Source organism: Pseudoalteromonas sp. NFXS53 (assembly GCF_056629255.1).
Map to the genome: position 1 here is coordinate 1 of NZ_JBWVBR010000012.1, position 57,671 is coordinate 57,671.

At 40.5% G+C, this 57,671-nt stretch carries 45 protein-coding genes and 1 pseudogene (1 of these 46 running past the window's edge); 27 read left to right on the top strand and 19 right to left on the bottom strand.

The window, feature by feature from the left end; all coding sequences use genetic code 11:
- Positions 1-271: 271 nt before the first annotated feature.
- Positions 272-685 carry a VOC family protein gene (locus AC1HJP_RS13325; protein WP_480362243.1) on the top strand — a complete coding sequence of 138 codons (414 nt, stop codon included), beginning with the start codon at positions 272-274 and terminating at the stop codon, positions 683-685.
- Positions 686-694: 9 nt separating this feature from the next.
- On the opposite strand, the gene AC1HJP_RS13330 is transcribed toward AC1HJP_RS13325, so the two are convergent.
- The 7 genes from AC1HJP_RS13330 to AC1HJP_RS13360 form a co-directional block, all read right to left on the bottom strand.
- Positions 695-2,992, bottom strand: a complete 2,298-nt coding sequence (locus AC1HJP_RS13330; protein WP_480362244.1) for an ATP-binding protein — start codon at positions 2,990-2,992, stop codon at positions 695-697.
- A 92-nt stretch (positions 2,993-3,084) separates the two neighbouring features.
- A complete protein-coding gene (locus AC1HJP_RS13335; protein WP_480362245.1) occupies positions 3,085-3,504 on the bottom strand; it encodes an HIT family protein in 420 nt (139 codons plus the stop codon).
- 11 nt (positions 3,505-3,515) lie between these two features.
- Complete coding sequence (locus AC1HJP_RS13340; RefSeq protein WP_480362246.1) at positions 3,516-4,352, bottom strand: hypothetical protein; 837 nt, start codon at positions 4,350-4,352, stop codon at positions 3,516-3,518.
- Positions 4,353-4,407: 55 nt separating this feature from the next.
- Positions 4,408-4,839 (bottom strand): MarR family winged helix-turn-helix transcriptional regulator, encoded by a 432-nt coding sequence (locus AC1HJP_RS13345; RefSeq protein WP_480362247.1) that lies wholly within the window; start codon positions 4,837-4,839, stop codon positions 4,408-4,410.
- Between the two features lie 11 nt (positions 4,840-4,850).
- Positions 4,851-5,321 carry a glutathione peroxidase gene (locus AC1HJP_RS13350; protein WP_480362248.1) on the bottom strand — a complete coding sequence of 157 codons (471 nt, stop codon included), beginning with the start codon at positions 5,319-5,321 and terminating at the stop codon, positions 4,851-4,853.
- Positions 5,322-5,386: 65 nt separating this feature from the next.
- Positions 5,387-6,343 carry an endonuclease/exonuclease/phosphatase family protein gene (locus AC1HJP_RS13355; RefSeq protein WP_480362249.1) on the bottom strand — a complete coding sequence of 319 codons (957 nt, stop codon included), beginning with the start codon at positions 6,341-6,343 and terminating at the stop codon, positions 5,387-5,389.
- Positions 6,344-6,460: 117 nt separating this feature from the next.
- Positions 6,461-6,892: an Lrp/AsnC family transcriptional regulator gene (locus AC1HJP_RS13360; protein ID WP_390444141.1), complete on the bottom strand. Its 432-nt coding sequence runs from the start codon at positions 6,890-6,892 to the stop codon at positions 6,461-6,463.
- A 465-nt stretch (positions 6,893-7,357) separates the two neighbouring features.
- Between AC1HJP_RS13360 and AC1HJP_RS13365 the strand changes: the two genes are divergently transcribed.
- From AC1HJP_RS13365 to AC1HJP_RS13400, 8 genes are all read left to right on the top strand, one after another.
- On the top strand, positions 7,358-8,770 hold the full coding sequence (locus AC1HJP_RS13365; RefSeq protein ID WP_480362250.1) for a TackOD1 domain-containing metal-binding protein: 1,413 nt from the start codon (positions 7,358-7,360) through the stop codon (positions 8,768-8,770).
- The gene (locus AC1HJP_RS13370) at positions 8,767-10,095 is read left to right on the top strand and encodes a glycosyltransferase family 2 protein (protein ID WP_480362251.1); all 1,329 of its coding nucleotides are present in this window, start codon (positions 8,767-8,769) and stop codon (positions 10,093-10,095) included. Before AC1HJP_RS13365 ends, AC1HJP_RS13370 begins: the two co-directional genes overlap by 4 nt.
- A 58-nt stretch (positions 10,096-10,153) precedes the next feature.
- Positions 10,154-11,251: an HlyD family secretion protein gene (locus tag AC1HJP_RS13375; protein WP_480362252.1), complete on the top strand. Its 1,098-nt coding sequence runs from the start codon at positions 10,154-10,156 to the stop codon at positions 11,249-11,251.
- A gap of 339 nt (positions 11,252-11,590) precedes the next feature.
- On the top strand, positions 11,591-12,004 hold the full coding sequence (locus AC1HJP_RS13380) for a GntR family transcriptional regulator (RefSeq protein WP_206078133.1): 414 nt from the start codon (positions 11,591-11,593) through the stop codon (positions 12,002-12,004).
- 2 nt (positions 12,005-12,006) lie between these two features.
- Complete coding sequence (locus AC1HJP_RS13385; RefSeq protein ID WP_390442597.1) at positions 12,007-12,909, top strand: ABC transporter ATP-binding protein; 903 nt, start codon at positions 12,007-12,009, stop codon at positions 12,907-12,909.
- A 9-nt stretch (positions 12,910-12,918) separates the two neighbouring features.
- Positions 12,919-14,811 carry a hypothetical protein gene (locus AC1HJP_RS13390; RefSeq protein ID WP_480362253.1) on the top strand — a complete coding sequence of 631 codons (1,893 nt, stop codon included), beginning with the start codon at positions 12,919-12,921 and terminating at the stop codon, positions 14,809-14,811.
- Positions 14,808-16,715 (top strand): hypothetical protein, encoded by a 1,908-nt coding sequence (locus tag AC1HJP_RS13395; protein ID WP_480362254.1) that lies wholly within the window; start codon positions 14,808-14,810, stop codon positions 16,713-16,715. Before AC1HJP_RS13390 ends, AC1HJP_RS13395 begins: the two co-directional genes overlap by 4 nt.
- Before the next feature lie 43 nt (positions 16,716-16,758).
- Positions 16,759-18,882, top strand: a complete 2,124-nt coding sequence (locus AC1HJP_RS13400; RefSeq protein WP_480362255.1) for an alpha/beta hydrolase family protein — start codon at positions 16,759-16,761, stop codon at positions 18,880-18,882.
- Between the two features lie 101 nt (positions 18,883-18,983).
- Here the strand turns inward: AC1HJP_RS13400 and AC1HJP_RS13405 are convergent, their stop codons facing one another.
- Positions 18,984-19,877, bottom strand: a complete 894-nt coding sequence (locus tag AC1HJP_RS13405; protein ID WP_480362256.1) for an alpha/beta fold hydrolase — start codon at positions 19,875-19,877, stop codon at positions 18,984-18,986.
- A gap of 259 nt (positions 19,878-20,136) precedes the next feature.
- On the opposite strand from AC1HJP_RS13405, the pseudogene yjeH reads away from it, so the two are divergent.
- From yjeH to AC1HJP_RS13420, 3 genes and pseudogenes are all read left to right on the top strand, one after another.
- A pseudogene (gene yjeH / locus AC1HJP_RS13410) lies at positions 20,137-21,389 on the top strand (L-methionine/branched-chain amino acid transporter).
- A 284-nt stretch (positions 21,390-21,673) separates the two neighbouring features.
- Positions 21,674-23,209: a serine hydrolase domain-containing protein gene (locus AC1HJP_RS13415; RefSeq protein WP_480362257.1), complete on the top strand. Its 1,536-nt coding sequence runs from the start codon at positions 21,674-21,676 to the stop codon at positions 23,207-23,209.
- A gap of 136 nt (positions 23,210-23,345) precedes the next feature.
- The gene (locus tag AC1HJP_RS13420; protein WP_480362258.1) at positions 23,346-23,594 is read left to right on the top strand and encodes a hypothetical protein; all 249 of its coding nucleotides are present in this window, start codon (positions 23,346-23,348) and stop codon (positions 23,592-23,594) included.
- 463 nt (positions 23,595-24,057) lie between these two features.
- Here the strand turns inward: AC1HJP_RS13420 and AC1HJP_RS13425 are convergent, their stop codons facing one another.
- Complete coding sequence (locus AC1HJP_RS13425) at positions 24,058-24,957, bottom strand: LytTR family DNA-binding domain-containing protein (RefSeq protein ID WP_480362259.1); 900 nt, start codon at positions 24,955-24,957, stop codon at positions 24,058-24,060.
- A 105-nt stretch (positions 24,958-25,062) separates the two neighbouring features.
- Here AC1HJP_RS13425 and AC1HJP_RS13430 point away from each other — a divergent pair, with 105 nt between their 5' ends.
- From AC1HJP_RS13430 to AC1HJP_RS13445, 4 genes are all read left to right on the top strand, one after another.
- Positions 25,063-27,135 carry a TonB-dependent receptor plug domain-containing protein gene (locus tag AC1HJP_RS13430; RefSeq protein ID WP_480362260.1) on the top strand — a complete coding sequence of 691 codons (2,073 nt, stop codon included), beginning with the start codon at positions 25,063-25,065 and terminating at the stop codon, positions 27,133-27,135.
- A 262-nt stretch (positions 27,136-27,397) separates the two neighbouring features.
- Complete coding sequence (locus AC1HJP_RS13435) at positions 27,398-29,290, top strand: alkaline phosphatase PhoX (RefSeq protein ID WP_480362261.1); 1,893 nt, start codon at positions 27,398-27,400, stop codon at positions 29,288-29,290.
- Between the two features lie 85 nt (positions 29,291-29,375).
- Entirely contained in the window at positions 29,376-30,983 is a 1,608-nt protein-coding gene (locus tag AC1HJP_RS13440) for a hypothetical protein (RefSeq protein WP_480362351.1), read from the top strand.
- Positions 30,984-30,987: 4 nt separating this feature from the next.
- Positions 30,988-31,671, top strand: a complete 684-nt coding sequence (locus tag AC1HJP_RS13445; RefSeq protein ID WP_480362262.1) for a manganese efflux pump — start codon at positions 30,988-30,990, stop codon at positions 31,669-31,671.
- A gap of 295 nt (positions 31,672-31,966) precedes the next feature.
- On the opposite strand, the gene AC1HJP_RS13450 is transcribed toward AC1HJP_RS13445, so the two are convergent.
- The 5 genes from AC1HJP_RS13450 to brnQ all read right to left on the bottom strand — a co-directional run bounded on the left by AC1HJP_RS13450 (position 31,967) and on the right by brnQ (position 39,637).
- Positions 31,967-34,288 (bottom strand): TonB-dependent receptor, encoded by a 2,322-nt coding sequence (locus AC1HJP_RS13450; protein ID WP_480362263.1) that lies wholly within the window; start codon positions 34,286-34,288, stop codon positions 31,967-31,969.
- A gap of 220 nt (positions 34,289-34,508) precedes the next feature.
- A complete protein-coding gene (locus tag AC1HJP_RS13455) occupies positions 34,509-35,279 on the bottom strand; it encodes a substrate-binding periplasmic protein (RefSeq protein WP_480362264.1) in 771 nt (256 codons plus the stop codon).
- A 142-nt stretch (positions 35,280-35,421) separates the two neighbouring features.
- The gene (locus tag AC1HJP_RS13460) at positions 35,422-35,826 is read right to left on the bottom strand and encodes a hypothetical protein (protein ID WP_480362265.1); all 405 of its coding nucleotides are present in this window, start codon (positions 35,824-35,826) and stop codon (positions 35,422-35,424) included.
- 141 nt (positions 35,827-35,967) lie between these two features.
- Positions 35,968-38,208 carry a DUF5916 domain-containing protein gene (locus AC1HJP_RS13465; RefSeq protein WP_480362266.1) on the bottom strand — a complete coding sequence of 747 codons (2,241 nt, stop codon included), beginning with the start codon at positions 38,206-38,208 and terminating at the stop codon, positions 35,968-35,970.
- A gap of 139 nt (positions 38,209-38,347) precedes the next feature.
- A complete protein-coding gene (gene brnQ / locus AC1HJP_RS13470; RefSeq protein ID WP_480362267.1) occupies positions 38,348-39,637 on the bottom strand; it encodes a branched-chain amino acid transport system II carrier protein in 1,290 nt (429 codons plus the stop codon).
- A gap of 319 nt (positions 39,638-39,956) precedes the next feature.
- On the opposite strand from brnQ, the gene AC1HJP_RS13475 reads away from it, so the two are divergent.
- Together AC1HJP_RS13475 and AC1HJP_RS13480 are read left to right on the top strand one after the other, a co-directional pair.
- On the top strand, positions 39,957-40,373 hold the full coding sequence (locus AC1HJP_RS13475; RefSeq protein ID WP_138560060.1) for a hypothetical protein: 417 nt from the start codon (positions 39,957-39,959) through the stop codon (positions 40,371-40,373).
- Positions 40,374-40,467: 94 nt separating this feature from the next.
- Positions 40,468-41,070, top strand: coding sequence for an outer membrane beta-barrel protein (locus tag AC1HJP_RS13480; protein ID WP_480362268.1), 603 nt, complete (start codon positions 40,468-40,470; stop codon positions 41,068-41,070).
- Positions 41,071-41,134: 64 nt separating this feature from the next.
- Here the strand turns inward: AC1HJP_RS13480 and AC1HJP_RS13485 are convergent, their stop codons facing one another.
- Positions 41,135-42,295: a lactonase family protein gene (locus AC1HJP_RS13485; RefSeq protein ID WP_480362269.1), complete on the bottom strand. Its 1,161-nt coding sequence runs from the start codon at positions 42,293-42,295 to the stop codon at positions 41,135-41,137.
- Positions 42,296-42,533: 238 nt separating this feature from the next.
- Here AC1HJP_RS13485 and AC1HJP_RS13490 point away from each other — a divergent pair, with 238 nt between their 5' ends.
- The 3 genes from AC1HJP_RS13490 to AC1HJP_RS13500 all read left to right on the top strand — a co-directional run bounded on the left by AC1HJP_RS13490 (position 42,534) and on the right by AC1HJP_RS13500 (position 46,874).
- Positions 42,534-43,907 carry a cytochrome ubiquinol oxidase subunit I gene (locus AC1HJP_RS13490; protein ID WP_480362270.1) on the top strand — a complete coding sequence of 458 codons (1,374 nt, stop codon included), beginning with the start codon at positions 42,534-42,536 and terminating at the stop codon, positions 43,905-43,907.
- Positions 43,900-44,898: a cytochrome d ubiquinol oxidase subunit II gene (gene cydB, locus AC1HJP_RS13495; protein WP_480362271.1), complete on the top strand. Its 999-nt coding sequence runs from the start codon at positions 43,900-43,902 to the stop codon at positions 44,896-44,898. Before AC1HJP_RS13490 ends, cydB begins: the two co-directional genes overlap by 8 nt.
- A gap of 320 nt (positions 44,899-45,218) precedes the next feature.
- Positions 45,219-46,874, top strand: a complete 1,656-nt coding sequence (locus tag AC1HJP_RS13500; protein ID WP_480362272.1) for a winged helix-turn-helix domain-containing protein — start codon at positions 45,219-45,221, stop codon at positions 46,872-46,874.
- Between the two features lie 37 nt (positions 46,875-46,911).
- Here the strand turns inward: AC1HJP_RS13500 and AC1HJP_RS13505 are convergent, their stop codons facing one another.
- Both AC1HJP_RS13505 and AC1HJP_RS13510 read right to left on the bottom strand, forming a co-directional pair.
- Positions 46,912-48,210 (bottom strand): hypothetical protein, encoded by a 1,299-nt coding sequence (locus AC1HJP_RS13505; protein WP_480362273.1) that lies wholly within the window; start codon positions 48,208-48,210, stop codon positions 46,912-46,914.
- A gap of 44 nt (positions 48,211-48,254) precedes the next feature.
- Positions 48,255-48,527 carry a Rho-binding antiterminator gene (locus AC1HJP_RS13510; protein WP_480362274.1) on the bottom strand — a complete coding sequence of 91 codons (273 nt, stop codon included), beginning with the start codon at positions 48,525-48,527 and terminating at the stop codon, positions 48,255-48,257.
- A gap of 88 nt (positions 48,528-48,615) precedes the next feature.
- Between AC1HJP_RS13510 and AC1HJP_RS13515 the strand changes: the two genes are divergently transcribed.
- The 4 genes from AC1HJP_RS13515 to AC1HJP_RS13530 are packed head-to-tail and all read left to right on the top strand — an operon-like array spanning position 48,616 to position 53,210.
- Complete coding sequence (locus tag AC1HJP_RS13515; protein ID WP_480362275.1) at positions 48,616-49,980, top strand: DASH family cryptochrome; 1,365 nt, start codon at positions 48,616-48,618, stop codon at positions 49,978-49,980.
- A gap of 3 nt (positions 49,981-49,983) precedes the next feature.
- Positions 49,984-51,447, top strand: a complete 1,464-nt coding sequence (locus tag AC1HJP_RS13520) for a cryptochrome/deoxyribodipyrimidine photo-lyase family protein (RefSeq protein ID WP_480362276.1) — start codon at positions 49,984-49,986, stop codon at positions 51,445-51,447.
- Between the two features lie 18 nt (positions 51,448-51,465).
- A complete protein-coding gene (locus AC1HJP_RS13525) occupies positions 51,466-51,618 on the top strand; it encodes a DUF2256 domain-containing protein (protein ID WP_480362277.1) in 153 nt (50 codons plus the stop codon).
- Positions 51,615-53,210: a cryptochrome/photolyase family protein gene (locus AC1HJP_RS13530; protein ID WP_480362278.1), complete on the top strand. Its 1,596-nt coding sequence runs from the start codon at positions 51,615-51,617 to the stop codon at positions 53,208-53,210. The genes AC1HJP_RS13525 and AC1HJP_RS13530 overlap by 4 nt, the downstream gene beginning before the upstream one ends.
- A 37-nt stretch (positions 53,211-53,247) precedes the next feature.
- Here the strand turns inward: AC1HJP_RS13530 and AC1HJP_RS13535 are convergent, their stop codons facing one another.
- Positions 53,248-54,144: a response regulator gene (locus tag AC1HJP_RS13535; RefSeq protein WP_480362279.1), complete on the bottom strand. Its 897-nt coding sequence runs from the start codon at positions 54,142-54,144 to the stop codon at positions 53,248-53,250.
- 69 nt (positions 54,145-54,213) lie between these two features.
- On the opposite strand from AC1HJP_RS13535, the gene AC1HJP_RS13540 reads away from it, so the two are divergent.
- Together AC1HJP_RS13540 and AC1HJP_RS13545 are read left to right on the top strand one after the other, a co-directional pair.
- Positions 54,214-55,029 (top strand): chromosome partitioning protein ParA, encoded by an 816-nt coding sequence (locus tag AC1HJP_RS13540; RefSeq protein WP_480362280.1) that lies wholly within the window; start codon positions 54,214-54,216, stop codon positions 55,027-55,029.
- Positions 55,030-55,107: 78 nt separating this feature from the next.
- Positions 55,108-56,472, top strand: coding sequence for a hypothetical protein (locus AC1HJP_RS13545; protein WP_480362281.1), 1,365 nt, complete (start codon positions 55,108-55,110; stop codon positions 56,470-56,472).
- Between the two features lie 66 nt (positions 56,473-56,538).
- Here AC1HJP_RS13545 and AC1HJP_RS13550 read toward each other — a convergent pair whose 3' ends face one another.
- Positions 56,539-57,671: the 3' portion of a GAF domain-containing hybrid sensor histidine kinase/response regulator gene (locus AC1HJP_RS13550; protein ID WP_480362282.1), read on the bottom strand. 475 nt of this gene lie beyond the right edge of the window; 1,133 of the gene's 1,608 nt are visible here — the last part of the coding sequence; its start codon lies beyond the right edge, outside the window — the gene reads right to left on this strand; the stop codon is at positions 56,539-56,541.

Below are 57,671 nucleotides of genomic sequence, written 5' to 3' on the forward strand. Positions count from 1 at the left end.
TTAGCTTTTAGCTTTTAGCTTTTAGCTTTTAGCTTTTAGCTTTTAGCTTTTAGCTTTTAGCTTTTAGCTTTTAGCTTTCATCAATTTTTTCAATGGTATCAATCGGAAAATTTGCACTTTACCTCAAGTTAGCTTGAGCTTTTAAAGTTGCTTCATCAAATCAACAGACAAGAAAATAATCAAAGGATGAAGACAATGAAGCAAACAAAAATAATCGAAAGAATCACCCAACTTTTTAACGCAACCATGGCTAATAAGTAAGGAGCGCATTATGTATTTAGAACACGTAAATTTAGTCGTCAGCAATATCGAACGTTCACTCAAGTTTTATCAGGCAGCATTTCCACATTGGTTTATTCGCAGCAAAGGTGAGGGAGAGTGGTATGGTAAACAGCGTACATGGGTACATTTTGGCGATGACTACCATTATTTAGCTCTGAGCGACCACGGTGAAGGTGACAACCGCAAACTAGAAGGGCATCAAGTGGGTCTCGCACACTTTGCGTATGTTGTTCAAAATATCGAGGCGCTTGCAAAAAGAATGTTAGCGGCTGGTTTTGAAATAGATAAAATTGGCAGTGAACATCCATTTAGAAAAAACATGTATTTCATCGACCCAGACGGATTTGAAGTGGAGTTTGTCGAGTATTTATCTGATTTACCGAATGAACGAAATTCAGACTAAAGCTTTCGATTAAATATGCTTATATAAGATAGATAGCATCTGTTCTTTATCGACGGGTTTGGCAATCACATCAGCAAATCCCGTCGAATGATATAAAGCGATATCTGTAGAAGAAACATTGGCTGTTAAGGCTATGACGATTAAATCAGGGCGCATATTTTTTATATGTCCCGTCGCTTCTATACCATCCATCACTGGCATCTGAATATCCATCAACACTAAATCAATATCATCATTTAGTTTATCAATCGCAATTTGCCCATTTTCAGCCAAGGTGATTTGAACATTGGTGTCTGCCAGCATTGCATTGGCAATCATTTGGTTCATAACGTTATCTTCAACCAGCAAAATGTGCAAATGAGACAGGTCTTTGGTTAAATCAGGGGTGGAGTTCTTAGCTTGCTGGTTGTTAGATTGCTCGGCGGGGAGTGTGACTGTGAATGTAGAGCCTGAATTTTGAGTACTTTGCACACTTATATTACCTTGCATCAGCCCCACTAATGATTTGGTAATAGACATGCCTAATCCTGTGCCACCATATTTTCGTGTGGTCGTGATGTCAGCTTGTTCAAAGCGGTTAAATAGGCGGTCAACTTGGGCTTCAGACATGCCAATGCCTGTATCTTTTACAATAAATCTGAGTTGTTCTGAATCGCTACAATATTCAGCGGTAAAGGTGATGCAGCCAGTTTGGGTAAACTTAAAGGCATTAGAAGTAATGTTACTTAACACTTGGTAAATTCTAACCGGATCACCTAACCAAAAACGACCTGAAATAGAGTTATCAAATACCAAAGAAAGGCCTTTTTGATTGGCATGGTTTTGCATCTCGTGCTTTATATTCTCAAGTAGTTCAATCAGATCAAATTGCACCTTTTCTATATCTAACTTTCCGGCTTCAATTTTAGAAAAATCTAAAATATCATTAATGATAACCATCAGATTTTTAGAACAACTAATGGCACTATGAACATATTGTTCGGCCGAGGGAGGCAGCGTTAATTCTCTTAATAATTGTAGGTTGCCATACAAACCATGCATGGGTGTACGGATCTCATGACTGGTATTGGCCAAAAACGCACTTTTAGCGATATTTGCCGATTCTGCAGCTGTGACTGCTTGTTTTAGTTTTCTTTTTTGTTCAACTTGTACAGTGATGTCTCTGATCACTGCGATAAAGTGGGTTTCACTTTCTATATCTAGTTGTGTCACGGTTATGTCTATCGGAAATGTAGCACCGTTGTGTTTTATCCCTGCTAGTTTTATTTGATGATCATTGGTTTTTTGTTTGGTTAAGAGTTGAGTAAAAGCCGAAAGTAAGTTTTTGTGTTCTTTGCTCTCAATAAGCTGGTTAATATCTAAGGTCAACGCGGTATCGGCTTTTATATTAAACATGGCCTCAGCACTTTTAGAGAACAGCTTTATTTTGCCTGAACTATCAATCACAACGACGGCATCATTTAGCCCAGCTAAAATAGCGGCTTGTTGCTGTTCGGTTATTTTAACTTGTTTAGCTGCTGTTGTGGCAGTCTGTTTTAGTTGAGCAAATAAGTATTTTTCGTTTAAAAGAGCAAACCACAAAGCAACGCCGTAGGCTAATAATCTTAATAAATGCCACCCCCACCAAGATAAATCCCATAAAAAAGATTGCTGAAACATGATAGCGGCAAGGCCAAACATTGAGCTGTGCAAAATAAATAACAGGTCATCAGTTTTTTTATGCTGCTTATAAGTGGAGTACAGTTTTATCGAGGCAATTAACAAACACGTTCCGCCAATAGTATTCAGCATTATTGCAAATGATGAAAACCGTCCATTTACAACCATATCAGGCACGAGTTGAGGGAAGCTAAAAGAAGCAATTGAAAGTAACAAGGTGGCACTTAAAACCACATAAGTTAAGCCACGTTTCAGCTTAGTTTGTGTTGTTACAGGGAGTATGATTAAAAGAAATAATACACCACCAAAAAATGTGGCCGTGGAATGGAACCACACGAAGAGCTTACCGGGTTCAACTAGCGCATGAGAAATATCTAGCATCCCCATCGCCCCAACAGCAGCGGCAATGGGGATATTAAAACTGGTTCCTCGATTATTTTTTTCTAGATTTAACAATAAGAAGCAAACGAATAGAGCGATTGCACCACCAAAGACTTCGATGGCACTATGAAAGGGAATATGCTGCCAACGCCATTGAGAGAAAGACGATTTGGCCAGTAAAAAGGTGACAGCATGAACAAAGGCGCTCACTGCAATAACGATGTAAATGGAACGATTTAGCCCCTGAGAGCTAGGTTGCTGAGGCATAAAATCTCGCCCAAGTAAGCTTGAAGTGCTTTATAAAATTCTTGTAATACTTACAAGATTAGACGGTTTTACACGCTTAGCAAATTTCGGCTTTAGATGAATTTTTTAATCTTTTCAGCGACTTTTTCTATATGCTCCGGCTTAGTTTTTACTTCAGCGTGTGCTTTTAAACTGTGTAACGAACCAGGAATGATATGAAAGTGAAAGTGTGGCACAGTTTGGCCAGCGGCATTGCCATTATGCTGCACAATCGAAGTACCTTGCACGTTTAATGCTTGCTCAACGGCCTTACCTACCTTCTGTACTGTTTTCATACAAGCTAGAGCGGCTTGATCTGTGAGATCGTAAATCGTTGTAGCAGCTTGTTTTGGAATAACCAGAGCATGCCCTTCTTTTTGCGGCATGATATCCATAAAAGCAAGTGTATAGTCGTCTTCAAATAATTTAATGCAAGGGGCTTCGCCTTTTAAAATCTTCGCAAAGATGTTGTTTGCTTGGTATTGATCTCTCATTTTTGCCTCGGTTACGTCACAGGATTGTAATCTTGCTGTTTTTTATCATGCGAATACTTAGAATTTATTACAAGTAGATGCGGTAAATGGATCACCATGCATTGAGAGGCAATATAAACTATCCAGTTAAGGTATCTGACTTGCGGATAAAACCCTTCGCCTTGATTACCGTATATCCAAAAGTTGCCGATGATTGCATCAGCAACAGCAGCCAGTATGAATCCTGCGCCAACCAGTAATTCGCTCTTTGATGCTTTTAAACCGCCACAAGAAAAGATAAATGCAAGGCCAATAAAGCCAACAACGCCAATCAGCATGGCATAAATCCCTGTGCTAATTGTGATAAACCAGCCAGTGTTAGGAAGATGCATCATAACCATAGAAAGTACACCAACCACAGTTCCTGCAACCACAGGATATCTGATAAAACGTTTATCTCTGCTGTTTAATTCAATGGCATGAATACCGGCGAGCAAAAGTAGGGTGTAGCCAGGTAAGAAGAAATAAATGGAGTCGACTAAATAGTCATGTTTGATGGAGCTTTCATATCGGTAGAAGGTTTCGGGGAGATTGAAGTTAGTCACGTCTCCCAGAAGGCAAAAGCAAAGCGCTATAAAACTGAGCCATGCGATTTTAATGAGGGTGCAGTCACTTGTATTAGCGTTGACCCATCGCTTTATCAGCAAGCTATTAATCAGCAATGCAATCAAAACCATACTCTCAATGGTTAAGATGATGTCTCTCTCATGACCTTCAATTGACCAAATGCCTAATAATGCACCTATTGCATCAATGAATGCCACGCTCAATATAATGCAAGATATGCGAACGAGCATCATACTGTTCATCAAGTGTCCTTTTGCCATTTCTTCTCGTGTTTTTGTAATTAACCTTGAGCTTTGGTTACGCTAATTTATTTATGAGCTCGTCTAATAAGCTTTTCAGTTGTTTTGCTTTATCAATATCAATTTGGCTATTCTCAAGCAATTGCATAGGAATACAAGCGACTTCGCTTTTTAATGCGTGCCCTTTTTCCGTCAGTTTAATGATCACTTTACGCTCATCAAACTCGCTTCTTGCTCTTTCTACTAACTCGGCGCTCTGCATTCTTTTCAGTAGCGGGGTTAAGGTGTTACTGCTGAGCATGGCTTTATCACCGATATCACTCACCGTTAAACCATCTTGCTCCCAAAGGATCAACAAAACAATATATTGCGGATAAGTCAGACCATGGGCTTCAAGCAAAGGCTGGTAAAGACGTGTCACCAGCCTAGATGCGGCATAAAGCGGAAAGCACAACTGATTTTCTAATTTAAGTAAATCATCGTTTTGCATTTGCACACTCTCTACAGCAGCTTTTCAATCTTTTTAGCAATTGCTTGCGGTTTAGTCACTGGCGCAAAGCGGTTTTCAACTTCACCATGACGATTTATCAAAAACTTAGTGAAATTCCATTTTATGTTTTTGCCAAAGAATCCTGTTTTCTTAGATTTTAAATATTGAAAAACTGGGTGCTCGTTTTCGCCATTCACATCAACTTTTTCGCTGATCAAAAAGTCAACGCCATAGTTAATCAAACACCCTTGCTGAATAGTACTGGCATCACCTGGTTCTTGATTGCCAAATTGGTTGCAAGGAAAACCGATGATCACAAGCCCTTTGTCTGCGTATTCTTCGTGCAGATTTTGTAAACCTTCATATTGGTAAGTAAATCCACATTCACTTGCGGTATTAACGATTAATACGACTTTATCTTTAAAATCAGAGAAGTTGATTGGTTTGCCTTGTAAGCTTGTCGCTTTTAAATCATAAAACATAAATTAAGCACCTTTTATTTTAAATCTCCCAAGACTATATCGTGTGCGATTTAAAAGATCAAACACTAATCAATTAATAGTAATTTGTAATCTAATGCGAGGTGATCGCTACCCGGTAATGAGTGTGTTTTGAATTGCGATACTTTAACGCTGTTACTCGTTAAACAATGATCTATCGGCAAACCGGTTAACCAACCATAAGGATGTAGGAATTTAGAAGCATGCCAAGATGCATACATGCCAGTTTGTTGATAGCAAGGGGTGAGTTGATGATGACGTGGAAAGTGATTTGACCAAGGTGTGGTATTAAAGTCACCGGCCACCAGAATATGCTTATTTTTAGCCAGTTCAACGAAGGGTTGAACACTGCCTAATAACACATTGCGTTTTTGCCATTTATCTGGGGTACGTGGTGAGGGTGGATGCAATAAGATGAGATCGAGTTTTTGTTTTGGTAATTGCAAAGTCAAAGTAATAACAGTGCCTTTCTTAGGTAATATTTTATGTTTTTTAATGTTAGTAAGTGGGTATTTACTAATTACCCCCATCCCGTCAGGGAAGCCATCATAATCCCCATCACCAAACTTATAACGCTTAGCTGCTATTTCTAAAAAGAGTGGTTTTTGTGCTTGGTTAAATTCGTAAAAGAGATATAAGTCGGCATCGAGTGAGTTCAATTCTTCAACGGCAGTTCGTAGTACTGGGTTGTAGTAACTTAAGTTCGCCTGCACGATGTGCAGTTTGGGGGCTTCGTCTAAATATTCCGTTTCTAATGGTTGTGCTTTGCTGAACACCCAAAGGTGGCTACTGGCAAAAAATGCGATTGAGAGAACTGCTAATACCGCGCCAACTTTGACCGACTTTAGCAGCAAGGGAATGCTAAAAAACAGCGCTAATATAAAAAAATGAAGTTGAAAGTTACTCAGTAAATCGAGCAGGTAATACTCGCCACTTAATGGAACTAAAGGCAGTAAGATCAGCAGGAGTAATACTAGCTCAATCAGCAGTAAAATGAATAACAATGCATCACCAAGTCGCGTTTCTAATTAGCTAAACTTTAGTCTAGGTGACAAAAAATGAGAAGTTTTGCTCGTTTGGTGTTTAATATGAGCGCTTATTCTTGGAGATTTTTTAGAGCATTAACCAGCTCGGTTATCAATCCATTCACTCATTACCACATGGGTTTTTATCTTCACAAAATCAGGCTGGGCGTCGAGGTGTTCACGAATTTCATGCAAGCGTTGCATTGATTCTGCTTGAACAAAGACCAATAAATCCATATCACCCGTGATCCCACGACAAGTGACCACTTCAGGAATAGCTTGAAACAAAGGAACGACTTCAGAGCATCGTGCACATTGATGCTGAATTTCAAAATAAGCAGACACCCCAATTTTTTGAGACTCACTCAGTAACACTTGATAGCCTCGAATAACGCCATTTTGCTCGAGCTTTTTAATTCTCTCTGTAACGGCGGAGCGAGAAAGGCTCACGGTATCGGCAATGGCCGAGACGCTTTGGCGCGCATTCTTTTTTAATTCAGCAATGATCTGTTTGTCGAACTTATCCACTATAAAGCACTTTTTGAGATTTCTAGACAGGCACGAATTTTACACGGCCCGAATTTTTATGAAAGTGATATTGCAGGACTAAATTCGATTAACATTTGCAACAATCTTCGCTTTATATTGAAAAGCTATTCAGCCTCATAATTTGCTCGCTATTTGCAAGGAGTGAAATAAAAAAACAAATGTGACAAAGTGTTTTTATGTTTTATTTAGTGTTTTTACTCTACCTCTGGTGTTGATGCGACTTATTCTTATCTTATTAATATAGTTAGTTTTTTTATTTATTCCTCTTTTAAGCTATAAATTATTTGTGGTACTATCTTCGTAGTTTTAGAAGGCGTATTTATTGAGTCAATTTGATGGCTAAGCAAATTATTGATTAATAAATATGGCTAAACGATAGTGGAATCGATGGTAGATTTTGCTCGTTGCTTTGTTCTATTTAAGTAGTTAATGGATTAATGTTGTATGCTCGAACAGTCTAAGTCTCACCTTTCTTTTTTTTCTTCTTCTATTTTTATTGCTGAAAACGATAAAACCCTGAAAAGTTTTGGTTTAACAGAGCTGCTTTATTTCAAAAACATCGATTCGTTTGAGACTGAGTTTTCAGCCAAACAACATCTTGGGTTGATCATTTTAGATTTACCAGCCCAAAAACAAGATGAAACATTAGCTTTTTTAAGGCAGTCAGAGACGTTTTGGTTAAGCACCATATTTGTTTGCCAAGCGAGTTCGCTGTCGACTCATTTGGCTAATGGTATTTGGTCTGAGCAAAGCAAATCATTGGCTGAGTTTAGTGAAACCCGAAAAAAGCAGTTGGGAGTAAACAGCACTTTGGTTGAAACCGCGGTGATGAAGTTACTCAGTTACTTGTGGGTTTTTAAAGGTGCTACCTTGCTACCAGCAAAATCGCCTCAAATGCAATCTCTGTATTGGTACCCGTTACTAGAAGCTTGGGGCATAAAACCAGAAGACAGTATTAATTGGCTTGCCTCTGTCGTTCGAAGAAACTGGCTAGAAGTCGATTCATTGGTTAATCGCGTGCGTTATTGTCAGTCTTGCCACAGCGGTCATCTTAATTATGTTGATACTTGCCCATCATGCCAATCTATAGATATAGGGCTTAAGGCAAGTTTGCATTGCTTTAATTGCGGTCATGTTGCAGCAGAGCATGAGTTTAAGCAGCAAATCGGATTGGGGTGTCCAAACTGTTCAAAACCGCTTCGTCATATTGGCGTTGATTATGACCGACCCATAGAAAATCAGCAGTGCAATAGCTGTTTTAACTTATTTGTAGACTCAGATGTGGTTGCGGACTGCATGGATTGCGGTGAGAAAAATGACGTAAATAACCTGATAGTGCAGAGTGTTAATAGCTACAAGTTATCAGCAAATGGCCGCAATTTGGCTAAATTTGGTGAAAAGTTCAATAGCTTCATGTTCGACCAAGCTGAAAACATTAACTTCACGCAATTTTGCTGGTTATTACAGTGGCAAAATAACCTCGCGCTCAGGCACAAGCAAGAACATAGCGTTGTTTACATTACAATGGAAAATGTCGAGCAATTCATTCAAGACAAAGGCGAGAAAGTGGCTTTTTCACTGTTTGATGAGTTAGAGCAGCGGATAGCAAAAAGTATACGTCTTACCGATATTTGCTGTGTGCAAGAAGAGCATAGTTTACTGTTGTTTTTGCCACTCACTCCTTTAGCACAATTGCCAAAAATCTATCAAAAACTCAATGAAATAGAGCTTTTACAGTCTGATAAGAATATAGCTTTGTCTATTAAAGCGTTGGCGCTGCCAGATAAAAGCATGACTGATGATGTGAATATGTGGTTGTTTGAGGCACTGGAGCAAGCTAGGAGTATTGAATTTTGAGCGAACTAAATACTATCTGGTATCTAGTCGCCAACATATTCTCACAAGCGACAGAGTTTTTTACCCAAATGATGATGTTCGTGCCCATGTATTTGGCCTACGAAATGCCATTGTTTGTGTTGATCACTCTAGGCGTACTTAAGTGGCGTAGGGCAAATGCAAAACTGCTAAAAAAGCCCTCCCATTATTTCCCAAAAGTGAGTTGCATCATTACTTGTTATGCCGAAGGAAATGCGGTTAAAACGACCATAGAATCATTAGTGGAACAAACATATCCTGGCGAAGTTGAAATCATCGCAGTGGTTGATGGTGCGGTACAAAATAAACATACCTATGCGGTAGCGAATTTTTGTATGAAAACCATCAAACGTACAAAACGACATATTCGAGTGTTGCCTAAATGGCAACGCGGTGGGCGAGTATCTACTTTAAATGCGGGCCTTGATGCGGCCAAAGGTGACATCGTTGTCAATGTGGATGCCGACACCTCGTTCGACAATGATATGTTGTGCCGCATAGTGCGTTTGTTTGAAGATCCGAATGTACCCGCAGTTGGCGGTGCGCTCAGAGTAAGAAACGTAACCAGCTCTATTTGGACAAGAATGCAGGCAATCGAATATTTAGTGTCTATGCAGGGCGGTAAAACAGGGCTTGCACAATGGAATCTAATTAACAATATTTCGGGGGCTTTTGGCGCCTTTAGAAAAGACTTTTTAAAGCAAATCGGGGGTTGGGATACCCATACTGCAGAAGATCTCGATTTAACCATTCGCATTAAACAATACTTTAAGCGCCATCCTAATCTCAAAATTCCCTATGCGACACTTGCAATAGGTCACACTGATGCGCCTGATGATTTCAAAACCTTGTTATGGCAAAGGTTACGATGGGATGGTGACTTACTGTTTTTGTATTTTCGAAAACACTGGCCAGCCTTTTCACCAAAATTATTGGGTTGGAAAAGCTTCTTATTCACCTTGCTCTATGGCTTTTTACAAAATGTGATGCTGCCGTTTGTGGTATTGGTGTATTTAATTGTCACTATGATTGTCTATCCTTGGCAATTTATCGTGTCTTTATCTTTGGTTATTTTTACGCTGTATTTTTTCACCATCGCGTACTTTTATGCCTTAGTGCTATTAGGTGTATCTGAGCGACCAAAACAAGATCTTAAGTTAGCAGTGTGGCTGCCACTTTATCCCATTTATTCCATGATCATGCGCACCATTTGTTGTTTTGCATTGCTCAATGAATTGGTTCGTCGCTCCCATGAAGAAAGCTCGATGGCACCTTGGTGGGTGCTAAAGAAAGGACAAAAGTTTTAGTTATTATCCAGAACTCAGGTTTATTAAGTGTTTTTACGTTCTCGTTAGGTTTTAAAAGATGAAAATTAGGTTTAATGGAAGTACCAAGTCTGAAAATCCGCAAGTTGAGAAAGGGCTGAATGTGGCTTACGCAGGAAGCAAGCGCGCCGCCTATCAATTCCGCTGGTATCTTTTAGTACTATTGGTGACGTCTCCGATTGGGTTAGTTTTATGGTTATTTCTTTTCCCCAAAGTGTCAATTGTGGCCCCTGGCATAGTGACTAGCGAGCCGCTTACTATTCGAGCGCCATACGATGGCGTGATTAAATCTGTACATGTCAGTAAGGCGATGAATGTCGAACAAGCTCAAGATTTATTGGTACTGAGCAATACGGAGCTTGAGGCACAATACAACGAAATAAACCGACAAATGATGATGCTTTACACTCAGCAAATGCCACAAAGTCAGATCATTTTAAGTCAGTTAGAGCAACGTAAAAAAGTCGCTAAACAAGGTGTTCAGCGACAAAAAGAGTTACTTGAAAAATACGAAAGCTTTAAGCAAAAAGGGGTAATTCCCGCAGCCGACTTAGCCAGTGCGGTAAATGCGTACAATGCTGCGCAAATGGCGTATGAGCAAACTAAAGTTGACATTTCAAGAGAGAAAGAACGTCAAGAACTAGAGCGCCGTTTTGGCTTAAAAGGGCAAAGATATAATGACCTAAGCTATGAGTTTTCGCGTTTAGCGGCACTTAAGCAGTCGCTGTTTATAAAAACCGATAATGCTGGGCGAATAGAAGACGTATTGGTACAAACTGGTGATCGTGTCACTGCAGGGCAGCCTTTATTACTTATTGATACTCAAAAAGAAAGTAAAGTAGTCGCCTATTTAGATCCAAAGCACCTTGAATATTCGAACATAGGGCAAGAGGCGCAAATTCGCTTTCCAGATGGCACTAAACTTAATGCAAGGATCAGTGAGCCCACCGAGTTAACTTCTCGATTGCCAAGTTTTTTAATGGGGCCATTTGAGGGTGAAAAAACTGCACTAAAGATTACTTTAAGCTTACCGATCCCAAACCATTTTCAGGTCGAAGGGTTACCAATTGATGTCAGGTTTAAACATCAAAAGGTTGAGCAAGCATTTGCGTTGTTTGAAAAAAACGATTTGCTTTAATGCAATTTATATAATTATCTCAGGCAGTACTTTTAAAGCCTAAAAGTATTGCCCTTTTCCCTGTAATTATTTTCTATTTTTTAAACCAGTCACAAGAAAAAAAGTGATGTTATTGTTGCTTTATTTAGGCACTCGACTGTATTGCTTAACTCCCCAAAAGATACACATCTGTGTCTATAGACCCCTCTTAACTAGCCTGTAAATCATTCTCAAAACAAAAAATTAAAAATCAACTAACTGATTTTTATAGATAAATAAAATAACTCAAACTGTACTATTGACGAGGTAGTACACTCGATCTACTGTACTACTACAGATAGTACAGTGAATAATTAGCTAATGACAAAAACTACTGCACTGGCGATACAAATTGTGACCGGGGACGCTCGGCCGATTTTTCGTCAAATTGTCGATGGCATTCGAAAAGAGATTGCCAGCGGAACATTACCAACAGGAAGTAAGTTACCCAGTGTGCGTGGCTTGGCAATGCAATTGACCATTAACGCAAATACGGTAGCCAAAGCCTACAACGAATTAACTGACCTTGGCTTAGTCGAATCAAAGAAGGGCTTAGGCCTTTTTGTGACTCAGCAACAATGCACTTTATCTGAGGAAGAGCGAACGCAAAAGCTTGAGCAAGCTACCGATGATTTTATAAATGAGATCATCAGCTTGGGTTTTAGTCACCGAGAGATTATTGAGCATGTACAAGGGCAATTACAGACGATTAATAAGCAGGATAAAGAGCGTTAGTTATGGCTAATTACATTATTGAAACCCGAGCACTGCATAAGCGTTTTGGCAAGAAAGTCGCGATCCAATCTCTTAATTTGAAAATAGCACAGGGTGGCATTCATGCCGTAATTGGTGCTAATGGCGCGGGTAAAAGTACCTTATTTAGAATACTCCTAGGACTCGATGCCCCGACCTCGGGTGAGTCTTTTATCTTGGGTCATAACAGTCAGTCTTTAGAGCCTGAACACCGAGGTCGCATTGGCTATGTGAACGAAGAGCATACTCTGCCAACCTGGATGAAAGTCCATGAAGTGACCGCCATGCAGAAAAATCTTTATAAAAATTGGCGACAAGATCTCTATGACAGTGTGATCGGTAACTTTAACGTTGAGCAGTCACAAAAAGTATCGGCGTTATCTCGTGGTGAAAGAGCGGGGTTAAATCTCGCGATGGCCTTAGCGCAAGCGCCAGAAGTGCTGATTTTAGATGAGCCAACGCTGGGTTTAGACGTCGTTGCCAAGCAAGCGTTTTTAGAAGCTTTGATGTTCACCCAAGCAGATATCGACACCACCATAGTGTATTGCTCACATCAGATGGAAGAGATAGAACGTGTCGCTGAGCAGTTAATCGTGATTGAAAATGGCGAGATGAAATATAACGAATGCCCTGAAAAATTCTGTGACATGGTGACGTATTGGATTTTTGATGAGGCATTGAGTGAGTCACAACTTAGCACATTAGGTAACGTACTCTCGGCTCGCACTATAGATGAACAAACTCACTTAGTTTTGGCTGACTTAGAAGCCGCAGAGGCATTAGAAAAACTTAATGCGCTCGGCATTGAAGCCGCCACACAAGTCCCGGTTAGCTTAGATAAAGCCATCGCTTCTATCTTGGCAAAAAATCACCGAGCACCACAGTAGGAGAGCGTGATGTTTGATTTATTCAAAAGTGAATATCAGCGCTACCAACTTTTTGCTTGGGGCATATGCCTGCTTCAGTTGGTGTTGTGGAGCACATTCAGCAAATTTTTCTCAGTGGTAGAGCCGCAATCTGAGTTACACCTTTTTATTATTTTAGGTGGCGTCGCTGTTGGGGTGTTATTTGGGGTGGTGTCTGTGTCTTTGCATAAAAGAAAGAACCATTGGATCTACCTGATGCATCGACCTTTATCTAAAGGGCGAATTTATTTTGCTATAAGTCTAGCCGGTGCATTACTGCTTTTTATTGCTTTTATTCTGCCATTTTTAGTGAATGTGTTGATTGCAGATGTCACGACGAACCAAGTGGTTGAAGCAAGACATTACACTAATGTGGTGCATGCATTTTTGGTCATGCTATGTGGCTATACCTTGGGTCAATTTATTGCGTTGGCAAACAATAAACTCGCAATTGGCATATTGTTCTCACTCACTTATTTAATTTTAAGACGCCAAGAAAGTGTGCTGTATTTCTTGATGCTAGATTCAATGTTCTTACTGTTTAGCGGTTATTTAGCTTATGCCTCTTTTCGCGTTAATCTTGCTGCAGAGCAAACATCGAAGCGATTCATCGCCATTGCTGTGCTTTTTATTCAGCCTGTTGCGGTCGTGGGTTTAATATCGTTAAAAGCTTTTTATTACCATATTCCTCTAAGCTTAACTTCGCAACAATATGACTTTGCTAAACCGCTGCATGAATTAGAAACTCAAGGGCAATTTGATTATGAATTATTACGAAAGCACACTGATCTTGAGGTAATGCAATGGCTTGCCAGAGATATCGAACAGCCACTTGGCGATACGATACAAAGGCAGCTTAAACTTGCTAAAACCAACACACTATCGCGAGCACACTTTTATAAACCTCAACATAGAAATGGCTTTTACTTACATACTCGTCATAGCCAGTTTGCGCTAGAGACAGATACCACAAAATGGGTGTTCTCTCATTCAGACATGCTATTTGTCGGTATTGATAGACAAACTGGAGAACGAGTTGGTTTCCTAGGTCGCACTGGGTTTGTAGACCAAGCAAGTCAGCTGGCAGAGTCTGATAAATTTGCTGATGTGGCTGTGGCAGTACAAACAAACACTCACTATGTGCAAACCAAAAATAAGCTCTATCAAGTTGATTTTAAGAATAAGCGAATCGATTTGAAATTTGCATTAACTGGTGAAAAAGAGCACTTCACCTCGACGCCAGTACCTATGTTTGATGTGATCTTTATGAGCTCTAACCAGCAAGTTTATCTATTCAATAAAGTGAACTTTGTTGACAGTCTTGTCGGCCTTACACCAATCAAACAAGTATCATTAGACTTTGCTCACCCTCTATCGCCTGAGTTTGTGATGGCAGAGGTGATGAACGGTTATGTGCTCATGGTGCATGACGGCAATTTATTTGCGGCACTCAAAGCTGGCGCTCAATTAATTTACCTGCCTCATGAGGGCGATAACATCACACTGGTGAGCAAAGAAGTGCAGCTTTCTTCGCTGCCAGATTGGCTGCATCAACAAAAGTTACTGTTCTCTCCATTGGTGCTGAATGTTGTTGATAACCTAGTGCATTCAACTTTGATGTTTAATTCTGAACCATCAAAAGGTAAAGGTTTTATTTGGCAAAGACCGATCGATTTGAGTTTTGCATTACTGATTGTCTTTGGTTGTTTACTTTCAGTGACTGCAATCTTCTATCTTGGCAAAAAAGCTCAATTAGACAATAAAACGCATAAGTTTTGGTTATTGATTGCGCTCATCACAGGTCCAACTGCGTTGATTGCATTCTTGATACTGATGCCATGGCCGAAATTACAAGGGTTAATTGAAAGGGAGTCAGTCGCATGAGGGATCTATTCATATCTGAGCTTAATCGCTATAAAGCGTATGCCAAAACGGCGGCTTTTATATTTCTAGCCTTACTGGCTTATTTATCGAGTCAGGGCGACCTTATGGCTGGCCGCGGCATGTTTAGCAGTGTGCTGAGTGGCCTTGCGATAATACTGCCTTTGATCTTTTCTGTGACGCAATTTTTATTGCATAAAAGGAAGAACCATTGGGCGTATCTGATGCACCGCCCATTAGCAGAGCAAATCATTTTCAAAGCGTTGATCGCAGCAGGGTTAAGCATTGTTATGATGGTGCTCATAGTTCCATTACTGTTTATACTTGTTGTGTTAGACAGTGCGTCACTTGAGCTCATTGAGTTTAGGCATTACCTGTATGTAGGTCACATAGCACTCATTGCGATATTTGCGTATTTCACCGGTGTATATATTGCGCTTTCGGCAAATAAGGGGGCATTACTGATTCTCGGCATGCTGCTCTTTGTGCTCAATAGCACGCCAAACTCGCCGTTTCTTGTGTTATGTGTTGACTTGATAATGGTTGCTCTTGTGTATTTTTTAGCAAGATCAGCCTTCAAGTTGAATGTCAGTCAACACGATACTCGCATGAGTCGCCAATTTATCGCAGCTATACTCATGGGGCCTGCTTTGGGTGCCATTCTAATGTCGACTCAGGCTCTGTTTTACCATATTCCGGTTACGCTATTTTCGACCCATCCTGATCGGTTTGAAAAAGCCGACATACCTGAGTATTACGCTTCAATGTGGGGGCCAGATGCCAAAGCAGTTCTAGATAGAGTTTTACCTGCCGATGAAGCACAGTGGCGAACCCATTTGCTACCGAATTTAGAGGGTGTCAGCACATTATTTATGAGCACACATCCAACTTCATTCGATACTTTGAACCAGTTGATGCATCAAGATCAGCAACAAAGATACATAGACATGAAAACACTGACTAAGTGGCAGTTTTCACATCAATATCAAGTGTTTTTAGGTTATGACTTGGTTAGCAAAAACCTCAAACATGTAATAGATCAAAATGGCTTTCATGCTATGACATCAATTGATGACATACAAAACCTAGCGTCATTTGCTCATCCGCCAAGATTGATAGCCGGTCGTTTTATCCAAACACCTAACACGCTTTATGTGCTTGATTTCGAAGAGCAGTACATGGAAATAAAGTTTCAAACGCAAGACGGTGAATACTTTTACGGGCCTTTTGAAACTGAACGCGATGGTGAACTTGTCTCTATGGCCACAAATCAAAGAGCGTTGGTTTTCGAAAAGCGTGACTTCTTTGCCTTGAATACCAGCAGTGCTCCGCTTTTCTCTGTTGCGTATCCTGAGCAAGCCTTTGGCAGAATGTACACGCAGTTTTATATGTTACCTGACGGAGCATTATTTCTGTTTCATGGTCGCTCTTACTTTGGCTTCCAGAAACCAGGTGTGTCTGTGGTGTTTGCTGACTATGCAGGCGAAGTGACGCCAGTGACTTCAAAGCAGTATATTGCACACAGACCTTTACCTAAGTTTGTGGCCGAACAAGAGTTTTGGCAGTCGCCGATTTTCTTTGCCACCGTATTTGAAGCGGCCAATGAGGCGTTAAACAGCAATGATCAAAGCATTGGCGCTGTATTTAATCACACTATTTCGAGAACAAGGTCAGCGCAAGTTATGGCATATGCCATAGGGTTTACTTTACTCAGTATGGCTTTGGTTTATCTGCTGGCAAGGCGAGCACAATTAAGCACGCAGCAACAATTGTTTTGGGTGGGTATGGCTCTATTTATGAGCTTAATAGGCGTGGCTTGTTTTATGTTGTTGACCCCGTGGCTTAGCAACATAAGAGGCGCGAATATCAAAGTCTCATCGACTTCTTCTAACGCAATTCTAAATTAACCAAGTGATGCGCTTCGGCGCATCAACAACCAGGTAGTGAATAATGAATATGACTGACATTTTCAGTGGTATGCTTCGTTGCGCGCTGATTTTATGGGTAATGTGCACAAGCTCTGCCAAAGCTGAGTTTTTAACCGATCTCAATGAGGTCAAACAACGCGTGCAGCAAAAAAGCCGTGCGCCGCTTATTCCGGCAGTGCACTTTTTACAAAGCGAGCGTATACAGGCAGTGACCCTATCACCCAATGCTAATTATGTTTTGTATCTCAGCAGTGAAGAAAAAGCGGGTATAAAACGCTGGTCGCTTAATCAATATACCCTTGCAGACCATAAAACCACTAAGCTAGTTACACTTAGAAAGCGCCCATCATTTGAGATTTCAAAAGACGGATCAGCGTTGTTCGTGAGAGTCGGCGAGCAGCTTTCAGTGTTGCCATTAACACACAAAGCCAAGCTAAAAAGATTGGCCAAAATTGATCGGAAAAAGAAAGAACGATTTTTGGGAGTAGACCCAAGTCAGCCTGCCAGCTTTTTAGTTAAAAAGTGGCGTACCAACGAGCGCATCTTTGAAATATTGAGCGTTGCAGCTTCTGGTAAAGCGCGTGTGATATGGCAGACAACACTGCCTTTTTCACAGTTATTAGTAAACGCGAACACGGGTAACGCGGCTTTTATTAAGCAAGTGAATACCGCTGAAGGCAATCGCGGGGAGCGTTTTATTCAGCAAGTTCAGCCTGATGGGTCTTTAAAACTGACCTTTACCTGTCAATGGGATGATAAGTGCCAAATACAGGGTTTTAACGACAAATCACAACAGTTACTGATCCAAACCAATCATGATGCAGAGTTTAAAAGGCTGGCTTGGTTTGATTTAAAAACGCAGGTGTTGCTCGATGTTGCAGCACAACCACAGCAAGCCTATGACTTAGTGTCAGCGACATTGGGTAAAGACGATAATGGCTTACTAACACCAACTTCTTATTTGTACGAAGGGGCTAAAACGCAGCAATTAAGTAATCACTCTGTTGTGGCTAAACACTTAACGCATATTGGTGAATATCTCGAAGGCAAAGCATTCACGTATGCGTTACCGGCGAGTATTAAAGCCTATCAAACCAAACCTTGGTTGATAAGCTTGCAAGAGAATAGCCCAACAACCCAGTACTATATTTATCAGCCACAGCAACATACTTTGCAGCGTATTTTGTATGAACAAACAAACGCATTGCAACAAAACGATGAAGCAATGAAAGATGCTTGGATATCTGAAAAAGTGCCAGTGCAATATCAAAGTCGTGATGGATTTAATCTCTATGGCTACTTAACGCTGCCAAATGGTGTTGCGTTATCTGATGCGCCTTTGGTGGTTAAAGCACATGGTGGCCCTTTCTCACAAGTGAAATGGGGTTTTGATAGACAAACACAGTTATTGGCGAATAGAGGCTACATTGTGTTTGAACCCAACTTCAGAGCCTCAACAGGTTATGGTAAAGGGTATGAAAAAGGGGCAAATAAACAATTCGGGCTTGGCATTGCCCACAACGACATCATTGATGGTGCGCATTTCATTTTATCTCAAGGGATCGGCAACAAAGACAAACTCGCCATCATAGGCCACAGTTTTGGTGGCTTTAGTAGCCTAACAGCACTGACTTTTGAAGCCAAACTGTTCAAGGTAGGTTTTGCTGGTGCACCGGGTTTAGACATCGGCCGCTCAGCGCGGTTGTATTATCGCTTTGCTGAAAAAGTTCGGGGGCAATTTAGTGATTATTACTTTAGACAAATGATCGTGGATTGGGATGACAAAGCGGCCAAAGCACAGCTTACAGCAAACTCACCCAGCGCTCACCCTGACAAAATTCAAAGCCCTGTATTTGTCTGGGCAGGTCGCGGAGATAGAAAAATTTTCATCAATGATGTCAACGACTATGTATTGAGACTGCAAGAAGCAAATAAAGCGGTGAGTTATTTTGTTGACCCTAGTGCACTGCATTCCCCCACATCAAAGCAAGGTGTATTGGCGTATAGCTATTTGCTTGAAAGAGTATTAGCCAAATATCTAGATGGACAATATCTACCGCTAGACCCAAACAAAGACAAGCGTCTGATCCGCTTTATTAAAAAGCATATGGAAATTGATAAGCTCGCTTTATCAAATGAGCTTTAAATAAGCAGCGTAAACTTAAGCGATAAATACCGAGTGACAGAAAATAAAGCTACTCGGTATTTATCTAAATCAATCAATTTTGAGCTAGGTTTAACACAGGCTTATTTGACCTGTTTAAGCAAGGCTTTCAGTTCTTTCACCACAATACTGGGCTCATAGAAAAAGATATTGTGCTGATCGGTGTTGGCAAAACGGGTAGTTTGTTTTGTTGAGAGTGTACGCATGTCGTCAATGGCTTTGGCGTACATGGTTTTCATTCTATCCCAAGTTTTTGGGTGCCAAGTGTCGGGCGCATCGCCGCCTTGCCAAATACCATTTTTATTCCAAATCAGGGTCAGTGGCGTCGCACCAAAATCGTCGCTATTTAGAATAAACTCAGCGCTGGTTTTGTGATTGATGCGCTCAGGATTGCTGTTGGGGTCATTAAAACCCGCTTGCTCTGCTTTCATTCTGGCGATTTCATCTTTACTGTAGGAGTCTTCTTCTGGGTTCCACTTGGCTACACCGTTGTAAAACATGCCGTATTGAGTGGGATCAACCAACAAAACGGCAGAAACTTTGTCTTTATAAAGGTGATTGTAAGCACGCACAGAGTAAGAACCATAAGAGTGCGACACCATCACATAGGGCGGTTTAATTTCTGCTTTATTTAATAAGGCATCAAGTTGCTTGGCGATAACTTGAATATCGTAATGGCCTTTTGAGCGGCTGCTTTTGCCAAGATTCGCTCTGTCATAAAAGCAAATACGATTGGTTTTACTGATAGATTCGATCACACTTTCCCAGCCGCCGTCTGAGCCTGCGCCGCCAAATCCAGAATGCACAATAATATTCGGTGCTTTTTCACCAAAACATTCTATATATAGAGACGTTCCCTCAATATCGACGTGTTGAGCAACACTGGGAGATACTGTGTTGTTTGAATGTTCGTTTGCATAAGCGGTGCTAAAACCAATCAGCAAGAGAGAGGCAAATACGTGAATGTGCTTAAACATCTAATTCCTTGAATTTTAGATCTATTAGCATAAATTCACACAGATTTTAGTCGCTTGCAAGAGTAATTATTCTAGTCGCGGTTTGTATTGGGTGGCTGATGTAAAAATAATCTAAGTTACCTTGCTCAACCGAATTGCAGGCATTTTGCTGGTAAACCGTCACTTTGACGGTTTGATGTGCTGAATGTGGGTGAAATTGCGCAGAATGCAATGAACAACATTTATATACTAGCCCCACAATAACAAGGGGTAACGAGAAATGAAAACAGATAAACAAGGCATAGGGCGCTGGCAAGGGGCGGGCATGATGGCCACCACTTTGTTGGGCACTGGGGTATTTATATTGCCACAATTAACTGTGGCACAAGCAGAGTTCAGTGCGCTCTATGCTTGGATACTATTAACTCTGGCAATTGTGCCTGTCACGTTGATTTTTGGTAAATTGGCTGCACGTTTTGCCCATGCAGCAGGGCCAGCGTATTTTGTCGAAAAAGCATTTGGCAAGGTTGCAGGCCGAGTGATTGGCTTAATGTTTATGTGTGTGGTGCAATTGGCGCACCAGCAGCCATTGTTATGACCTTTATGTTTGTGCAACAAATTGTGCCAGTACAAGGGCAAGCTTTACTTTTAGGTCAGCTCTCTACCTTATTGTTTTTATGGCTAATAAATTTACGCGGTATTCAAGTATCGGCCAAATTACAATTTGCGCTTACGCTGATTATTTTAGCTTTGGTGATCTTACTCTTTGGCAAAAGTAACCCTACTGCAGCTACCTTTAACACCAGCTCATTCGATACCTACGCCATGCTTGGCGCTGCGGGTATCGCATTTTGGAGCTTCTTAGGTGTTGAGGCAATGTCGCACCTGTCGGATGATTTCAGAAACCCAGAAAAAGACATGATCCCAGCGATGCTCATCGGCACAGTATTAGTTGGCGCTGTGTATGTGGCCTGCACTTTATTAGTTATCGCTTATCCGAACAACGAATCACTCAGCATGGTTGGACTGTTCAATGCGTTCTTTGGTGAATTATTCGGTTATAACGGCCATTATATTATCGGTGTATTAGGCGTTGCTGGTGGACTGGCAACCGTTAACGTGTATACCGCAAGCCTTGCACGATTGATCTGTAGTTTCGCAGAGCAGGGCGTATTACCAAGTTATTTGGCAAAACGTAATGAATTCAATGTGCCTTTAAGCGCGCTAACCACGCTCATGCTGGTCATTGCACTGGTATTAATTGTCACATTTTACAGCCAACAAGACCTAGAGGACTTAATTAACTGGGTGAACGGCGTGTTTGTTGTGATTTACGCTGCGGCCATGTTAGCGGCATGGCGACTACTAAGTGTGAAAAACCGCCCGATGATTTTACTCGGTCTAGGGTTTTGTGTGGCACTTGCCATCGGCATAGGTGCACATATGATTTATGCATTCATTCTAATGGCCGTGATCACCCCATTTGTGATGCTGCAAAAGCGGAAGCAGCTTTCTAAAGTGAGTAATGCTTAGCGTTGGGTTTAATTGCTTAGTGATTTTTAAATCGACAAAGGCATGATATGGGAGCGTCATGCCTTTTTTTTTGGTGGCAGCTTATATTGATGTCTATTTGAAAAAGTTGCACTTTTACACTTTAAATTATTGTTTACAATGAAGTTTTCTTGTGTAAGTATTTGGCGTAAGATAACTCATTTTGTCTGAGTTTTTATATATAAATTGGAAAGGAATAAGCTGGTAGCTGGCTTGTTAGTTTAATCGCACGTGTATTAATTTTAATCAACAAAGGGATTTAAAGAATGAGATTTGTTTTACCGCTTATCGCTAGCTTTCTATTTGCAGGTACTTCATTTGCAGGTACTTCATTTGCAGATAATGACTTTTCAGCAATAGATAAGTACGTTAATTTTGTAAAAAAAGAAGTAGGTTTACCGTCAGGCACTGCTGTTGCAATTGTAAAAGATGGAAAAATCGTTTACGAAGGGTATTTTGGATACGCCAATATAAAAGAAAATAAAAAGGTTAATGATAAAACCGCCTTTTATCTTGCATCGGTTACCAAACCCATGTTTGCTTTATCAATGCTATTAATGGAGGAAAATGGCGATATTAAAGACAGTACTTCTATGGCTGAGATGTTTCCTACTTTAGAGTTTCCTTTTATTGATACAAATAAGATTCAAGTTAAACACCTCGTTTCTCATACTCATGCACTAGCTAATCGTCCCTTAGAAGACACTCTTGCATTTACAGGGCAACATAATAAATTACAGCGTCAAAAGTTAGCCTCTGCAACTAAAAATGAACCAGCCAATCAGTTAGGACACTACCAATATAGTAATGTCGGTTACAACATATTAAGTGTATGGGCTGAAGATAAATTCAAGCAAGATTGGCAGCAAACCCTTGAAGAATTGGTTTACCAACCTTTATCAATGAACCACACCTCATCGTACATTAGCGATGCAGAAAATAAAGGCTTTGACATTGCACGTCCTTATCATTTGTATGCTGCTAATCCTAACGAAGTCATGCCTTTTGAAAAGAGTAATTCTACTTTGCAAGCTGCCGGTGGCACTTTTTCATCAGCAAGGGATATGGCAAAGTTTTTGATTGCACAATTGAACGAAGGTCAGGTTGACGGAAAACAAGTCTTTCCTGCTAAAGTTATTAAAAAGTCTCACCATAGGTTAGCTACTAATGACTTAAAATATAGGGATTTTATTCGTAAGGGATATGCATGGGGTTGGTACATTGGCCCTTATAAAGAAGAGAAAACATATCATCACTTTGGCGGGATAGCAGGTTCGCATACGCATACATCTTTTATGTTAGCGCATAATATTGGACTGGTAGTACTTAACAATGAAGAAACCGTAGCTGGCCCTATGACAGCAGGTATCGCGGATATTGCTTATAGCATTTTATTAGGTAAGGGTGATGTAAATAAAATTACAGACTCTCGTATTGATGCTATGAAAAAAAGCTGGTTAGCAATACAAACAAATATTAAAGAAACCAATAAAGCGCATGAAAAAAGAAATACTTCAAGAACAATGGTTTTAACACGAGAAAAAGCAGAATATGCAGGGACTTTCCACAACCCATTATGGGGTAATCTAGAAGTCGAATTGCTAAAAAGTAATGCTCTTAAATTTAAATTAGGTGAATTAAATGCAGTCGCAACGGCAGCAAAACGAAAAGACGAATTGAGAGTTCAATTTGCTATTGGTGGCGGAAGAATAGCAGCTTTTAAAATTGTTGAGGATAAGGTGATTTCAGTTGATATGCATGGTATTAATCCTTTGGCTGTCGAAACATTTACACGTTTATAGTGTTGAAGATCGTTAACTAAAAAGAAATCTAATTTGGATAATTTACTGTTGTCAATTATTTATGTCTCTCATAGGTTAACCAATTTTTTTGTCGTTTATTTGGGTTGTTTTATAGCCCTTCATATTGGAGTGATTCATGGTTGATAATTATTTAGAAATAGCACTGATCTTTGCGTTTGCTTTAAATATCATTGTTACGTTAATGGTCGCAAAATCTGACTCCTTTGATAAAGCACAAAAGATTGCTCAAGTCGCCTTTATTTGGCTAGTGCCGTTTGTAACGTCAATCGGTATTTTGATATTTATCCTTAGCGACAGGGACCCTAAATTACCACCGTCTTCTTCTGGAGCTGGTGTAAATGAAAAAGTCAGTCAACTTGAGTAAATCAAAGGCTATAACTTTAGGTGAAAACAATTGAGTTTAGGTAATTGGGATAGTGCGCTATTCAAAAGCTTGTTCACCTCGAGCCTGGTTATTCCTATTGCTTTCTTAATTAAATCATCTCAACTACATAAATTCGAGCCAACTGAATTAGTTGGCCTGTTTGTACCATTCCTGTTTTATATCGCTATATTTTTGTTAGTTTCACTCGTTGGGTGGTTATTAATAGGGTTTCCCATTCATTGGCTTGCTTGTAAATTAAAGCGGACGAGTTATTTTTATTATGCATTCGTACCAGCTTGTTTCTTATGTGTTAGTTACTTTACAAATGGACCATGGTTGTTCGGTCTTATAGCGTTAGCGCAAGCTTTATTATTTAAGTACTTTGTATTTAAAGTAAGAACATAAATTGTACTGATTTTCTAGCTTAAACTATTCTGCTCCCATATTTATTGAAAAGCACTCCTTACGAATGCGACTCAAACCACCCCTTCACTTTCTTCATATTCGCACGGCTGACTGGCACTTTATCTTGATTCGATAACACCAACTCGCCTTCGCGATTCTTCCTTAGTAACTTTTCTGCGTGATTGGGGTTTACCCAATAACTGCGGTGGGTTTGTCCTGCGCCGAGTGTTGGGTCGATGTTTGAAAGTGCTTCAATGGCATCTTTTAAGTTGTATAAAATCAGATGTTGTTCTTGCTCTGTAATGACTTTCAAATAATGCAGTTCTGCTTTTAGGCAAATGAGTGAGTCTATGTTGTCTATTTTTGCGATTTTTAAAAAGTCATGCTCTGGCTGTGTAGTTAAATTGTCTTGTGGATCAACTTTAGGCTCGGCAATTTCAGGATCAACCGTTACAGGCTCAATCGTCTCGATTTTATTTTTATTAGTAATACTATCAATGGCTTGATTTGTTTCTTGTGACGAGGAGGTTATGTTTTCAGTGCGTTTGATCTGAAAGCCACTTAGCCAAGGCAGATTTATCGCCACCCATGAAATGAGTGCCGCGGGTGCCATATTTTGCCACTCTTCAAATAGGGCATATAAGGTATACGCGGTTTCATGCTCTATATATACGTCGCGCAATAAAGAAAATGGCACATAAATAGTCACCGCAATCACTGAGCTGATGGCCAGTTTAACCAGATCGTTTTGTCGTGCTAATACGCCTTTCATTAAGGTGTGCGTGGCAATAAAAAACGCCAAACCAGAGAACACTTGTACCTGCCAAACGACAAAATTTAGCCAATGTGGTAGTGCATTGTCATCATCTGAGATACTTAAAAGGCATGCTAAAAAGAAGCCAATACAAGCAAAGTAGCGCCAAGGGCTAATGGAACCAATTGGAAATTGCCCATTCATACAATAAACCGCCCATTCATACATAAATCAAGGGCTTAATTAAACCAGAAAGCAACAACAGCGTAAATTACTGTCATTAAATAAACGCATATTGAGGATGCAAAAATGACTTTTATTAAATCCACCTTAGCTGTTTTAGTTGGCACCTTCGCGACAAACGCTTTAGCTAATACGCAAAATAACAATGACGACGACAAAGCAAATATAGAAAGTATTACTGTGGTGGCTTCTAAGCCTGACGGCATAAAAATCAGTTCTGGTAAGTTATTGTCTCTACCCGGTACGGGCAATGATCCATTAAAAGGTCTTGAAGCATTACCGGGTGTGGTATTAGCAACGCCCAGTACAGGTGGCCCAGTTGCACAGCCTGCCATTCGCGGCAGCTCTGTGAGTGACAATTTATATCTAACTGACGGACTTGAGATGGGCTATGTGTTTCACAATGATGGGATCAGTGTCTACAACCCATTATTGATAGAAAGCTTTGAGTTAAAAACAGGTGCGTGGTCGAGCCAATACGCCAATGCAAATGGCGGTGTGATTTTAACTGAGCTGAGAGATCCCGACGCAGATAACCCAACCAATGTCTTAAATTTAAGTTTCTTTAGAAGTGGCTTTTTGTATGAGCAAGCCATCGCAAATAATGCAGCTTTTTATGTGTCTTTTAGAGAAAGCTTAGTGCATACCTATGTCGATAACTTTATTGAAGACGAAGATTTTTCTTTTGCGGTGCCACCACGAAATCGAGATTACCAAGCCAAACTGATTTGGGATTTAGATGACAACAATGTGATCAGAGCGACCGCCAGTGGTGCGAAAGATTACATCGAAATTGCCTTCGATGCTGATGGCAGAGATATAGGCAAAAACCCAGATTTGGCATCGGGCGAACGTTATCAAACGTATTTTCATAGCCAAGCAATCAGTTGGCAGAATTTTAATGGTGATTTCGAAACCACCACTAGCTTAAATTTACTGACGCAAAACCAACAAGAGCGAGAAGGGGATGTGTTTCGATGGGATGCAGACATTACCAAAGTTATTTTAAAGGCTGACAGTCAGTATCAAGGCGAAGACGTTGACGTGCTATTTGGCGCCAAGGTGCAATCGACAGAAGTCGATTATGTCAGTAGTGGGCGTCTATTACCTTGTAACTTAGAGTTTGAAGTGTGCCCGCCGAGTTATTTTAGTGATATGTTTGCCGAAGAAGGCACATTAAAATTTGAGCAGTACCATGCTTATGTTTCGGCGAACGGAGATTTAAGTGCAAATTGGGATTACCAAGTGGGTGTTGCGCTACTTGGCACTAATAACAACAGTCAAACTTATCTGGAGCCACGCGCACGTGTAGGGTATCGATTAAACGACGCACATAAATTGAATTTAAGCGCAGGTATACACCATACATTGATTGATGATTATCAATACCTTATTGAAGGTTATGGTAACACTGAGCTCGAAGCCAGTGAGGCAACCCATATTGTACTCAATCTTGAATCGACCCTTGATGACGGGTTAAGTATGAAAACAGAGCTGTTTTATAAAGCGCTTGATAACCTTGTAGTTGCAAACCCGAATGCGCAAAAGCGCTCATTAGCACAAGATGTGTCTGGTTTTACTCGATTTGAAGATGTCGCCAGTGGCACAGCCTATGGTATTGAGCTTTTGGTGAATAAACAGCTTTCAGATGATTGGTTTGGTTGGGCGAGCATTGCCTACAGTAAAACTGAGCGAGACAACCCGCTGACACAGCAAAAATTTAACTCTGAATTTGACTTGCCTTGGGTGGCGAATATCGTACTTGACTACAAGTGGGATGAAAACTGGCAAATAGGCGCGAAGTGGCGTTTCCAAAGTGGCCGAAGATACACGCAAGTAAATTCTGCAACGCCTTATGTTGAACCAAACAGTGCTACTAGCGAGCCATTATTTTATGTGCCAAACTACGGCGAGTTTAACGCTGAGCAGTGGGGTAACTATCATCGTTTAGATATTCGTGCTGATTATAAAACCGAGTGGTTTGGTCTCGACACCAACTTGTATATCGAAGTGTTAAACGTGTATGGCTCAAGAGCAGTACAGGAGCTCGAATATAACGCGGCTTACACTGAGTTTGAAAAAGACTATCAATTTCCAGATATGCCACTGCCATCAATTGGGATCAGTATGACTTTTTAAAGACAGTTGTCATTTTGAAAAGGTGTTTAAAAGAGGCTTAAAAGCCTCTTTTTTATTCTGTTAAAGTCAGTAAATATCTGGTCTTCCATTCGTTTTATATTGTTTTTCTAATAAAGAAATACGCTTGCCTAAGATGACGATTGTAATAGAAATTGCGTATTTAAGTCATTGAACTGTAATTGATATTTAGCCTAACTTTAAAATAGAGCCTCTATTCTAGCCTGCGTTTTAAACCCAACAAACAACGTAGCAAGGTAAAAAAATGAAAACGAATGGATTAAAGCTCAGTGCGCTCACACTCAGTATTTTGGTTGCATTATCAGGGTGTATCGACGGTGATGACGGTGCGCAGGGCGCGCAAGGTCCACAAGGTGAAACGGGTCAACAAGGTGTGCAAGGTGAAGTAGGTGAAACAGGTTCACAAGGTGAGGCTGGCGAAACTGGCGCACAAGGTGAAGCAGGCGAGAATGGTCTTGATGGCACAGCTGGTAAGTTAACACGCTTAGCAACAGTGCCTACTGGTGCTGAAGTAACGGGTATCTTCTTAACGAAAGAAGGCGACTTGTTCTTCAACGCGCAACACCCTTCTGATAGTAATGTAGAAAAAGATGATTTAAACGACAAAACATACCATACAGGTACTGTAGGTGTTCTTGCTGGTGTTAACTTTAATAAGCTACCAAAAACATTGGTTGACTCGCCGGTACCTTCAAGCGAGAAAGAGCGTCAAACAGTGATGTCGGCATATGGTCAGTATCAAATTCTTGGTCAAACTGGCGATACTTATGCGGGTAAATTGCAGTCTGGTTTAGGTCATATCTACTCACATCAAGATAATCAGTTAATCCTAGAAAACGATATGCCTGATTTCAATGGTTTCATTCCTACAGGTGAGGGTAAAGGTTATCTGTTCACTAACTGGGAAATGTACCCAGGTGGTATGAGCCGTTTAGCATTAACGAAAGATGACAAAGGCATGTGGTCAGTTGATGATGCCATGATGCTTGATTTTAAAGGTGTTCACGGCACGGCAGCAAACTGTTTTGGCTCTGTGACGCCATGGAATACACCACTTACTTCAGAAGAGTGGATTGTTGACACATCGGTTAATTCTACAACGAGTGCAAGCTGGAATAATCAGTCTGAAATTGACACAAGCATCTTGGGTTACATGTGGAAATTAACGGCACCAGACGCGCCAAACCCATACCGTTATGGTTACATTGCCGAAGTACAGAAGCCTACAGAGGCTGAACCAGAAGTGGTTAAGCACTATGCATTAGGTCGCTTTGAGCATGAAAATGCAACAGTAATGCCAGATGGTAAAACAGTGTATATGTCTCAAGATGACACTGGTGGCGTACTATTTAAATTTGTTGCCGACACACCAGAAGATTTAAGTGAAGGCACGCTTTATGGCGCGAAGTTAATACAAGATGCAGGACAAAATGACCCTGCAACTACAGGCTTTAGTGTTGAATGGAAAGAGATTGGTCGTGGCGATAATGCCACAATCGAAGCTTGGATCGCTGACTTTGATGGCATTGGTACTGAAGACTATGTTGAAGGCGAAACTAGCTACATGACTTTGGCTGATGTTGAAGCGTGGAAAAGCGGTGAGGCGACATACCCGACTGTTGAAAACGGTGGTGGTAAGGTCACCGCGGGTGCACCAATGGATGACCGAGTGGTGTTCTTAGAGTCTCGTCAAGCTGCTATTGCAAAAGGTGCAACAGCAGAATGGCGTAAGCTTGAAGGTATTTCGATTAATACTGATCGTGCTAAAGAAGCCATTGAAGGTGTAAATACCATTGCTGACGAAGAAGTTACTGAAGCGTTTGTTTACATCGCGATTGCTGATTTAGATAACACAATGACAGATGGCAAAGGTGATATTCAATTATCAAACCGCGTAAAAGACTGTGGTGGTGTTTACCGAGCTAAACTAGAAGCGGGTTATAACATTAGCCGTATTGAACCTGTTGTGATGGGTTCAACTTTCCGTGGCTCTTTCAAAGATGCGACACGCTGTGATGTTAACCAGTTGTCTCAGCCTGATAATGTGATTGTAATGGATGATGGCCGCATCATTATTGGTGAAGATGGCTTCCAAGAAAACAATACATTATGGCTATACGAGCCAGTAAAGAACTAATCCAGTTGTAGCAGAGATCGTCAGATCTCTGCTTTTTTCATCAGTGGTAATCATCATGCGAACACGATTAATTTGGCTATCATCTATGGCCACTGCACTTCTTACAGCGTCATGCTACGGACATGAAAGTGCAACTGAGTACAAAAACACTAACACGCTCAAGGCGCTCGACTTTATTAAAAATAATGAGATTTATAATCCAGAGTCAGTGATCCCACCTCAGTGTTATACCAAAACTGAAGGCAAGCATAACCCATGCATGGCATGCCATCAGAGCTACCCCAGTAATGATAAAAGACCCAATATCATGAATGATGGTGACTTGCAGGGGGACTATCAATTTTCTGATGAGGGCATGACAAACAGTTGGAAAAACTTATTTGTTGATCGCACTTTAAAAATAAAGGGCATTGACGACGCTTTTATCAAAAAATGGATCAAAGAAGATAACTACTCCGAATTTATAAAAAGCCATCCAACCCATCCGCAAATTAATGCAGTCGCACTGCAAGATTTATCTACTCCTGATAAAGCTTTTAATCAAAATGGCCTTGCTGTTGATGGCAGTTATTGGGTGGCATTTAACTACAAACCATTTCCAAGTACCTTTTGGCCAACCAACGGTTCTACAGGCGATGTAATGATCCGCCTTGATAAGTCGTTTAGGCAGTTGAAAGGCGAAGATAGCCTAGACGTGTATTTTGCTAATTTAAGCTTACTTGAAATGTCTATGAAGCGATTAGACAGCATCACAGTACCTAATATAGATGAAAGAAAGCTACAGGTTGACTTAAATGGTGACGGTAAGCTTTCTGTGATCACGACAATGCAAAAACGTAGTCATTATCTTGGTGACGCAAAGAAAGTGCCTTTAACAGATATGTTATATCCGCAGGGGACCGAGTTCTTACATACTGTTCGTTACATTGGCGTTGACGAAAATGGCAAGCCATACAATGCAGAGCGCATGAAAGAAGTCCGCTACATGAAAAAACATGCCTTTAAGAATAACCGCAAAGTAGCGATTACTTATCACAGAGAGGCGAAAGAAAAAGAGTTTGAACAGCTCCCTCGCACAATTAACTTGCGCGAAAGGGGTATAGATAACGGCTTTAGCTGGACCATAAACGGCTTCATTGAAGATGAAAAAGGCCAGTTGCGTCAACAACATTATCAAGAATTACAGTCATGTAATGGGTGTCATAAAACTGTGGGTACAACCATAGATCAAACGTTTTCTTTTGCTCGCAAAGTTGAAGGTGCTAAAGGGTGGGGCTACATCAACCTGAAAACACAAAAAGACACGCCAACACTGGGTCAACAGCAAGGTGAGTTTTTAACCTATCTGCAAAGAGTTGGCGGGGGCGATGAGTTCAGACAAAACAAAGAAATGCTGCGAAAGTGGTTCAATCACGATGGCTCGGTTAAAATAACGCAGGTGCAGGCATTACCGAATATTTATGAACTCATCATGCCTTCAACACGCAGAGCGCTCGATTTAAATAAAGCCTATTTTACGATCATGAAAGAGCAAAGTTATCTGTTTGGTCGAGAAGCAACATTGGGTGTAGCCACGAATGTGCTTGAAAAAGTGGAAGATAATATGCCACCACTAGAAGAAGACTTCAGGTATGGCTTTGATATTCGACTTGATTGGGCGCAGGCTGAAAATAGCGAACCCTTAAAGGAGTAACGGTATGGAGCTACTGCTTGAATTTCTCTTTGCCTGTTTGCTCATGGGATTAGCGATTGGGCTAGATGTTGCCATAGTCACAGCACTTTATAGTAAACAACTGAGCGACAAGGCAGTGAAAGTGCGTTGGGTGGTGGGTGTTACTGCAACCCATACTTTGTTTCCAATGTTTGGTTATATGCTGAGTTATTTTGGTTTGAAATGGCTACCGAGCATTAGCCCCATCATTGGTTTAGTTGCATTCGCGTTTATTGCTTATTTTCTGTATCAAGAGTTGCAAGACTATCATGAGGGTGATGAGGCCAGCTTTACCCATAAAGCAATTTCATGGGCGTTGATCATCGCAGTGAGTTGGGATGCGCTTTGGTCAGGACCGGCGAAATCGGCGCAGATCATCAATTGGCCGGAATCATTGGTGTGGCTGTCATTTTTTGTAGTAGGTGGATTAGTGTTGTTGTCATCGCAAATCGGCTTATTGCTTGGCCGCTATTTGCTTGCGTCTCAGAAAGATCCCAAGGTGAATCGAGGCTGGCACTGGTTGCAATATTCGACCATAGCTTATTTTGGCTTATTAGCTTTATTTAGGTATACATTTAATAGCCAGGTTCATGATGGCGCGATATTTATGTTGGCTGCAACACTGGTTGGCAGTTACGTATTTTATCCGGCGAGGCAAAATAGAGACTAGTCTAAAGGCGGCTTTTACTCGTGAAGCTTATATGGGCAAGCTGCTTTTATTCACATGAAGTTTTTTATTCGCATGAAGCTTTTTATTCGCATGAAACAAAGGGGTTAGCGCAGTTCTGGCTACCCCTTTTATCTTTTGCAAAGGAAATAGGAAAATTCATATTTACAACTAGCTAGCCTGAAATTCAGGCCATAAAAAGTCAAAATCGCAACACAAAATGACTATTTGATCTGACTTTAATTAACTATAGACGAAGATATGCAGTTTCGCTCATTTGTTGAGCTAATATCTTTACTTAAAACTGATATTGAATACTGACTCCCGCTTGCCTTGGTGGTGCGAGATAAAACTCTGCGACACCAAATGACGCTGTAAAGTCGTTTGAACCGATAACATGATATTTGTCTGTTAAGTTGGTAACAAACGCAGTGACACTGAGTGACTCGCTGATTTGATAGTTTGCAGATACATTCACCAGAGCTATGCTCTGTTGAGTTGCAAAAGGACTATTAAAGACGTCATTGTAAACTTTACTTCGATACGCCCAGTCTAGACGAGTTGAAAGCTGCTGGCCATGGGATAACTCCCAGTTATATTTAACACTCATTGAGGCTGTCCACTTAGGTGTTTTAATCAGTTTGCTGTCTGTGGTGACTTCAGTAGCTGTTCCAACATCGGTAAACTTGGCATCTGTATAAGATAAACTACCAGAAAGAGTAAAACCGCTGTCAGTGATGCGCTCAAACTCTATTTCAGCGCCCTGAGTTTCAGTATTACCAACGTTATCGATAAATATTTCGACGCCAGAATCCTCGCCTGACTCTCCTCCTCTTAATTGCATGTCTTTGTGTTTCATAAAGAATGCCGTTGCATTTAATCTTAGAGTGTTATCAAACCACTGAGAACGCATACCCAGTTCAAATGCGGTTAAGTATTCGGGATCAAAAGGTCTGGCCGAAACGGGCGTATTAGCCACACCATTAAAACCGCCAGATTTGAATCCGCGGGACCCCGTTAGAAATAGCATCAAATTGTTTGAAGCTTGATATTGAACACTGGCTAAAGGCGAAAATACCCGCCAGCTTTTTTCTATTGGACCTTCTGGGCTCGTATCAGTTCTTTCTATGGCGACAACTTGGGCAATATTTCGGGTTGTAATGACTTGCTGCTTTTTCTTCTCACGGGTGATACGACCACCTAAAGTTAACGTCCATTGCTCATCAAAGCGATAGTTACCATTGAAAAAGGCTGCGACACTTTCACTCTCAATGTCATTATTGAATGTGTTATCTAAGTCGAGTCCGATATTTAAGGGGTTACCAGCGCCTCCAATTGCTGTCGGGTTGCTTAACGGAGAGCCATCAAGTGGGCCGGGTATGGTTTCTAGCCCAAGATACAAGCCCTCGATAAAAGTAAAATTAAACAAATAGTGAATTTCTTCATCAATGGCAAACAGGCCTAGTAACCAATCGAACTGGCTACCGACACTGCCTGTTAAATTAAACTCCTGACTTGTTTGTTTTTGAGTTTGGTAGTCTCTGGTGACGCCAATATTAAACGAGTTATTGTCAAAATCACGACCATATACGGCTTCAAGGCTTCGATAGGAGCTAATCGACTTGAGCTTAAGCTGATCTGAGATATCCCACTCAATATTTGCTTTGTAGCCATATTGATTCAGGTGATTTTCATTTTCATCAGTAGAGGCACTGCGAAATTTATCATCAAATACGGTCAGTTTAGGATAAGGGTCAATTGCAGGGGATAATTCAGCGACACTGTTATATAAAACAATGAGTGAAGCATCATCATTCTTTTTAGGGAGCACTGAGGGCGCACTGCCATTGTTTTGTCGTTGTCTATCATAACTCAATTCAAAATTTAGCTGCTCTGATTGTTTAAAATTCAGTTTCGCAATGACATTGAGATCGTCTCGGCCGCCTTCTTTATCACCATTCACACGGGTGACAAAACCTTCTCGATAGTTCTTCGACAAAGCTAAGCGCGCAGACACGTTATCATAAATAGGAGAATTGAAGATAACAGAGGCATCTTTTCGGTTAAATTCGCCGATGGTCACCTGACCATTAAACAGTTTTTTGTCAGTGACTTTATTTGTGAACACATTAATGGCGCCACCAATGGTATTTTTTCCAAACAGTGTGCCTTGTGGTCCTCTTAAGACCTCAATGCGATCAATATCTAAAAAGCTGTAAATACCACCGGCTGAGCGGGCATGGTAAACACCATCTATATAAATGCCAACACTCGGATCTGTGGTTGGAATAGGGTCCACTTGTCCAACCCCTCGCATGGTGATCCCCGCACAATGCGTACAGCCTGAGTTCTCGCCTACCGTGGTAATTTCAATGTTGGGAATAAAGTAAGAGGCTTCTAATAAATTGGTTAAGCTGCGCTCTTTCAAAAAGCGATTTGACATGACAGAAACTGAAATGGGAGTGCGTTGCAAGTCTTCTTCGACTTTTCGAGCTTCGACGGTGACATTGATTAGTTCACTCAGCGACAAAGAAAATAAGTCTATTTCTTCATTGATATCTGCTACTACAGTGCATGGTAAACAGGTCAAAAATATAAAAGTCGCAACGCGAGTTTTCATTTTAAAAACGTAGTTCAAGGTAAGAGTCTCAACTTGAATAAACGATTAATTAAGTGTAGTTGAAGTGCCTTAGGTTTGTTGCGTAAATTTAAATTTTCAAAGGCCTAAAGCGAGCAGGTTACAAGTTTTTAATATTTTTTAATGGGTTTAGATACCAAAAAGGTGTTTATAGTGCAGTAATTTACAATAAAGATGGGTGGTAGCTCAGATTTTACCAGCCTTAAGTATTGGACGTCGTATAGCGATGAATAATTGTATTAATCTCTTCTTGAAGTAACGAGATTGCATTATTAATTTTGAGAATGTCTTGTTCAGAAAAGCGTTCACGATTGAGCATAAAGTGAATGGGGTTGTCATTGACTATATAAGGGTGAAGCTGAATGTTACCGCCTCGGTACGTAGAAAAGTAGTAAAGCCCTGCCATTTCATCTTCGACCAAAAACTCTACTCTTTTTAAATGCACCATGCTCATGCGCTGTTTAATGCTTTTTACAAAAGCAAACTGTGACTTGTTTTCTGGTTTTTGAAAGTGCCCATCAAATTCATCGCCGTAAAATGCACCAGGGTTTATCACAAATGACATTTTTCGGTCGAACAGCGTTTTTAAGTCGTTGATAGGTTCAACGGGGAGGTGAGTGAATAACCGCATTCTTTCGCGTCGATACGGCGCTGTAAAAGCGGCGATCTTTTCTCTTTCATGATTAAAACTTGAAGAGGGAAGCGCATCAACTAAGCCAATACTAAGCTCTTTTATGGCTCTGTCGGTGGTTGGTAATCTAACAAATTCAACGCAGTAGCCTGCTGTTTGAAACACTTTTCGGCTGATATCTATTTCAAGACCAAAGGCTCTGTCTTGTTGATACATGACATAAGGCGGCCAAGTCGCACCAATGCCCACGTGCACGGTTTTGTCTTTGGCACATTGCGCAAATAAGTTATGGCTGAATAAGAATAGGAAAAAGCAAACACTCAGTCGCAATATAAAGCTCATTTATCAATATCATGATTATCAATTGAGTATAGACAGAAATTAAATCGTAAGGAATTGGTTGAGACGAAAACAAAAAGATAAGGTGTTTTATGTAAACGCTTATCTTTTTGCTAAGAATATTCGGGTATTAACCGCTATAAGCTTATGGGCAGGTTGACATATCTTTTGATAATTCGCTGATGAAATTACCTGATTTATCAAGATAGCGATAAACCATGGTCACGCCATACTCTTTGAATGCTTTTAAGTCTTTATTGCCGCACAGTGGCTTTATTACTATGTCTTGAAGCAGTGTTGTAAATTGATTGGGGTCTAATTGCTCGACACTGTAGTTAATCATAGTGTTGTTATAAATAATATGGCTGCTAAATGTCGCAACAGAGTCTAATCGTGTTTCTTCATCTAACATCACAGGCCCGTTTTTATTTAACATTGCTGCGGTTTTTGTAAGCTCAACAGATAGACTTCGTTGATCAACAGTTTGTGTGGCGAAACCGTTAGCGCTAAATAGTAAAGTGGCAAGCAGAGAGGGTTTGAATAAATCCATTTCGTATCTTCATTATTATTAAAAAACGAATAATACTCGAAAAAGGGGACGAAAATCTATGTAACAAGTTACTTTTGATAGTGAGAGCCCCAAACCACTTTACTTTAAAAGTAAGGTGGTTTGAGGAATGTAGAACGTTTTTTAAAAACGATAGCGAATTTTGGCTACAAAGTTGTCACCAGTTCGATTGTCCCAGCCCTCTTTGAATAGCGAGAAGTTGCTCTGATCTAAATCATCGATAGATTGCCCGCCACGGCTGTAAACCAAATAGATGTTAGAAAGCGGAGCAATCTCATAACGGTAGCGAATTTGTAGTCGTGTCGTTGAACGAGAAAAGTCACTTACTGTTGTGTTGGCATCGTATAGGTCGCCATGGTTATTAATGGCAAATAGGTTACCATTTTTACCCGTTACACTGACCCATTGGAAACGCACTCGAACTTCTTGCTTGTCATCGATGGTGGCGTCAAAATCTAAGCTGTTTTCTAATTGCTTGTAGTCATAACGAGCCAGCTGGTCATCAATCCAATATAAGCTTTGCTTTTGCTGCACAGCCCATAAACTCCATGATACTCGGTAGTTATCGGTGAAGTAGTAGCTTGGGTGATAGTGGAAACGACCGCCATCGCCTTCACGGTCATAACTTTGTAGACCAAAAGCGACATGGTGACGGAATTTGTTTTGGCTACCAAAGTTGTACTCAGTGAAAAACTCGCGGCCTGAACCTAAATTAAAATCGCCATTGCCACGGGTTGTTCTGTCATCAAGGCCTGATGACGTATAGTCGAAACGCCAGAACCAGAAAGCACTGTCTTTGTACTCTTCGGTACCTGTTATTCCCATTTCAGTTCTTAGATGATCGCCATCACTGTTGTGATCGCGCATAAAGTAACCTTCAACACGACGTTGCTTCAAACTGCTGCTTTCATCAAAATCGGTGAAGTAACGTTCGTTGTTATACCAAACACGTTGTAAATCTGAGCGTGATAAAAAGCCTAAATCATTGACTTGAAACTCTTCATCGTAAACCGTGAAGTTTAAGCGTTGCTGCCAATTATCACTGAATTTGTGCACAAAGTTCAGCCATGCGCCGTAGCCGTCGACTTGATCTTTATGTTTGTCAGAATCAACAAAGCTGCCGTTTACTTGCGCACGAATTTGCAGTGTATCAGACACGTCAGTACGGTAATCGACACTGTGAACTTGAGACTCACGGCCCTGTGTCGCTTTATCTGCATAAGTAACTAAATAGCCTACTTGAGAGTCGTCAAAACGGTGTTGGGCACGTGCTGTGGCAAACTTGTTTGATTCTTTATCGTTAAAATGACCGTCATCTTCAAATACAGCCATTACACCAAAGTCATTATTTTGGCCATTCGACGTATACTTAACTGCGGCATCAATGTCGCCATAAACACCAATTCGACGAGTGTGAACTAGGCGCATACCGGCATTACCCTGAATATCGAATAAAGCTTGGTTTTCTGTGAAGAAAGGGCGACGTTCAGCAAAAAAAGTTTCAAATGGTGAAAAGTTAACGACTAGGCCATCAGATTCGACCTGACCAAAATCAGGGTTTAATGCCACACTCAATTGCTGGCTAGCATCTGGTCGCCAGAAGATATCAACACCGATATTGCTGTCATCGGTATCATTAAGCATATCGTTTTGGTACGTTGCTGAAGCGAAGATATCTAAAGATGAGCTGGCGTGGTTCGCCACTTTAATTTGACTGAATTCACGCAAAAAGTCAGGTTGACTCGATGAGGTTGGTGCATGGCTGTAACTTTTATTCGACTTTACATCATGACGGCGAACGTAAATGCCCATTTGGCGATTGTCACCGTCAATTTTGGCCATTGGCGCGACATTCCAAGGGATCAAATATTCAGCTACCCAACCGGTGTCAGTTTGGCTGGTTTTACCAAACCAGGTGCCATCCCAGTCACTTTTGAAACGGTTATTGTTTTGCCAAATACCGTCGCGCATTGAGCCACCATTTCCTAGCGCAAAGCCATAAGCGGTGTTTTTACCATTATCAAAGTCGATAATAAGCTCAATAAAGTCACTTTCTAAATCACTGTCACGGGCGGTACGCATCGAGGTTTGCTCATCGAGTGCTTGCGTGGCAATAACGGCAACATGTATACCTTCTTCACTAGAGAAGTATTTTACCTGAGTTTGCTTATCAGCTTGAGCAAGGGTGAATGGGCTGGTGGTTTTGTCTAAGTTGATGATCTGAGCGTTTTGCCATTGTACTTCGTTGAGTACGCCATCGATTTGGGCGGCAAAGGTGTTTGGTAATACAAAGGCACTTGAAAGGGCGATGGCAACGGGAGAGCGCTTTAGCCATGTTTTAAGTGTATGTTTTATTTTTTTCATTTCTTTTCCCTGTTTTTGCTGGTGGCATTATATAGAGAAAAACCGAATGAAAAATGAGAAGGCCAACTTTTGCGAATATAAATTGTAAAATTATATTACTTATCGCAAATCGTTGGCCTTAGATTATTTGTTATGCTCTTTAAACAGCAGCTTGAGCTGTATTCTCTTTGCTTTGGAACAGCATATTTGCGACTGCAAAAACAACTAAAGTCGGCACAATCCAGCCAGCATTGTATTGATATAAAGGTAAGTAATTTACAAATACAGTATGCAGTTGCTCTGGCATATTACCAAGGATCTTGAGTGCATCAATGATACCGCCGGTGATAGCGGCTGCAATGGTCAAACTGTAAACCAAGCCATTGAACGGACGCTTTAAATAGAACAGGCCCAATAGAATAATACTGATAGCAACAGGGTGAAGTACGACTACAAGTGGCAATGTAATGGCAATTAGTAAGTCTAAGCCTAAATTAGCCACCAATGTTGTAATGGCGACAATCGTAATGGTGCTGGTTTTGTAGTTAATACTTTTGAAGTTTTGACTGGTAAACTCTGCACACGCACAGGTCAAACCTATGGCTGTAGTCAAACAAGCAAGCGTTACAATCACACCCATTAATAAAACACCTGGCGTGCCATAGATCCAATTCATGTAATTTGATAGTAGCGCACCCCCATTACTTTCCACAATGCCGTAATTTGCACCCACAAAAGCGATTGCAATATAAACGAAGCACATTGCAACACTAGAAATCAGCACAATTTTGATCAGGTTTGGCACAACAGGCGCATTAGGGGCTGCACTTTTAAGTGCATTGATCACTAACCAGCCGAAGCCCACAGCACCTAATACGTCCATGGTCATATAACCTTCTGACAGGCCAGAGGCAATTGCGAAAGATTGGTATTGCTCTGCGGTGTTTTCGAGTTGCCCGTGCGGGTATAGAAACGCACTAATGGCGATAAATAACAGCATCAGTAATAAAACCGGCGTTAAGATTTTACCGATCCTGTCCATTAGTTTGCCTGGGCTAAGCGCAAAGAACAGCGTGGTTGCAGCCATTACTAAAGTGAAAGGTAACAAGGCCCAATCGGCGAAAAATGGTTTGGCAATAAACTCAAATGACACACTAAATGTTCTTGGTAATGAAAATAGCGGGCCAATTGATAGAAACAATATACCCCAAAATAGTAAATGGCCTGCGCGTGGCAGTTTATTGGTTAGCGCTTCGCTACCGCCCATGTAGCCTATGGCAATAAGGGTGAGGGCAGGTAATCCCACTGCAGTGATTAAAAAACCGATAGTTGCTGGCCAGAAAAATTCACCTGAGCCTTGGCCTAATTGTGGCGGAAAAATAACGTTACCCGCACCTAAAAATAACGCAAAGGTCATAAACCCAAGCGTTAATAGAGAAGACTTTGACATGAAAACCTCGTAATAACCTGTCAGTCAATTGAGCGGCGCATTCTAGGGATTATTAGGGACAATGCAAATTTAGGCTGTGCGATTAAAAAATGCAGATGAGAAGGGAATCTAAACAAAGAAATAAATAAAAACGAGTAGGGAAGATAATTGATATTTTTTGCATAAACTATTTATGAATACCGTAAATCAGATGGTTTTATTTTTATTTGAGCGTTTAGTGCTTTTACACTTTTATACAACTTCTCACGACATTTGACGGACTCTCACAGGTAATCGCGTTAACTTAGACTCATCAAAACAAACACCTTAGGCACTTACAATGAATGCAGCGAAAACACTAATCTCACTTTCTTTAGCGACTCTATTAACCGCGTGTGCGCACCACAATAATGTGCGTCCTTCGGACAGTGGCGAGCATTATGTGAAGCTCACGGCACAAACAAAATCTGAAGCCGGTAATGAAGCATTAAAACAGTCTAAGCACTTTTGTGATGAGCAAGACAAGAAAGCCTATGTACTGAATGAAAACATCACTTATGTCGGCAGCATGCCTGAAGAAGAATATTTACAGAATTTAAATATCGCCAGCGCGGTAGAAACAGCGGGCACAGTACTTTGGGTATTAGGTGAAAATGCAGTTGATGATGTGGGCGCAGCGATGTCGATAGGGGGTGGCATCGCTGAAGATTCAATGGGCCAACCTTATGAATTGGTGATGAGCTTTACGTGCCGTTAATTTGTTTACAATGTATTACATTAATGGCTTACTCTATGCAGAGTAAGCCATTAAAATTGCGACGAATTTTTAGGAATGGAATATAAGGGAAAAAATGAAAATTCGCGCAATCCTTCTAGCAACTTCGCTAATCTCTTCTTCAGCTTTTGCAAGCAACATTAACTTTGATTATGTTGAGGCAGGCTATGCCACTATGTCGTTTGATGACTCCAGATTTGACCCAAAAGGTGTTGGGTTGAAGTTCAGTAAGCAAGTAGAAGAAAGTTTTTTAATCAAAGGCAGTTATATATTAACAACAGACTCAGATGATAATGATGATTATGAACTGAGTCAGTTGTATGCGGGTGTTGGTTTTTTAACGCACCTAGAGGAAGATAAAATTATTGAAGTATCTCCCTACTTTGGAAAATTAAAAACAGAAATTGAATATTCATATAGTGGAGGTAGTGATAAAAGTTCTTACGATGCAACAATATATGGTTTAGAAGCCAATTATCATTTCGCTTTTAATGAAGCCTTAAGCATGCTTGTTGGTGTGGGGTATGAGCATTTGGATTTTGATTATTTGTCAGAAAATAATGCAGTATATCAAGTACAGTTAAACTACAATTTTGCAGAGAACTTTACACTGAATTTTGCTCACAGAAATGCAAACGATTACAAAAATACCGGTTTAAATATCCGTTATAACTTTTAATTTTAACCTTAGTTAAAATTAGATATTTAAAAGGGCAACGTTAGTTGCCTTTTTAGTGCTTAAATTATTCGGTATTTAATTTAAACACCGTTATTGCATCAGATTTCGCCCATGTTGAGACTGCATGGGTCGAGTTAATAAATTCAAGCGCAGTGGCTGATTGCAGACCGCTTGGTCTTAGGCTTTTTGAATGCTTTAGTAAAGTCTCATTTATCTGAAATTCATCAATGCGATGGCTTTGCTCTGAGAAAGTTAAAATCGCGTTTTCGCTTCTAGATGGCGTAACTTTATTCAACCCCTTGATCTCATGCTCGTCTTTACTTACCACTTTTACAATTTCAAATGCTTGTTCGTGGTTTTGGCGAGCCAAAACAATATCGCTGTTTATGGCATCGACCGCAACAAGACAGTGCCCGTTGCCAGTAAAAGTCACAGAAATCGGCATATCAAATGAGTGCTTTAAAGTTTGATAATAGTGAAACTTCCCAGCTTTATTACGTTTATAAACAGATACGGATTTACCATTCATACCTGCGACAGCCAAAAATTGGCCTGAATGATTGGTTGTCACAGAAACCGCACCTGAAAGGGCTGCATCTTTGTTTGTACGAATTCGTTGAGACAGTATTGGTTTACCATCTTGATTCAAGTTAAATACACTAACACCATGGCTGACGGTTGCAGCGATAAACAATTGATTAGTATTGTGATTAATAGCTAGCTCATAACCACCTAAGAGCCCAACCGTATCTTGCTCTGGTTTGATGGTTTCAGGTTGTTTAAATACTTGTGCAAAAGGCAGATTATCAGACAAAGTATGTTGTAACGTTAATCCTGTTTTTTCAGAATAGCTAAAGTGTAGCAGTGCGCTGTGGTAATAACTTAATACATAAACGTTTTGACCGCTGTCGTCGCTCACCACAGAAAGTGCGCCCTCGAGTTTTATTTTGTCACTGCTTTTAATCGTTTGCCTATGTGAAAGCGAAAAGTCAGGGTTTACTTTAAATACTGAAAGCGAGTTATCATCGGCACTGACAACAAATGCCCGTTTCTTATCTTTGCTTAATGTAATGTCTCTCGGATTATCTAACCCATCTACACCTTGAAGATTGTCTTTTAAAACGAAGCTTGGCGTTTGAGTCGTAATAAGATCATTAGCACTGGTACCAATTGAAATGAATGATATTGCTAAGAGAAAATAGAGATAACAGCGGGTTGTTTGCAAAATTGACGACCAAAGCGTTTAAATAATTTGCGGCTATCATGTCATTTTTACTTCTTACTTAAAACAAGCATTTTCTGAGCTGTCTCAATTAGCACAATATTAATACCGAATATTAATTGATCTGAGTCAATTTAGTGTTTAGTATATTTTAAAGTTTCAATAATTACTGAAACTTTAAAATGTTAGCTGAGGAAGGAATTCAGTTAATGCGTGCTTTGGGTCGTGTTCGGAGGGGAACATGTTAGATACATTAATGCTGTCGCGTATGCAGTTTGCGGCAAATATCAGTTTTCATATTTTATTTCCTACTATAACCATCGCGTTAGGGTGGTTTCTTGTTTTCTTTAAAGTCAGATTTGAACAAACCGGCGATGCGGTTTGGATGCGAGCTTATCGTTTTTGGGTAAAAATCTTTGCGCTGACTTTTGCACTAGGTGTTGTGAGTGGTATTACCATGTCGTTTCAATTTGGCACGAACTGGCCGGGTTTTATGGAAAAAGTGGGCAATATTGCAGGGCCATTACTTGGCTACGAAGTGCTAACCGCGTTCTTTTTAGAAGCAACATTCTTAGGGATCATGTTGTTTGGCATAAATAAAGTGCCAGTGCGCGTGCATACAATTGCGTGTTTTGTTGTGGCAATTGGCACAACCTTGTCGGCATTTTGGATCTTAAGCCTTAACTCTTGGATGCAAACGCCGGTTGGTTTTGAAATGCGAGACGGCATTGCTTATCCGACCGATTGGTGGGCGATCATTTTTAATCCTTCTTTTCCTTACCGTTTTACTCACAAGCTGATTGCATCGGGCCTTACCGCGAGCTTTTTAATCGCTGGGATCAGTAGTTATCGTTTGCTGCGAGGCGATGATAAGAAAGCGCCAAAACTTACGCTTAAAGTTGCGCTGGTTGTGGCAGCAGTGTTGGCACCTTTACAAGCTTATGTAGGTGATTTGCACGGCCTCAATACGTTTGAACATCAACCACAAAAAGTCGCTGCGATGGAAGGCGTGTGGGAAACCACACAAGGCGCCCCTTTATTATTATTTGCTATTCCAGATGAAGAGCAGCGTACAAATCATTTTGAACTGGCAGTGCCGAATTTGGCGAGTTTAATCTTAACCCATCAACTTGATGGCGAAATTAAAGGCTTAAATGAATTTAAAGGTGAGCACCCGCCAGTAAAACCCGTGTTCTTTAGCTTTAGAGTCATGGTGGGGCTTGGTTTACTTATGATTGCAGTTGCTTGGTTTGCCGCGTTTAGGCTTTATAAAAATAACGCCTTACCAAATTGGCTGCTACGAACTTTGGTAGCAATGAGCTTCTCAGGTTGGGTGGCAACTTTGGCAGGCTGGTATGTCACTGAGATTGGCCGTCAGCCATTTATCGTTAGCGGTGTTTTAACAGTCGATCAAGCAGCCACCACCATTGCGCCTGCTAATGTCGGGTTTAGCTTAGTCATGTATTTAACCGTGTATGCATTTTTATTGGTCGCTTATTTACATACGGTATTTTTGATGGCGAGAAAAGCGGTGCTCATTGAAGAAATATCGTTACAAGAGCATGTCGGTAAAAAGCGTTCAAGTATTGAAATCAAGGAGTCTGCGCATGTTTGAACAAGATACTTTAGCAATCATTTACGCAGCTTTAATGGCGTTAGCTGTACTGTTGTACGCCATTCTTGATGGCTATGACTTGGGAGTGGGTATTTTATTACCCACCAACAACGACCATGATGCCGATAAAATGATCGCTTCAATCGGTCCGTTTTGGGATGCCAATGAAACCTGGTTAGTTTTGGCGATTGGGTTGCTACTGATTGCATTCCCGACCGCGCATAGTTTGGTGCTTAAAGCGCTATATATTCCCTGTACTTTTATGCTGATTGGCTTAATTTTGCGTGGCGTTGCGTTCGATTTCAGAGCTAAAGCCATTGTTGATCATAAAAACGCATGGGACTTGGCTTTTAAATTAGGTTCACTGCTGGCGGCAACATCGCAGGGTTATATGTTGGGCCGTTATGTGATGGGCTTTGATGAATCTACTTGGTCTTATGGTTTTGCCCTTTTAAGTGCAGTCGGTGTTGCTGCTGCGTATACCTTAATTGGTGCAGCTTGGTTGGTGATGAAAACCGAAGGTGAGTTGCAGCAATATGCAATTAAAGTCTGCAAGCGTTGTGTGTATGTTGCATTAGTGGGTATTGCCCTCGTGTCAGGCGCAAACTTATGGCTCTCACCTGAGATTTTCTTAAAGTGGTTTAGCTGGCCGAGCATGCTGCTGTTATTACCTCTGCCGATTATTTGTTTTAGTTGTTTTGTATTAATCGCTCGGAAACTATCGCAGTTAACTACGCAACCAGATAATAAAGCGCATCATCCGTTTATTTTCAGTGTGGTCATTTTTACCTTGTCATTCTTAGGGTTGGCGATCAGCTTCTTCCCAGACATAGTGCCAAATCACCTAACTATCTGGCAGGCAGTTGCTGCGGCAGAATCGTTGACCTTTTTGCTTTGGGGCGCATTACTCGTTGTGCCGACCATCTTGGCTTACACCGCTTATTCGTATCGAGTATTTTGGGGCAAAGTCGACGACCTAAGATATTATTAATTTTAACCTGAGCTATGGATAATAAATTTATCTCCAGCGGCTACTTTCAACGCTAACTACGTTGAATTTACTTGCAATAGGCTAGCTATTGACGCGTAAACTCGTCTTGTTATCCCTGAAAGTTTCCGGCTGCAGACTTAAAAAATACTTATCAATTCAATATCAACACTTTAGTAAACCCCTTAACCAAAGCTCAGGTTAATACTTTAACTTTACTAGTAAGTTTATGAAACCTTTCCCAACCTCATAAACTTGCTACTTTTGAGTTGATATAGCAGACTACTAAAAGGGAAAAACTTAAAATAATGCCATAGAATGTCATGCGATTTCAGATAGACGACAAAGTGTTAGATACAGTAACAGGGATAGTTAGCAGCGTTGACTCTGAATATTCTATTCGCGCAAAAACCTTACAAGTCCTTAATTACCTTATTGAACATAAAAGCGATATTGTCAGCAAGCAGGCGGTCATAAACGCCGTTTGGGATGATGTTGTTGTCCAAGACCAAGTTCTAACACAATCTATTAAAGAGATCCGTGATTTACTGGGTGCCAATGTAATAAAAACCTATTCTCGTAAAGGCTATCAGTGGGTTGCGCCTTTATTACCTGAATCTATACAGTCAGAGCCAATTCAGTCAATTAATTCACAAGCTAGAATTAAAACCCGGCCAGTCATAGATAAAAGTAAAGTATGGATTGGCGCGTCAATCGCCGTTTTTCTGTTGCTTATAATGGTGTTTGTGTTTTTATTTATTCGTTCAGAGCCGCCTCTAAAAGTGGCATTTTTACCGGTGAAGAATGATGTGCAAGACAGCGTTCACAATTGGGTGCCACTGCGTGGTCAAGAGCAACTCACACTTGGTCTAAGTCAATCAAGTCAATTAACGGTCATTGACAGCGATCATGTACTTTTCGCGATAGAAAGGCTGAACACCGAGCAGCGCAGAGCTTATCAAAGGGGGGCGCTTTATCCCATTCAAGAGAAGTTAGAAGTGGATCTAATCGTTGCCACTCGTTTAACAGGCTTCCCTGAAGATTTTCAATTGCATTATCAATTACAAACGCCATTTGGTGTGGAGCAAGGTATTGAGTTCGCATCTTCTGTTGATGACGTGTTCAATCAATTAGTGAGCAAAATAGCAATTCGCTTCGATGAATATCAGCCATCAGGTAATGATAAGAATATCAGTCAATTTAGTAATGAAGCGTTTGCTAGAGGCGTTGCAAAATATTTAGAGCAAGATTTCAGCGCTGCAAAACCTTTATTGCAAACAGCGCTAAGTACAGAGCCAGATTTATTGGCGGCCAAACGTTATTTGGCTGCAAGTTTTGCAAACTCAGGGCAAGTTACAGAGGCGATAGCTTTGCTAAAAGACAGCATTAACCTGGCTGAAACTCAAGTAGAGCAAGGTAGAGAGTTGTTGCGCGCATACTTAATGATTGGCTATTTGCAAATAAATTGGCCACAGCAAACCGACAGAGAAAACGAATTACTCAGTGCTGAGCAGTATATTGAGCAAGCGAAACAATTGGCTGAGCTACAAAAAGACGAGTTATTCATTGCGTATTCTCATGAAGAGCTTGGCAAAATCAAGCGCTTGCAAGGTGAGTTTGACGCTTCAGCTCGTCACCTTTCTGCAGCATTGCAATATCATAAGCAGTTTCAAGGCGATTATGGCCAAACTGCGGCACTCATTGAACTAGCAAAGGTGTCAAATGCGCAGCAAAACAATGCGCTTGCAGAGCGATATTTACAACAAGCATTTGAAATCGCGACCCACTCACAAGCACCTGCAAACCAAATTTGGGTCTTATTAGCTAGGGCTGATATTGCAAGAAGTCAGTTATTACAAAGCAAAGCGGAACAGTTTGCTAAAAAGGCTCAGGTTATCGCTAATGACAGCGATAACCCTATGTTGATAGCGCGAGTTGATGCTTGGTTTAATGATTCACCGGTTTACACAGTTAATTAATCTAAAAAGAGAATAGTGATTAAACCAATTTCCCTCCTTATGATTGATTTAACTTGTGTATATATGCTTCTAAGGCTTCTTTATGTTCAGAAGCATCGATAAGTTTTTGGGCTTTGTCTGGGTTGCTCAAATAAATAGAGTAAATAGCATCCTGGAAAGCAGACAATTTAATTTTTGTGTCTTGTACTCTATCTAGGTTTGCGATCACAAAATCAGGATAGTGATAACTAGCATTTCTTAAAATGTCATCTATTGCATTTTGAGAGTTAGCCATGTTTAAACTTTCAACCCATTCTAAAGCGGATTTAGGGTCTTCTCTAGCAAAATGAGTTGCGGCGATGGAAATTGCTTCGCTCTGCTGTTGTTCGTCAAATTGTTTAATATACCAATCAGATGCATATTTTGGTTCTGATTTGATCCAATTCTTTAGAGCGAGATTGAATAAACGCGGAGATTTTTGCTCTTCATCCAACATATTGACCCAAGCTGCTGCATCTTGAGGTGCTTTAGCAAACCATTGAGCAGTAACCTCTACCATACCGCTGTCGTGAAATTGCGAAACACTAAGCACATCTAATAAAGATCTAAATTCATTAGATTGATTAATACTCTCAGATAATCTTTCCATGGAAAAAGCGGTTAATTTATTTTGCTGTAATAGCTCGGAAACTTTAGTTAACGCTAGAGATTTATTTTTATTATAGAGATGATTAAGCACTGTGGTTGATAAAATATCTTTTGCTAAATGTAAATATTGAGTTTGACTAAAGTCTTCGGAAGCGTACCACTCGAGTGCCTCCTCTGGAGAAGAGGCACTCCATATTGAAAAAACTGACTGTATATTTGCTAATTTGTCATAGTGTTCGCCACTTATACTCATTGATATTTCAAGGGCTTTTTGAGGTTGTAATTCTGCGAGTGTTTCAAGTGTAATAATAAGTAGACGAGACGCTGCGTAGTTTGGTAACTGATCAACTAAATCTTCTGCTTTTTGCTGCAACTGGTATTCGTCTAGCTCTGAAAGTAGTTGATAAAAAGGCGCAACCATTTTGTTTGTAATGTTTAAATCGTGAATGTTTTTATTACGACTCAAAAAGTCGTCAACCTTATCAAGTATGACTTTTTCAGTGAATAAGTTCTGATTTGTAGTGTGAAGTTTTGTTTTTTCGTATGATTTCACGCCCTGTTCTGAAGGGGATTGTTGTGAAACAGTTCCATCTAAATCGTTTGATTTGCTAGAGTCGTTTATAGCTACCTGAGACCCTTTTAAATAAAACCCCGCACTAAACGAGAGCGCGCAAGAAACAAGGCAAATCCCCCATGTTTTTGATGACATAATTATCCTTAACTTAAAACTTAGTAATTACTTAACTAAATTAATTACTTCTCTGGTGAACTTATATTTGTAATGAAGTTATGTTCGGGTACAAGGTTATCATGAGCTTCTAATTTAGCAATATCTGTTAATTTTATTGCAGTGATAAGCCCTTCATTAATAATGGTAATCTGCTCTTCTCTTTTGTTATTCGTGATTATATTACTTGCTTCGCCTGATATTGTCTTTTCTGAGTGCAGTGTGATGGTGATCTGACTTTTCCTCATACAGACAATCTCAAAGTAATCATGCACATCACAGCTAATTGTAGTTTTCATTATTTGTCCTAATTTCGTTCTGATTGTGAACTTATGAGTTGAACCAAACGTAATTAAACTAGGTGCCTATTTCTATTGGATAAATACTTTGCTAAAGATAAACACGCTATATTGGTTCACTCACGATTTAAGATTACAAGATAATATATTGCTGAATAATGTGTGTGATTTTTCAGATGAAATGTCGTTTGTTTATGTATTGAATGAGTCAGACTTCAAAGCGAACAACTTTCAGCAACGTGCAATGGGCAAGCAACGTCTTGCTTTTACCCTGCAAGCAATCTCAAATTTGGCACTTCAACTAGCTGCCAGAGGGCACAACTTAATACTTCTTAAAGGCAACCCTGTAACTGCTATCAGTAATTTATGTGAAAAGCTGCAAGCTAATACTCTAGCCGTGGCACATCAAGTTGGTGTGTATGAAAGGCAATGGCTTAAAGAGATTGAGCAGAACACCTCCGTTAGGCTGCATAGTGCTTGGCAACATACTCTTTGGCATGACACTGAAATTTTAAGCCACCCAGCTTATCTTGAAAGCTTTTCAAAATATCGGCGCTTTGTAGAGAAACAAAAAACATCTGAGATTACCGAGCCTTTAACTTTGAATGAGTTGTTTCCGCCAGCGACTAAAACTGCATTAGATTTTATGAGTACAGAGCAGGTGATTGGTGACATTATGCAAAGTGAAGGGCTAAATGACGAAGATTTTGCCGGGTCACTATTTCATGGTGGTGAATATGCTGCGTCAGCGCATTTAAAAAGCTACTTTGATTCATCGGCACCAAGCACCTATAAAGAAACTCGAAATGAACTTGATGGCTGGCAGCTGTCTACTAAATTTAGCCCTTATCTTGCGCAAGGCAGTTTGTCACCTAGGCAAGTGTGGCATGCGGTTGAGCAATATGAATCTAATGTCATAGAGAATGAATCAACTTATTGGATTAAATTTGAGTTGTTATGGCGCGAGTACTTTCAGTGGTTAGCCCTGTACCAAGGTGAAAGCCTGTTTTCATTTAAAGGGCAATCGAATAGTAAGCCATTAACAAGCTTTTTCCCTGAACGATTTAAAAAATGGTGTGAAGGTGAAACCCCATACCCACTGGTTAATGCTTGCATGAAGCAACTTAATCACACTGGCTTTATGTCTAACCGAGGTAGACAGATTGTGGCCAGCTGTTTAGTGAACGAGCTCTGTCTTGATTGGCGTTATGGTGCGGCTTATTTTCAGCAACAATTACTCGATTATGATGTGGCATCTAACTGGGGCAACTGGCAGTACATTGCTGGTGTGGGTGCAGATCCCCGAGGTGGTCGTCATTTCAATATCGAAAAGCAGCATGCCCAGTATGACCCCCATGATGTCTTTATTAATCATTGGCTTGGTAAACAAGAGTTTCAACCGCTGGACTCGCTTGATGCCGCTGATTGGCCTGTTGATACGCGTGCACAATAGTTTATGGCGATTTCAGTCGTTTGGTTAAAACGAGACTTACGGCTCACCGATCACGAGCCTTTACTTAAAGCCGCGCAGTCAGGTTATGCTGTTTTGTTGGTGTATTGCTTTGAGCCCATGCTGCTCAGTGATCCGCATTACAAACCTCGGCACTGGCAGTTTGTCTTGTCATCTTTAAAAGACATAGCGGAGCGCTTACCCGAAGGGGCCCTCTATATAAGTTTTAAAGATGTTCAGCATACTTTTGCTGAGCTGCATGATAAATACAGTATTGCCGGACTCTATTCTTATCAAGAAATCGGCTTAAACAACACCTTCGAGCGGGATAAGCTGATTGCATCTTGCTGCGAAAATGCAGGCATTACATGGCATGAGACCCCATACGGCGCCGTAATTAGAGGGCTAACGCATCGCAAAACTTGGGACGAGTATTGGCAAAAAGTCATGCGAGCCCCAACTGCTGATGTTGACCTAGATGCAGTTAATTGGTGTGTTGAAAACGAATTTGCAGAAAGCTTAAAAAAGGCGTCAATTGATGAACACCCTGAATGGTTTTTAGAAGCAGGAGAATGCCAACAAGGTGGTGAAAAAGCTGCCAAAGAGGTTTTAGACTCCTTTTTTGATACACGTGGCCAAACATATGCTTACAGTGTTTCTAGCCCGATATTGAGTCAAACTCATTGCTCTAGGCTCTCCCCCTATTTAGCGTGGGGAAATATCAGTCTAAGGCAAGCTTATCAAGCGGTGTTACAAAACTGGCAAAAAAAAGGCTGGCGCAGAAGCCTAGTTGCTTTTACTTCTCGACTGCATTGGCATTGCCATTTTATTCAAAAATTCGAAAGTCAAAGTTCGATGGAATTTGAGCCTGTTAATTTAGGCTATACACATTTACCGCGTGCTGATAAAGCACTCGCAGCTGAGCGCCTTGCTGCGTGGCAGCAAGGTAAAACGGGTGTGCCCATGGTTGATGCGTGCATGCGTTGCTTAATTGCAACCGGATATATCAACTTTCGAATGCGGGCGATGTTAGTGAGTTTCTTATGTCATCATCTCGAAGTGGATTGGCGCGAAGGTGCCCCTTATTTGGCCAGTCTTTTCTTAGATTTTGAACCGGGTATTCATTATAGCCAAATGCAGATGCAGGCTGGGGTAACAGGTTTTAATACCATACGCATTTATAGCCCAGTCAAACAAGGTCTTGAAAAAGACCCCGACGGTGAATTTGTAAAACGTTGGTTGCCTGAGCTTGCCAATATTCCAGCGCCTTTAGTGCACGAACCGTGGCAGCTTTCGCCAATGGAGCAACTTATGTATGGCGTGGAGCTTGGCAAAGATTACCCAGAACCCATTGTTGATGTAGCAAAAAGCTACAAAGCAGCTCAAGACTTATTATGGAAATGGCGAAAGCGCCCCGAAGTTCGTGCTCAAGTCGGTCATCTATTAGCCCGTCATGTCAGACCCGATTAAAAAAGATATGAAATTAACATGAAGAAAAGCCAATTACCGACCAAACTATGCCCAGTGTGTGAGAGACCTTTTACATGGCGTAAAAAGTGGCATCGCGATTGGGAAAATGTGAAGTATTGCTCTAAACGCTGTGCAAGCAACAAAGGTAAACAAGATAAGGAGTTGGTGTGAATAGTCAGTATCAAACACTCAGATTAGTTTTAGGTGATCAACTCAATGCCAGCCACAGCTGGTATCAAGATAAAAATGAGTCTGTGTTGTATGTCATCGCCGAGTTACATCAAGAAGCTACCTACACGGTGCATCACATCCAAAAAGTACAGGCGTTTTTTGCGGCTATGCAAGGGTTTGCAACAGGCTTAAAGCAAGCAGGATTTCATGTTTTGCACCTCACCTTGGACGATACTTCAGAGTATAAAAGCTTGCCTGAGCTGATATCGCACTTAATTCAAAAGTTCGATATCCAGCAATTTGAATATCAACTTGCTGATGAAGCTAGACTTCGTAATCAAATCAGTGAGTTTTGCCAAAGCCTAGAAATCAAAACCATGGGATTTGAAGCCGAGCACTTTTATGTCAGTGACCAAGATTTAGGGCAATACTTTAAAGCGAATAAAAAACACCGGTTAGAGCACTTTTACCGCACGATGCGCGCACGTTACGATATTTTAATGCGAAATGGCGAGCCTGAAGGCGGGCAATGGAATTACGACAAAGACAATCGAGAGAAGCTTAAAAAACAAGATTTAAGCGATGTGCCGCAACCTCTGTTATTTGCCAATGATGTCACTGAAATCAACGATCGGATCGAACGGCACAATATAAAAACCATGGGTAAAGGAGATAACACTTTACTCTGGCCCATAAACCGCAAACAGTCTGTAGAGCTTCTTAACTTTTTTTGTGAAGTCTGTTTACCTAACTTCGGCCGCTTTCAAGATGCCATGACGGGACAGCTTAAAGGCTTGGGTGAAGACTTATGTGAAAGCTTATGTGAGGATCAAGGCTGGAGCCTGTACCACAGCCGTATTTCATTCGCTCTAAACAGTAAGATTTTGTCGCCCAAGCAGGTGGTTGATACTGCGATCCATTACTATCGACAATCAAATGGCAAAATTAATTTGGCGCAAATAGAAGGCTTTGTCAGGCAAATACTTGGTTGGCGAGAGTTCGTCAGAGGCGTTTACTGGGCAAATATGCCTAACTATGCAACATTGAATCACTTAGAAACAACGCGTGCGCTGCCTAGTTGGTTTTGGGATGCGAACACCAAAATGAATTGCCAACATCATGCAATTAGTCAGTCTCTCGATTATGCCTATGCGCATCATATTCAGCGGTTAATGATCACAGGTAATTTTTGTTTGATTGCAGGCATTCATCCCGATGAAGTCGATGCCTGGTATTTGGGTGTGTATATCGATGCCATCGAATGGGTAGAAATGCCAAATACTCGTGGCATGAGTCAGTTTGCTGATGGGGGTATAGTCGGCTCCAAAGCGTATGCTGCAAGTGGAAACTATGTGAAAAAGATGAGCGACTACTGCTCTAGTTGTGCTTACAAAGTGACAGAAACATTAGGGAGTAATGCGTGTCCTTTAAATTCACTGTATTGGCACTTTATGCATCGAAACCAAGAAAAGCTAGGCAACAACCCGCGTACAGCCATGGTATTTAAAAACTGGCTTAAGAAAACCGATGAGCAAAGGGCTGCGGTACTTAATCAAGCAGAAACTTACTTAGAAAATATTAATAGCATTTAATTTAATCTTTATCGCGCTGGTTGTGGGAGCAGTAATATCAAACGCCCACAATCAGCATTTTACCTTGCGCCATGCCTTCACGCTCACAACTCAAATCAATGCGACTATCGAGCGGATAATTATAAATTTGTTCAATCTTAGGGTGAGACTTTGAAACGAACTTGCAGCTTCTAACAAACAAACTCATACGGCTTTGGTTATCTAAAAATGCATACGCGGTTTTGTCTAAGGCTTCTTTACAGGCCTGCATTATGTCCGGGTGTACTTCGTTATGATGTATTGCTTTTAGCGCTTCTGCCTTATCAATAATTTGACAGCTACTGGCTAAAACACACACAGCATAAATATCTAATACCATGATCACCCTTATTTTTTGGGTAGAACGCTCAGCGTAAACAGCCATTACACTTGGCAGCTTTGATTCATCGAACTGTTGCGACCTGATTGCTCTTAGAATCAAATCTTCGCTGATATTCTTTCTCATTAACCGTTCAAGTTGCTCTGTTTTTGGTAAGGGTAAACCTTCTTTTAAAGGTACAGCTTGCTCGGTCAAAAATTCTTGTTGTTCTAGCGTTTCAACGATTGGTTGTAGCTGAGAATGTAACTGTTCATCGGTAAAGGGCTTTGATAAGAAAAAACTGCAACCAGCACTTTGTGCCTCAAGTATCTTCTCTTTTTCATCTATGGTAGAAATCACCCCAACGGGTAATTGGTTGTCATTACCTCGAATGCCTTCGAGCAGCTCAAGACCGGTTTGTTCAGGCATATACCAATCAGTTAAAACAATATCCGGATGCCAGCTATCTAATAGTTGCAAGGCTTCGGACACACTCTGTGCACAGCGAACAAACAGCTTGCGATACTCAAACTGTTGCAAAGTACGCTTGATGATTTCTCGTGTTGCTAAACTGTCATCGACAACTAGAACTTTCACATAGTGCCCTTGATTAGATTAGTTTTATTCAGTATAGGCAGAATTTCTGATTAAAACTAAACTTGTCATATGGATACTTGTGAGGCTGATAACGTGACGTTTAACTTTCCCCTCGAAGCCTATCAATATATAGCCTTAAATTTCGGGTTACTGATTTTGGCAGCTTGGTTCTATATTTTGTTACTTATTTTGAGAGAGTTCAGAAAGTTCGCAGTATCAATGACTGGGCGAGGACAAGGGGGAGCTGATAACGAAGCACTTGTTGCATTGTGTAGAGACTCCGTTGAGCGAGCCAGTCGCTTTTCTGATCAACATAGTAAAACGATTTCTGAATTAGTGCAGGTACAAGTGGCACTAGAGCAGCAATTAGCACAAATTCGTGCTTCAACAGCAGATCACATTACCAAGGAAGAGCAGGCTTCGATTAATGATCTAAATAAGAAATTAAGCCGCTCTCATAAGCTGATCCGCAAGTTAAAAGGGGACTTAGATGTCTCTGCTAAAAAGTTAAACGTGGCAAAAACTGAGTTAGAAATACAAACCTCTTCTTTTGAAGATCTACAAAGTAGCAATCAGAAATTACAAAATGAAGTGATCGCATTGAGAGCCCAAAAAGAAGAATGGATCAGTGAGCCTATGGCGCCAGCGAGTCAAAGTGAGTCTGAAATGGCAGCCATGTTGAATAATTACAAGCGGCAAATTGAAGAACAAAACCAGTTAATTGATCAGCTCTCGTTACAAACTGATGGCGATGTGCCACCGACTGAAGTAGCAGCGCTACAAAAAGATTTAGAGCAGGCAAAACATAAAATTAAGCATCTAGTTAAAGAGAAGAAATTTATCGAAAGCCGTTATTTAGAAGCGGTGAATGCACAAAAACAATAAAATAGAACAATGTAAGTTACTGATATGTGGTATATTTAAAATATAATCGTGTATAGCAATAAGAGGGCCGTTTATTATATGACTAAAACCAAATTAAGCCCTGATGAAAGCTTGTCTTTTAAACTGGTTACCCAGTTACTTCCAAAAGAAGCCAGCCAGCTTGACCTATACTTTTCTATCCCGACCGATATGGGAATAAATAAAGACACATTCAATGAAGCTGATTTCTTTAACGCCCATATAAAAACGCACTGTGCTTATTACTCTGAACAACTTCATCTACCCTTAGTTCGAAGCCGCTACATCAGCCAAAAAAAAGGTGAAAAAAGTGATTACAGAGTAAATTTGAATTTATTCTCATATCAAATTCGCATTGCGCTTGATGCGGATATCAAAGCCACCTTGAAGCTAAAGCAAGCCGATGAATTTTACCCTGTTGCCAGTGAATTGGTTGAACAGGCAAAAAAGTTGCTTAAGAAGCTACGCCGTTATCAGCCTCCAGAGCAAACTTTAAAGCCTTATTTTCAGAATGCCGATAACTATTTAAGTTGGCACAGCGAACAGGCATTTTTGAAGCTCTTAGTAAAAGGCCCAAAATCAAGTGAATTTAGCAGTGAAAGAAATGAGATTTTGGCGTTTTGTAAAGAAGAAACCGCTTACAGAGAAAAGCACAATTACAACTCACAAGTGACACTTGAAGATCCAAACCGGATCACCAACAAAATGCGCCTTTTACAACGATTAATTGAACATGGCGTGGTGTTCAATAAGAAGACGCAAGATTTAAACTTAAATTTGAAACGTTTAGTGCGCGGTTTAGTAACTGGGGTGATCATGGCCTTTGTGATGTATTTGGTTTTAAATGCTCGTTCAAATTTTCAAGAAATCACCATCGCCTTGATTGCTTTATTAGGTGTTATTTATGGGCTACGTGAAACCTTCAAAGATGAAATTACCCAATGGGCATGGCGCAAAATACAGCATGGTCGACCAAAGTGGCGCAATATTTTTAAAAATTCGGTGGATGACAAAGTTGTAGCGCGACAAACAGTGTGGTTCGAATTAATAAAAAGCAAAGAGCTTCCTGAAGATGTCGACGCCTTGCTGCAAAAGCGTCGTCAACAAAACAAGCAATCAGCAACCCTTTTACACTTTTGCAGTAAAAATGAAGTTAAACAGCAAGAGTTTATTCCTGGCTACGAAGAAATTCAGCAGCGAATTACTTTTAATTTAAGCTCATTTGCCCGTTATTTAAAGAAAGGCGCGGGAAAACTTTATAGCCATGAGGGTAATAAAGTGTCAGGGCAAGGAGTTGAGCGTCGTTATCAGATAAATCTAGTTTTAAAATACACCACAAACAGAGAAGACTCGGTCAAGCAGTTAGAGCGTTACAAAGTGACTATGAATCGTTCAGAAATCGTTGCAATAGAAAAAATAAATTAAATTTTAGCGAATACAAATTGTCAGTTTATTCCAACCACACAAGTTGTGGTGATTCATCCATTGTTTTTATAAGGGGAGCTGAGAAGACACAAGCTCGTTTAAAACGTCGATTAAGTCTGACTTTTTATAGGGTTTTGTAATAACCGCATCAAAAAGTGAACTTAGCTCTTTTTCTTGAAAAATATCAGCGGTGACAGCAACTTTTGGCTGTTTACACTGCAAGACTTTGAGCTTTTCTAATGCTTGTAATCCAGACATTCCAGGTAAATTGATATCAAGTAAGAAAATATCAAATGTGCTTAAACTCGACATTTCAAAGAGTGCCTCAGCAGTTTCAAAAATCGTATATTGTCCACCAAGTTGTTGTAACATCGCCTTAATTAACATCTGATTGAGCGGATTATCTTCGACAACACAAATGTGTAGTTTTTCAAAGCTCTTTGCTTCGATTGGCGCAGGTTCAGTACATTGCTCGCATTCGTCAACAGGTAGTGATATTGAAACTAGGGTGCCTTTACCTAACGTACTCGACAACTGAATTTTTCCTTTCATCAGTTCGACTAACCCTTTAGAAATACATAAGCCCAAACCTGTGCCTTCTTTTCTTTGCATACCGACTTGTTTGAATTTATCAAACAGCAGGGCTTGGTCGGTTTTACTTATACCAATTCCTTGATCGGCAACTTCTATGTGTAATTTATCTTTATTTAGATAAAAGCGAACATTCACTTGCTTGTCTTTAGACGTGAATTTAATGGCGTTGCTAATTATATTTACGATGACTTGCGTTAACTTTGTTTTATCAACATCAAAGAAACGCGAAGCAAGTGCACTATCGATATCGTAATTAAGTTCTATTTTACCCTGCTGTGCTTTACTTCCCATCATGTTCATGATGCTTTGAAATAACTTATCAAGGCTAACTGGTTGTGGTTTTAACTCCATTTTTCCGGCATCAATTTTTTCTAAATCGAGCACCGAGTTGACGATTTCTAATAGTTGGTGACTACTAAACTCAATGTTGTCTATATATTCAAAGTGCTCTTTTGGCAGAGCTTTTATGTCGGCGGAGTTTTTTAAAATCTCGCTAAAGCCCGTGATGGCATTGAGTGGAGTGCGTAATTCATGGCTTATTGTTGACAAAAACTCATCTTTTGCACGATTAGAGTCTTTTAATTGTTTTATTTTAAGTCGTAGCT

What these genes read in the sequence shown, in the direction of transcription:
- AC1HJP_RS13325 (WP_480362243.1), top strand. Translation starts at nt 272, where the DNA reads ATGTATTTAGAACACGTAAATTTAGTCGTCAGCAATATCGAACGTTCA.
- AC1HJP_RS13330 (WP_480362244.1), bottom strand. Translation starts at nt 2,992, where the DNA reads ATGCCTCAGCAACCTAGCTCTCAGGGGCTAAATCGTTCCATTTACATC.
- AC1HJP_RS13335 (WP_480362245.1), bottom strand. Translation starts at nt 3,504, where the DNA reads ATGAGAGATCAATACCAAGCAAACAACATCTTTGCGAAGATTTTAAAA.
- AC1HJP_RS13340 (WP_480362246.1), bottom strand. Translation starts at nt 4,352, where the DNA reads ATGAACAGTATGATGCTCGTTCGCATATCTTGCATTATATTGAGCGTG.
- AC1HJP_RS13345 (WP_480362247.1), bottom strand. Translation starts at nt 4,839, where the DNA reads ATGCAAAACGATGATTTACTTAAATTAGAAAATCAGTTGTGCTTTCCG.
- AC1HJP_RS13350 (WP_480362248.1), bottom strand. Translation starts at nt 5,321, where the DNA reads ATGTTTTATGATTTAAAAGCGACAAGCTTACAAGGCAAACCAATCAAC.
- AC1HJP_RS13365 (WP_480362250.1), top strand. Translation starts at nt 7,358, where the DNA reads ATGCTCGAACAGTCTAAGTCTCACCTTTCTTTTTTTTCTTCTTCTATT.
- AC1HJP_RS13375 (WP_480362252.1), top strand. Translation starts at nt 10,154, where the DNA reads ATGAAAATTAGGTTTAATGGAAGTACCAAGTCTGAAAATCCGCAAGTT.
- AC1HJP_RS13380 (WP_206078133.1), top strand. Translation starts at nt 11,591, where the DNA reads ATGACAAAAACTACTGCACTGGCGATACAAATTGTGACCGGGGACGCT.
- AC1HJP_RS13385 (WP_390442597.1), top strand. Translation starts at nt 12,007, where the DNA reads ATGGCTAATTACATTATTGAAACCCGAGCACTGCATAAGCGTTTTGGC.
- AC1HJP_RS13390 (WP_480362253.1), top strand. Translation starts at nt 12,919, where the DNA reads ATGTTTGATTTATTCAAAAGTGAATATCAGCGCTACCAACTTTTTGCT.
- AC1HJP_RS13395 (WP_480362254.1), top strand. Translation starts at nt 14,808, where the DNA reads ATGAGGGATCTATTCATATCTGAGCTTAATCGCTATAAAGCGTATGCC.
- AC1HJP_RS13400 (WP_480362255.1), top strand. Translation starts at nt 16,759, where the DNA reads ATGAATATGACTGACATTTTCAGTGGTATGCTTCGTTGCGCGCTGATT.
- AC1HJP_RS13405 (WP_480362256.1), bottom strand. Translation starts at nt 19,877, where the DNA reads ATGTTTAAGCACATTCACGTATTTGCCTCTCTCTTGCTGATTGGTTTT.
- AC1HJP_RS13415 (WP_480362257.1), top strand. Translation starts at nt 21,674, where the DNA reads ATGAGATTTGTTTTACCGCTTATCGCTAGCTTTCTATTTGCAGGTACT.
- AC1HJP_RS13420 (WP_480362258.1), top strand. Translation starts at nt 23,346, where the DNA reads ATGGTTGATAATTATTTAGAAATAGCACTGATCTTTGCGTTTGCTTTA.
- AC1HJP_RS13425 (WP_480362259.1), bottom strand. Translation starts at nt 24,957, where the DNA reads ATGAATGGGCAATTTCCAATTGGTTCCATTAGCCCTTGGCGCTACTTT.
- AC1HJP_RS13430 (WP_480362260.1), top strand. Translation starts at nt 25,063, where the DNA reads ATGACTTTTATTAAATCCACCTTAGCTGTTTTAGTTGGCACCTTCGCG.
- AC1HJP_RS13435 (WP_480362261.1), top strand. Translation starts at nt 27,398, where the DNA reads ATGAAAACGAATGGATTAAAGCTCAGTGCGCTCACACTCAGTATTTTG.
- AC1HJP_RS13440 (WP_480362351.1), top strand. Translation starts at nt 29,376, where the DNA reads ATGGCCACTGCACTTCTTACAGCGTCATGCTACGGACATGAAAGTGCA.
- AC1HJP_RS13445 (WP_480362262.1), top strand. Translation starts at nt 30,988, where the DNA reads ATGGAGCTACTGCTTGAATTTCTCTTTGCCTGTTTGCTCATGGGATTA.
- AC1HJP_RS13450 (WP_480362263.1), bottom strand. Translation starts at nt 34,288, where the DNA reads ATGAAAACTCGCGTTGCGACTTTTATATTTTTGACCTGTTTACCATGC.
- AC1HJP_RS13455 (WP_480362264.1), bottom strand. Translation starts at nt 35,279, where the DNA reads ATGAGCTTTATATTGCGACTGAGTGTTTGCTTTTTCCTATTCTTATTC.
- AC1HJP_RS13460 (WP_480362265.1), bottom strand. Translation starts at nt 35,826, where the DNA reads ATGGATTTATTCAAACCCTCTCTGCTTGCCACTTTACTATTTAGCGCT.
- AC1HJP_RS13465 (WP_480362266.1), bottom strand. Translation starts at nt 38,208, where the DNA reads ATGAAAAAAATAAAACATACACTTAAAACATGGCTAAAGCGCTCTCCC.
- brnQ (WP_480362267.1), bottom strand. Translation starts at nt 39,637, where the DNA reads ATGTCAAAGTCTTCTCTATTAACGCTTGGGTTTATGACCTTTGCGTTA.
- AC1HJP_RS13475 (WP_138560060.1), top strand. Translation starts at nt 39,957, where the DNA reads ATGAATGCAGCGAAAACACTAATCTCACTTTCTTTAGCGACTCTATTA.
- AC1HJP_RS13480 (WP_480362268.1), top strand. Translation starts at nt 40,468, where the DNA reads ATGAAAATTCGCGCAATCCTTCTAGCAACTTCGCTAATCTCTTCTTCA.
- AC1HJP_RS13490 (WP_480362270.1), top strand. Translation starts at nt 42,534, where the DNA reads ATGTTAGATACATTAATGCTGTCGCGTATGCAGTTTGCGGCAAATATC.
- cydB (WP_480362271.1), top strand. Translation starts at nt 43,900, where the DNA reads ATGTTTGAACAAGATACTTTAGCAATCATTTACGCAGCTTTAATGGCG.
- AC1HJP_RS13500 (WP_480362272.1), top strand. Translation starts at nt 45,219, where the DNA reads ATGCGATTTCAGATAGACGACAAAGTGTTAGATACAGTAACAGGGATA.
- AC1HJP_RS13505 (WP_480362273.1), bottom strand. Translation starts at nt 48,210, where the DNA reads ATGTCATCAAAAACATGGGGGATTTGCCTTGTTTCTTGCGCGCTCTCG.
- AC1HJP_RS13510 (WP_480362274.1), bottom strand. Translation starts at nt 48,527, where the DNA reads ATGAAAACTACAATTAGCTGTGATGTGCATGATTACTTTGAGATTGTC.
- AC1HJP_RS13520 (WP_480362276.1), top strand. Translation starts at nt 49,984, where the DNA reads ATGGCGATTTCAGTCGTTTGGTTAAAACGAGACTTACGGCTCACCGAT.
- AC1HJP_RS13525 (WP_480362277.1), top strand. Translation starts at nt 51,466, where the DNA reads ATGAAGAAAAGCCAATTACCGACCAAACTATGCCCAGTGTGTGAGAGA.
- AC1HJP_RS13540 (WP_480362280.1), top strand. Translation starts at nt 54,214, where the DNA reads ATGGATACTTGTGAGGCTGATAACGTGACGTTTAACTTTCCCCTCGAA.
- AC1HJP_RS13545 (WP_480362281.1), top strand. Translation starts at nt 55,108, where the DNA reads ATGACTAAAACCAAATTAAGCCCTGATGAAAGCTTGTCTTTTAAACTG.